Origin of the sequence: Actinorugispora endophytica (assembly GCF_004363075.1) — a bacterium.
Lineage (GTDB): Bacteria > Actinomycetota > Actinomycetes > Streptosporangiales > Streptosporangiaceae > Actinorugispora > Actinorugispora endophytica.
In genome coordinates, this window is record NZ_SNYN01000001.1 from 743,550 (window position 1) to 799,596 (window position 56,047).

Consider the following 56,047-nt stretch of genomic DNA (forward strand, 5'->3'; position numbering starts at 1 on the left):
CCAGGCCAACCGGTACGGCGAGGGGTTCCTGAACTGCTTCTACGACTACCACCGCAACCTGAGCCCCGAGGAGCACCGGTGGGACCTGGAGCACTTCCAGAAGCAGAGCGAGGAGGACCTGATGCGCGACCTCTTCGAGGAGGGGCACGTCGACAAGGCGGTATTCCAGCCGACCTACCTCACCGACTTCTTCGTCAACGGGTTCAACACCACCGAGCAGGACGGGGCCCTGGCCGAGAAGCACCCCGACCGCTTCATCGTGAACGGCTCCTTCGACCCCCGCGACGGCGAGCTGGGCCTGGAGAAGCTCTCGGAGCTGGCCGAGCGCTGGAACCTCCGGGGCGTGAAGCTGTACACGGCCGAGTGGAAGGGCGGGTCCAAGGGCTGGAAGCTGTCGGACCCGTGGGCCTACCGGTACCTGGAGAAGTGCCAGGAGCTGGGGATCCGCAACATCCACGTGCACAAGGGGCCCACCATCTACCCGCTGAACCGCGACGCCTTCGACGTGGCCGACGTGGACGACGCGGCCTCGGCGTTCCCGGAGCTGAACTTCGTCGTCGAGCACGTCGGGCTGCCGCGGCTGGAGGACTTCTGCTGGATCGCCACCCAGGAGCCCAACGTGTACGGCGGGCTGGCCGTGGCGATGCCGTTCATGCACACCCGGCCGCGCTACTTCGCCCAGATCATCGGCGAGCTGCTCTACTGGCTGAACGAGGACCGCGTCCTGTTCGCCAGCGACTACGCCATCTGGACGCCCGGATGGCTGGTGGAGTCCTTCGTGGACTTCCAGATCCCCGAGGACATGGCGGGCGAGTACGGACAGCTGACCACCGACGTCAAACGCAAGGTCCTGGGGCTGAACGCGGCCCGGCTGTACGACATCGAGGTCCCCGAAGGACTCGGCCTCCAGGTTCCGCGCCAGCGCGAGACGGGGCCGGTCGTCGGGGCCGAACGCAACGAGGAGGTGCTCCGGTGAGCGTCACCGTGCCGGAGGCCGCCCTGGAGGCGGCCGTGTGGCGGGCCCTGGGCGCGGTCCGCGACCCCGAACTGGACGAGCCGGTCACCGACCTGGGGTTCGTCGCGTCGGCGACGGTGTCGGCGTCCGGGCGGGTGGACGTGGACCTGCGGCTGCCCACCTACTTCTGCGCGCCCAACTTCGCCTTCATGATGGTCGCCGACGCCCACGACGCGCTGCGCGCGCTGCCCGGAGCCGTGGAGGTCCGGGTCCGGCTGCTGGACCACTTCGCCTCCGCCGAGATCAACGCGGGCGTCACCTCCGGGGAGGGGTTCTCCGCCGCCTTCCCCGGACTCGCCGAGGGCGAGCTGGAGGAGCTGCGGCGCGTGTTCCGGCGCAAGACGCACGCCGCCTGCCAGGAGGTGGTGGCGCGGCGGCTGCTGGCGGACGGGGCCGTGCCCGAGGCGCTGGCGTCGCTGACGCTGGGGTCGGTGCGCGGGCTGGTGCCCCGAAGGGACCTGGACCGGCTGCGGCACAGGCGCGCCGAACTGGGGCTGCCGACGGGGCCGGGCGCGGCGCTGCTGGTGGACGACGGCGGCCGGCCGCTGCCGCCGGAGGAGATCCCGACGCGCCTGCGCCTGGCCCGCACGACGCGGATCAGCATCGAGGGCAACGCGGGCCTCTGCCGGGGCCTGCTGCGGACCCGCTACGGGGAAGGGGAGGCGCCGTGAGCACCCGGGCCCCGCGCCGGGGCGGGGGCGCCCGGCTGCGGGTCGCCGAGGAGGCGGCCGGACCGGACGCGCCCGCCGTCGAGGGGGCGCCCGCGCCGCGCTCCGAGGGGGCACGGACACCGGTGCTCCAGTCGGCGACCAAGGCGCTGCGGGTGCTGGAGGCGGTCGCGGAGTCGCCCGCGGGGATGACGGCCAAGGAGGTCTCCGCGCACCTGGGGCTGGCGCTGCCCTCGACCTACCACCTGCTCAGCACCCTGGTGGACGCGGGGTACGTGGTGCACCTGAGCGGGAAGGCCCGCTACGGGGTGGGGTACAAGGCCCGGTTCCTGGGCCAGGCGCTCACCCGCCAGCTCGCGGTCCCGCGCGAGGTGGCGGCAGCGATCCGGCGGGTGCACCAGGAGAGCGACGCGGCCGCCTACTACGCGGTCTACCGGGAGGACGAGGTGGTGGTCGCGCACGTCGAGGAGTCCGACCGCAGGCCGTGCGTGCGGGCGCTGGACGTGGGCTTCAACGAGGCGATGCACGCCACGGCCTTCGGCAAGGTGATGCTGGCGGCGATGGGCGCCGCCGACCGGGCCGCCTACCTGGAGCAGGCGGGGCTGGCGGCGCTGACCCCGCGCACGATCACGGACCGGGGGACGCTGGAGGAGCACCTGGCGCACGTGCGGGACTCGGGCGTCGCCCTGGAGCTGGAGGAGTTCCAACCGGGCCTGGGCTGCATGGCCGCCCCGGTGAGGACCCCTTCGGGGATGGTGACGGGGTCGGTCGCGATCAGCCTCCCGGTCGCCGAGGTGCGCGCCCGCCGCTGGCCCCTGGAGCGCGCCGTCCGCCACGGCGCCACCCGCGTCACCCGGGCCCTGGCCCAGCCGACCCGCTGACCGTGTGCGAGCACCCCGGAGGGTCCGCTAGACTGACAACGTTGCTTCGGGGTGTAGCGCAGCTTGGCAGCGCGCTTCGTTCGGGACGAAGAGGTCGTGGGTTCAAATCCCGCCACCCCGACCAGCCAAAACGCCGGTTCCACTGGAACCGGCGTTTTGCGTTGGGGGCCAAATAGGGGGCCAGTGCGGTCCCGCTGGCCACGGTCAAGCGAAGAGGTCCCCCCATCACTTCCGCACCCTCAGTGATGACCGGCCGGAGCTCCTTCCGGTGGACCGGCTCCGTTGTGGCGGTGCTGCTGTGGCCCACCAAGCGCGCGATGGCTTCGAGGGGGACGCCCTTCTCCGACATCAGCGAGACGAAGCTGTGGCGCAGCTCGCGCGGCGTCCAACCCGGTCCCGAACCGGGTGCAGAACACGAGGTCGCTGTCCTGCCACTTCTCCCCGGCGGTCTTGCGTTCGCCTTCCTGCCCGGCCCTGTGCGCCCGGAGCGCGTCCACAACCTGGGGAGGAGGCGCCAGCGTCCGACGGCTCCTCCTGGTCTTGGTGTCCCCGTGCCTGTGCACCGACCGCCGCACCTCCACATGCGGCGGCACACCGGTCACCGAACCGGCTGACCTCACATGGCGAACACCCCCACGTCTGGGGACTTCCCAGGCGTGGGGGGCTTCGTTGATTCCTGGATCAAACGCGCGTGGTGGTGACGAACCCCAATGTGTCGAGTCCTTCGCCCCGACACAGCCGGTCGGACGCGCCACCCAACTCGGTCTGTAGAACCTGGTAATCGGCCCCGGCCTGCTGTCCCCACTCCATAGCCGCACGCCACAAGGCGCGCCCGTGGCCGCGCCCCCGGTGGTCAGGCAACACCCCGAAGTACTGGGGCAGCAACCGAATGCGCCCGACAGGATCGGGATGGGTCGCCATGGGTCCGATCGCGCCGACCACCCGACCAGCCTCGGTGACGGTCAGAATCGGACCGTCGAGAGCGCCCGCCCGTTCCTGGGCGGCAAGGTATGCGAACCCCTCACCCGTCAAGGCATCGGTGAAGTCCGGCCACGTGTCGCGCACTGGTCCGGACAGGCGATCAAGCTCGGTGACCCCTTCAACGACGGTCGTCTCGAAGTCACGGGCGAAGGTGCGAAGCTGGATACGGCAGCACTGACCGAGCTGTGGTTCGGTGGTGAGTCGCACCAGCTGGGCACGGTCGGCGCCGTGGTCAGCCGCCAACTTCGCCACCTGGTCGGCCGCCTGGTCGAGGTCGAATTCCCCATACAGATGTAGACGTACCGTGCGCCGTCCGCCTCGGTCGAGCATGGTCGCCGCGGCCATGCCTTGAGCGCCGTCGACCGAGTGGTCGAGCACACGCTCGGACTTGACCCCACCCCACCGCGCGTCCTTGTCGTGAGGTAGGAACCGGCCGGTTCCGGAGATCGCAACGACCTGATCCCACAACCCGGGAGTGATCGCGTCCGGATGCATGGGCCCAAGGGTGGGGACGTAGGGCACCTGGAACACAAGCCCCTCGGGGCGGCTGGTGTCGCGCATGGCGGCATGCTACTCACACGCCACGGGCCCCGTGGCCTCGAAAAGACATCAGGGCACGCGGGCGTCTAGAAGGACTGCCAGTCCTGGGCGCGCTGCACGGTGTAGACGGTCAGGTTCTCCACCGTCGCCCCGCACACCGGTCGGCGTTCGGCCTCCACCAGCGCGGCGGCGACCAGGGCCACGTCCTGGCGTGCGGCTTCGTCGGCCGCCGAGAGCACCGGGGGAATGACGCGGCGGACATGGTTACACACCGCCTTGCCGGTGCTGTGCCAAAGACCCACGACATAGGTCAGCCGCAGGCGTCGCAGCGCCAGGGTCCGGGGCAGCACGCACCGGTACCGCTGCACCACCGCGGTTCCGTCCGGGCCGGTGGAGACGGCTTCGTAGGTGATGGACCCCCAGTCCTCGGAGGCCACCCGGACCCGCACACCCCGGCCCCGCGCCCGGGCGGTCGAGGCATCACGGCCCCCAGAGGAGGCACCGCTGTCGCTGTTCATCGCCGCACCGCCCCGACCGCGATGGCCGTGCGCACCAGATCACGCAACTCGGCCATGTCATCGGGGGCGGGAGTCGAACGCGCGATCTGCACCAGCAGTTCGATCCTCCGCCGATCCCGCTCGGCGCTGTGGACGCGGCGCCGGTGCTCCAGATGGGCGTAAGGGCCGCGTGGGAGACGGTAGGCGCGGGGGTCGTCGCCGTCCATCACGATGGGATCCGGCGCCGGCCACGGTTCCACCTGCGCGGGAGCGGGTACGCGGAACGGCCGAGGGCCGGTGCGGTGGTGTTTGCCGTGTCGTGCCGGTCGTATCAGAGTCACCAGCGCCCGAACCACGGCGATAAGGTCTTTCACGTCAGCCTGCTTTCCTCAGGTTGGCCGCGCCCCCGGACGCCTAGCCCGCGTCGCGGGGGTCAGTTGTCTGTAGGCGGTTGCTCCGATGACCGGTAGTCATCCGGCAGGAGCCTTCTCCGCCCTTGTGTGTCAGGAGTCCGTACCGGTCCCCCGGCACGCGGTGCACGCCACGACGCGTGTCGCCGGTTCCCGTGTGGTCGAGGAGCGCAGCACTACCAATCGCCGAGAGCGGACGGTTTTGCGTCCGCGTCCACGACAGGACCTGCACCGCTTCGGTTCAGAGACGGCGGCATCCACCAAGCACGCTCCAGGGGGACATGTGGCGCGCCGCTTCGCCAGGTCGCCAGCGCGCCGCTCACACCAACGGACTACAGAACATCCCCTATACATGAGCCCGTCACATGTACTCATGTATATGGGTTGTGAGATTAGGTTGCCTCACTCATGTACATGAGTCAACCCTGTGAGCACAGAAGCTCACCCGAGGAGACAGGAACTGGATGCCTCAGTCCGTGGCGGGGATGCGGTAGTCGAGCACGAACTGGTCGGCGGCCATGATCGTGTCACACACCTCCACCACACGGCCGACCGTCGTCACGGCGTTGCGCGTCAGGTGGATGATCGCGGAGCCGGGGCTCAGACTCAGGGCACTCGCCTCCTGCTTGGTGGCCAGGCGCGCCCGCACGGTCTCGGTGTACTCGGCGAACTCGTGCTCGTGTTCCTCCAGGCGAGCGTAGATGCCACCGCCGCCGGGGTTCTCCTCGAAGAGTTCGGGGATGTCCCGCGCCACGTCCCACGGCAGATAGGAAGTCGCTTCCTCGGTGGGGGTGCCGTCGCTGAAGTAGAGGCGACGGCGGGCAAGCACCTTGTCGCCCTCGTCCACGCCCAGGCGCTCAGCGATCTCGGCGGGAGCGGGCACGGGCCCGATGGAGAGGACCTGAACGGTGGGCTTGACCCCGGCCTGTTCGGTCTCGGCGATGTAGGCCGCTTTGCCCGCACGGCGGTGTGAGCGCCGGAAGCGGTCGGAGGACTTGCGGGTGACCGGAGGCCGGGACTTCACGAAGGAGCCCCTGCCCTGGTAGGTCTCCACCAGACCGGTCGTGCGGAGCTGGGCCACGGCCTTGCGAACCGTGCCCGAGGAGACGCCGTAGCGCTCCATCAGCGCGGTCTCACTCGGGATCTCCTCAGCGGGAGCCAGACGTCCCGCTCTGATCCGCTCTTCGATGTCGTCCGCGATCTGGAGGTACCGGGGCTTCGCGGACCGCGCCCCTACAGTGCTCACCATAGTCCTTCTATGCCTCCTATGCTCCTGTACATGAGTAACAGCCCCGGAGACAAGCCGTCAACGCCGCTGCACTCCGTGTCCGTGGCGGGAGCCGTCATCCGCGAGGACGGGCGGATGCTGGTGATCAAGCGCAGGGACAACGGCAACTGGGAACCACCAGGCGGAGTACTGGAGCTCAACGAGACCCCCGAGGAGGGGGTTGTCCGCGAAGTCCTGGAGGAGACCGGTATCCACGTCGAGGTGGAACGGCTCACAGGCGTCTACAAGAACATGGCACGCGGAATCGTTGCCCTGGTCTTCCACTGTAAGCCATCCAACGGCACAGAACGACCAACCAGTGAAGCAATTGCAGTCAAGTGGATAAGCCAGAAAGAAATTGAGGAAAAAATGCAAGAAGTCTACGCAATCCGCCTGCTCGACGCCCTTACGAAAGACGACCCTCACATTCGAAGTCACGATGGGAAAAATATATTCTAGGAATAAAAAATTCCGCCTGAGGCAACCTTGATACCTGCCAGCGTTGGCAAAAATTTTCCAAGGGAGAGGCGATGGGCAGTTCAGGTCTTACAATTCTCGCCATATTCTTTTAATAGATATCAAGAAACATTATAAATTGCAGGATAAAAGCGCTTGGCATCTAACTGAAATTGAATATACTTCTGGTGGCTCAAGAAGGCCTCCTTAAGGTTCTCCCCGTCGACCCCTGATTCAATGAGAAGTTTACAAAGGATAACCCAATGCAGAGAACGAGTAAGGATTATATATTTTTCAATACCAGACCCCTGTACATCTAGCGAAGAAAGCGCATGAGCCAGCCCGTTCCTAGCCAAGGCAACAGATTTTTTCCACTCGTGCTTGTCTCCACAAACACCCGGAATAAATTCGGAGACCTCTTCTGCGAGCATCAGCAGGCGCTCAGGGAAAGAGTAGTTCCAAAGGTAAAGATTCCACGCATTCAGGATGGAATCGAGCTCCGCTTTTTCGATATCAAGCTTCTGTAGAGCGCGCGCCACACTCCTTTTCCTTGCCTTACTAATCTTTCCCTGCCCGTCAAAAGACCGGCGATGCAACCCTTCGGCCGAAAAAGCGAGCTGTACGAAATTTCCTTCCAAGGATTTATCTCGAAGTGAATTAGAAAGAATTATTGGCAGCGGACTCAGTCGCTTCGATGCTTCTATCCAACCAGCCAAACCCTCAGCACCAAGCTGCGAGAAACCCATCAGACAGGGAGCAAATTGGTTCTTTTCTGCATTGCCTCCCTTCTTGAATCCTATGACCTTTAGCCAATTAGAATCCTTACCCTTCTTCACTTCAAGCTTCCGAAGATTGCACTCTTCTCCGTACATGAGGCTGAGAAGTGATGCCATAGGCCAGCACAGATTCGTTTTTATATCGAACTCTTTCAAAGGAGAAGCAAACTTGGCAAGAGCCCACGTTTCTGTAGACACTTTGACACCACTCAAACTGGGAAAACTTCTAGTCAGATACTGATCAAAACAGAGGTCCCCCAAACCTCCACCGAGAGGAATAGACTCAAACTCAGGAAATACATACTTGAAATTAAACTCCTCCTCTCCGTCTTTACCCTTCCACATCAAGCCACTACGGCCAACCCAGTTGGTCAAATTATCGATCGAAAACTTCGCCTCCTGGTACTCCTCATCCACCCCAGTAATAAGATCCCCTTGAACTGCGTAGTCAAAAACTACTTTCTCACGTTCGAAAGTGCCCTGGTTAAAGGTATCTATTTTTGAGGAAGCGACCGTTCCACCCACGAGAGACACATGCCAAAGGCGGCCAGAAAGAATTCCATGAATTACGGGAATCTTCCCCGAACTTACACCAAAATTACCCCCAGGAAGATGCTCTGAGATTGACCCAATAAGCTCAATCCTGGGCCACCCTTCGCCGAAAATAAAATACCCAGGAACTGAATTTTCTTTTTCTCCAGGCAGCCAGAACTTGCCTTCAATTTTCTCTTTTTCATAGGTATAAATATTTGACATGAGGTTCCTATGCTTGCCGAGTTGAGCTGTACCGAATCAAGGCGACGGCGCTTCGCGCCGTCGCGGCGGTTGGGCTGGGGCTCCGGCTGCGGGCTGCCGCCCGGTCCGGAGCCCCAGCCCAACCGCCGCGAGGGTTGAGGGCCGCTATGGACATCCCAGCACAGCAGTAAACGGTGAATCATGACATCGCAAAAAATGACGTACCGTGACATCTTCGTGTCGCCTGTAGTGCTGCCTATGGTTGCCGGTGTGCTCGGATCGCGTGGCACTCGATCGCGCGACCCGAGCTGTCTGTGGTCCAAGCCCCGGCGCGATCGAGCACCACGCCCCGAGCCCGTGGTCACCCGCCGCGGTGGTTGTCGGGAGCGCACTGCCCCGCCGCCTTGTCCCCGACCGGTCAGCGCCACCACCCGCGAACCGCAGGAAAGCACACAGCCAGTGATGGGGCCGGCCAATCTCCCCATGCCAGTTCCGTGCCAGATACGGGAGTGCTTCAGAGGAAACCACGGGGAATCAGCGGCACATCAGCCGCAACAGCACAGGTCAGCGAAACACCAGCTCAGCGATAAACCGCCCCGGCCGCTTCCCAGGCTAAAACTATGCGCGCCTCCGCTAGGTGCAGGAACCGCTAGCCGTTCCAATGCACATTCAGTGCACATGGCTCCGGGAGGGGCCCAGAAGCGGTGAGAACCGACGGGGACGAACGACGAGGTCAGGGCCGGCTTCCGGGGTCCGTCCACCGGTCACCGCAGGCCCCCGGTACGGGAAGAGGTCGTGGGTTCAAATCCCGCCACCCCGACCAGCCAAAACGCCGGTTCCAGTGGAACCGGCGTTTTGCGTTGAGAGGCCAAACAGGAAGCCACTCCGCTTCCGGCGTGGTTCACAGTGGTGGTCGCTGTCCTGCTCGCGTGCGGCAGAAGACCGGCGACCGGCGAGGCCGTGCGGGCCGACTCAGTTGAAGACTGTGGCCACGGCGTCCGCGAGCTGATTCAGTACGTCCCGCGAGAGTTGCACCGAGCCGGTGAACGAGAGGAAGCCGTGAATGGCTCCCTCGACCGGGAGGTGCTGGACCGGCACGCCGGAGTCGGCCAGCGTGCGGGCATAGCGGTCGCCCTGGTCGCGCAGGGGGTCGTTCTCGGCGGTGACGATGACGGCGGGAGCGAGTCCGGCCAGTCCGTCGGAGCGCGCCGGCGAGACCCGTGGGTCGGCGCCCTGGTCCGGGGTGCTGAGGTAGGCGCCCCAGAACCACTCGAGGTAGGAACGGGAGAGGACCGGGCCCGTCATGTTCTCGTACATCGAGGGACTGTCGTCGAACCGGTCGACCGCAGGGTAGGCGAGCACCTGGAGCGCGATGCGAGGTCCTCCGCGGCGCAGGGATTCTTGTGCGAGAACCGCAGCAAGGTTGCCGCCGGCGCTCTCGCCGAACACGGCGATGCGCTCTCCGTCGCCCTCGAAGCCCGGGGCGTTGTCCGCGACCCAGGTCAGCGCGGCGTAGGCGTCGTCGACCGCGGCCGGGAAGCGGTGCTCGGGCGCCAGCCGGTAGTCGACGGAGACCACGATCGTGCCGGAGCGGCTGGCCATGATGCGGGCCATGTTGTCCTGGGTGTCCAGGTCGCCGAAGACCCACCCGCCGCCGTGGAAGAAGAGCGTCACGGGCAGCGGCCCGGCGTCCGGCTCGGTGAGGGGCCGGTAGATACGGACGGGTATGTCGCGGCCGTCGGCAGCGGCCGTGGTGTCCCGGACGTCGGCGACCGGCACAGGAGCGCCGGCCAGGGCGCCGAAGGCGCGCCCGAACGCGCGGTTCTCCGCCACCGTCAGGGTTTCGGGGGCTGGTCCGCCTCGTGCGGCCACTTTCTTGAGCAAGGTCTCGATCTGGGGGTCGAGGGGCATGGCACTCACCTGTCCGAAGAGACGGCCATCCGGAGTGGAATGACCTTTCCAAGACCATAGGTAGGACATAATTGGAATGTCAATTCCAATTTGGGTAGCGTGGGCATATGAGCGCACCAGTGAAGGCCGGGGAGTCGAAGAGCCAGCGGCTCACCAAGGGCGGCCGCAAGACCCGCGAACGCATCATCGAGGCCGCTGCGGAACTGATGTTCCACCACGGCGCGGGAGGCACGAGCATCCCGGACATCCAGGCGGCCGCCGGGGTCAGCGCGTCGCAGATCTACCACTACTTCGGCGACAAGCAGGGCTTGGTCCTGGCGGTCATCGACCACCAGACGGACACCCGGCTCGCCCAGCAGCGTCCGCTGCTGGACAGCTTGGACAGCATCGAGGCCCTGCGCGAGTGGTGCGACAGCGCAGGGAACCGGCAGGACGCAAGAGGATGCGAGGGCGGCTGCGAGATCGGCTCGCTCGCCAGCGAACTCGCCGACAGCGACCAGTCGGCGCGGACCAGCCTCATTTCTGCCTTCGACCGGTGGGAAGACCCCATCAGGTCGGGACTCGCGCGCATGCAGGCACGAGGCGAGCTGAGCGAGCGCGCCGATACCGCCGCGCTCGCCACCGCCCTGCTGGCCGCCATTCAGGGCGGCATGCTGCTGTCCCAGGTCCGCCGGTCGAGCACCGCCTACCGGCAGGCCGTGTCAGCGGTGATCGACCACATCGAGAGCTATCTCGTCCGGTAGCGGCTCGGGTGCGCCAGCTCACCACTGACACCCTTTGACCTTCTGATACAGAGTTCAGAAACAGGCACTGGTACTGCCCGTCGCCTCGACGAGTGGGTGACGGGCAGTGTCAGTGCCGTGCCGTTGAAGCGGGTGTCGCCCCTTCCGCCAGCTCTCGTTGTCAAGTGGCCCTTGCGACGAGGGCAGCGGCGAGGAAAGCACGCCATCCGGCGGAGTCAAAGAGGAGCGCGCCGAGGTGGCGGTTCCGAGTGTCGCGCACGGCGGGCGCTCCGGGATGCCAGCGACCTCGACACAGGAATCACCGGCCCCTCAGCTGCCCGTACTCGAGAAGATCTTCCGATCACCGTTCTCCACCCAGTCTTGACCGGAAGTGGTCAGCGGCAGAGTGCACCGGGTGTTCATTGGTTCCACTTCAAGGACGCAAACATGCAGGTAGAACCTGCAATGGATCACCGATCAGGGACAACCACCGCTCTTTGCCGCCAGCTCCGCTGATCATTCCCTCTTCGCATTTGATTGGTTTCTCTGCGTTATCGTTGCTGTTCGTCGGACACGAGGGCAGGGGAGTGGTCATGCGCGGTGGGCTTCCGGGGTCGTTGAAGATCGTGCGGGGCCTGCTGTTCACCTACACCGCGATCACCGCCCTGACGGTTCTCGGCGGGTTGCTGGCCTTCGGGGTGTCCCCCGAGGTCCTGGGGGCACTCGCCTACCTGGCGATACCCGGGACCATCGCCCTGGTCTGCGCACTTCGGACGCCCAGAGGCGGCCGAGGTCTGCTGTGGGGGATCGTCGTCCTGCAAGTGGTGCTGATTCTGCTGGGGATCGGTCGACTGGGAAACGGTGAGCCCCAAGGGCTGACCAACCTGGTCCTTCCCGCCCTGGTCCTCTTTTTCGTGCTGCTCAGACCATCCCGGGACCGCCTGAGCGGCTGAGCCCGCCCGAGACCTGCCTCCTCCCCCACCCCCTGAGACTGGTGGATCGCAGTGCTGCGCAGAATCCACAGCCCCGATCGCGGTGTGAGCATCACCGAGTACTCCGCAGTCATCGTGCTGGTCGCCGCCATCGTGGCGGCGCTGTCCAACACCGGCATCACCACGACGATCACCACCTCCCTGTACTCGGGGGTGAACCGGGTTCTCGGTGACGGGAACGCGCTCCCTGACGGCGACGCAGCCGCAGGCGATCCGGCGAGGGAACCGCTGCCTGCTGCTTCGGTGGGTCCCGACGGCGAGGTCACTTACTCGGGTGACAGCCGCAGCCCTGAGCAGGACCAGCGCAACGAGTTCCGCCTCGCGTTCAACGGTGGCATCGCTCCTGAGGACGTCGACCCCGACGACTTGGTGAACGAGAACGACGTCGTCATCCCCGACGACCACGCCGCAGCCGATGACGAGGGCAAGCCTTGGTGGCTGTCACTCCTGGACGCGCTGGACGGCAGCGCCGGCATTCTCGAACGGTTCGCCGAAGCCCTGGGCACCAGCGTCTCCAATGACATCCAGGGCATGATCGACTCCCTCACGACCAACCCGGTCGACAGCGTCCTGGGCCTGGTCGACACCATCGTCAACGACCCGGTCGGCCTGCTGTTCAGCGACGAACTACGCGACACCTGGGCTGAAGGCGACTGGCCCGCCATCATCGGCCATGGTCTGTGGGAGATCGGAAGCTGGCTCATTCCCGGGGCCGGAGCGGTCATGAAGGTCCTCAAGTTCCTCGGCAAAGGCCCAGACGCACCCGGCCGACCGCCCGACACCGAATCCGGTGGAGGACCGAACACCGACAGCGAGGACGTTGAGGGTGGCGAGGATCAACCAGACGAGGGAAACGGAGCGGACGAAGGGGATCGGAACTCCGAAAGCACGCCGTGCGCGGGCAACAGCTTCCCGCCCGGCACCCTCGTTCTGCTGGCCGACGGCACGCACACCCCCATCGAGGCCGTCATGGTCGGGGACGAGGTGTGGGCCACCGACCCGACCACCGGCGAGTCCGGTCCCCGTGAGGTCACCCGCCTGATCACCGGCAGCGGGGAGAAAACCCTCGTCGAGATCACCGTCACCGACGACACCGGCACGACGGGAAGAGTCACCGCCACTGCAGCCCACCCGTTCTGGCTCCCCGACCGCCGACGGTGGGCCGATGCCATCGACCTGGCCCCCGGCGACCGACTGCACACCTCCACCGGAGCCCGGGTCCGGATCACCGCGACCGAGTCGCGGCCCGCCACCGACCAGCAGGTGCACAACCTGACCGTCGACGGTCTGCACACCTACCACGTGGCAGTTGGTCAGGTGGACGTGCTCGCACACAACAACGGGTGCGGCGTAACCTACACCGACAAACAGCTGCAGAAGAAGTTCAAGCACGCACAGGATTTCGGCATTTCAGGCGACTACAGCAGGGCGAAAGCCGACGAGTTCAGAGAGGCCCTCGACAACCACATCGACTCCCCCGGGACGGTCCAGATACAGGGGACCTACCACAGGGAACCGGTCACCCACTTCCTCGACCCCAATACCGGCCTCAACGTCATCACGACGAGGAGCGGCGAGTTCATCAGCGGCTGGAAGCTGAGTCCCGGTCAACTCGCGAACGTCCAGCAGCACGGAGGGCTCTAGTGGACATTCCCCTGGCGCCATATGCCGACCTGGCCAGGAGCTACGTCGAAGGGGAAATCGAGGCGAGGGCCTTTGAGACGGCCTTCCTGCGGCTCTTCAAAACAGACGAACGCCTTTTCGGTCCAGCCGACTACGAAGCTCTCGAAGAGCTTTTCTGGGCGGTCGACTCGTACTGCGCCGATCCGGAGCTACGGGACGAGCGCGACCTGGACGAGCCCCAGCTGAGGCGCTACGTCCAGGACTTCCTCGACCGGATCTCCGCATAGAAGTCACCACAGAGCGGTTCGTCCCTCCAGTACTGGCGCGGACCGGCCTGCATCTCCTGCAGACGATCGCGGAGGGTCCAGGCCATCTAGCCCATCAGGGCCTCGGATTCCGGCATCGGCGGCAGCCGTTACCCGAGCGGTTGCGCCGCGATCTTGCGTCTTTGTCGGGTCCTTCTGGGACGGCATTGACAGAACCACAAGATCGCGGCAAGACGGAGCAGTAGATCAGAGGGCGTCGTGCTTGGCGGCGGTGAGGAAGGCGCGCCACTCGGCGGAGTCGAAGAGAAGCGCGCCGAGGTGGCGGTTCTGGGTGTCACGCACAGCGGACGCCTGGGGGGCGTCGGCGACCTCGACGCAGGAACCGCCGCTTCCACCGCTGTAGCTGGACGTGCGCCACTGGCTGTGCTGGCGGTTCACGGTAGCTCCTTGCTGATCCGACCGATGAGTTCGACCGATTCGGACGGGTTCAACGCTACCAGGAGCGGCAGTCCTGCACCTTCTCGGTGATCTTGACCTTTTCGGGGCCTCAACCGCTTCCGAGCCCCCGAAAAGGTCAAGATCACCGAAGAAAACGGAAGGCCGACCTCCACGCCTGCGGGCTCCACGGTGATACGGCGGAACGCGGTCATACGCGACGGGGCGGTCGCTCACGTCGGTGGCCGGTCGGGCGTCGACCGCGAGAGCCGTGACCCCGCTCTCAGACAGTACGGAGGTCGCCGACGAAGAGTTCGTAGGAGCGGCTCCCGCCGCATTGTGAACGGACCGCTGCGCTGGGTTTACACAGTGAACCAGGGTTGCACTTATTTCAGATATCGACTGTCAGTGATGAAGGGCAGGAGCCGACATGGCGCGTAGCAGTGTCCTGGCGCAAGCCACCAGAGTCACTCCCAGAGCTTCCAACCGGAACGTACTGACCGAGGCCAGCCTCATGAGGGCCGGTGAAGTACAGGTCGTACTGCGAATGTCCGACGGCAGGGAACTGTCCCTTCCCTCCGAACTGGTCGAGGTCCTCATCGCCTCGGCCGGTGAGCTGGCCGACGGGCACGCGGTCACCGTGCTCGCCTCCGAGGTCCAGCTCACCCCGGCCGAGGTCGCCGAACTGCTGGGCTTCTCCAGGGCGTTCGTCGTACGGCTCCTCGACTCCGGCGACATCCCGTCGGAGCACCTCCCCGAAAGCCGCCACCGGGTGGTTCGCCTCGCCGACGTCCTCGCCTTCCAGGCCCGCCGCGACCGTCACGGGAAAGGGCGCCGCCAGATTGCCGAAGCCGTGGACACCTCCGAACTCCCGTACTGACCGAGCACCGCACCGACCATTCAAGAAAGCACTCCGTTGCTGGTCTTTGTCGTCGCCGGGGAAGAACGAGGACGGCCTCGACGCGTTCGTCGTGTGATCCGCTCTGGCTGGACCTGCGCCATTGATCGTGTCGGCGGTTCACAGTAGTTCCTTGGCTGATCCGGCCCATGGGTTCGGCCGGTTCAGGTGGATCGGCTCCGTACCGCACCCCAGCCGTGGCCATTGCAGGCCAATCGCTTTACGCGCGGTCGCTCCCCGCGTACCGTCGTGCGGTGGACGTGGCTTCTGCATGCCCGAAACCGGGTGGGAGCCCACACCCTCGACAATTGAAGCGGAGACATCGTGCGGCGTCGGCAGCGGCTCGGACTACTCCTCCAGCTGTTTCTCGTCCTCGCGGCGAGCCTTCTCGGGGTCGTCACGAACTACGCGACGAACGACGGCAACGCCCCGTTTCCGCTGAACATCCTCGAACGCGCCGCTCTGCCTGGTCTGGCTCTACTGCTCGTGGCACTGGTCATCGGCCACTTCGTCGCCTACCGGTTGGAGAACCCTCCCGACCCCGAGTTGACCTGGGACCGGTCACGCATTCCGTTTCCCGGTCTGGAGGCGTTCAACGAGGACGAGGCAGCCGTCTTCTTCGGCCGCGACGTCCAGATCAGCGAGGTCGTGCGCCGTCTGCACGAATCGGGAACCGACACCCCGGCCCGCTTCGTCACCGTCGTCGGGGCCTCGGGCAGTGGCAAGTCCTCCCTTGTACAGGCGGGGGTGCTCCCGCGGCTCCGCGCGCAGAGATGGATGGTTCTCCGGCCGATCGTTCCAGGCACCGATCCCCTCGGTGCACTGGCCCGGAGTCTTTCCGATGTTCTGGACGAATCGGTGGAATCGGTGAGCCGGCGACTCCGCAGATCCGAGACGGAGCTGGCTTCGCTGCTGGCCAGAGCTCGGCGTGAGAAAGGACGCAGGCTCGGCCGCACCCTCCTGGTAATCGACCAGTTGGAGGAGTTGGCCTCGCTCAGCGGGGAACGCGACCGGAACCTGTTCCTGGCCTCTGTTACCGAAGCCTTGCGCCGAGATCGGCATCTGCGGGTCGTCGCGACTCTGCGGGTGGAGTTCCTCGGTGACCTGCTCTCCGGTGAGCACTCCCGGCTCTTCACCAGCCCGGTGGCGATCGGCGCCATTGACCGGGCCGGCCTGGCGGAGGTGATCGAACGTCCCGCTTCGTTGGCGGGCCTGCGGTTGGAGCCAGGACTGATCGAGCGAATCGTGGCCGACACCGGCAGCGGTGACGCGCTCCCCCTTCTCGCGTATCTGCTCCAGGAGCTCTACCTGAGCGTAGGGGCTGGCCGCACCGCGACCCTGCACGACTACGCGGCTCTGGGCGGAGTAGGGGGCGCGCTCTCTCGGCACGCCGACCAAGTGGTCGCGGAGCTACGTGATGACGGTGACCCCGCCGAGGTACTGCGCGTGCTGCTGCTCTTCGTGACAGTGACGAGCGAGGACGCCACCCGGCGACGGGTCCCGTTGGGGAGTTTGGAACCCGCGCAGCGGCGGATCGTGGACGCGTTCGTCGATGCCCGCCTTCTGGTATCCGACGTCCACGACGGCAGCCCCACCGCGCAGGTCACCCACGAGGCGCTGTTTCGCCAGTGGGCGCCGCTGCGCCAGGAGGTCCGGACCCACGCCGAACGGCTCAGGCAACGCGCCGAACTGGAAAGGTGGGCCGCCGACTGGGAACGGTCCGAACGCAGTCCGGACTACCTGCTCGGCGGTCAGCGGTTGGCCCTCGCCGAGCAGTGGCTTGACGGCCTGCGGCAGGTGGGGCAGGAGACCTCCGAACTCGTGGCGTTCGTGGAAGCGTCGAAACGCCGTGACCAGGGATTCCTCCTACGTGTGTCCAAAGGGATCGCCGAATACGTCTTGGCCAACGTCGAGCAGTACCCGGAACTGGCTGTTCTGCTGTCCCTCGCCGCGTTGAGCGAGTGCGCGCCCACACCCGTGGTCCAACGCGCGCTGATGGCGGCGCTGTCCTTCAGCCATGGGCGTCTGGTACTGAAGGGGCACACGGATACGGTCCGCAACATCGCCTGGTCACCTGACGGGACCATGATCGCGACCGCGTCGCGGGACGGGACGGCCCGGGTCTGGGACGCGGAGACCGGTGAGACGACGCGGGATCTCACGGGACACCTGGGGATGGTGGAAATGGTTGCCTGGTCCCCCGACTCCACCCGTCTGGCCACCGCGTCCCGGGACCGCACGGTGCGGTTGTGGGACGTGGCGACGGGGGAGAGCACGACACGGTTTGCCGACGCGACCGACGTGGTGCGCGGGGTGGCCTGGAGCCCTGACGGTCGCTGGATCGCGGGGGCCTCCCGGGACCGCGTCGTACGGGTGTGGGAGGTGGCCACCGGGCGCCTCTCGGCAAGTCTGGTCGGTCACGAGGACAATGTCCTCGGCATCAAGTGGTCCCCTGACGGGGATCGGCTGGCAACCGCCTCACACGATCAAAACGTCATCGTGTGGGACATCATCAGCGCGAAGCCCCAACTGGTTCTGCGAGGGCATCAGGACTTCGTCGAAGGTGTCGACTGGTCACCGGACGGCCGGTCCATCGCCACGGCTTCAGGGGACCACACGGTCAGGGTATGGGACGCCTCGGACGGGCGGCAGAGCCTCCTGATCCGCGGCCACCGCGACCGCGTGTGGAACGTCGTCTGGTCCCCCGACGGAAAAAGCCTGGCCACCGCATCGGCGGACCGAACCGCGCGGGTCTTCTCCGCGTCGGACGCCGACGAGAAGGCCGTACTGCGGGGACACGATGACGGTGTCTGGGGCGTTGCCTGGTCCCCCGATGGGCGGCGACTGGTGACGGGATCAGAGGACGGGACCGCTCGTGTGTGGGATCTCATTCCACAGACGGTGGAACGGAAGGTCCACACCTCGCACACCGCATCCGTGACGTCGGTGCGATGCGTCCGGGATTGGGCGGTGATCGTCAGCGCGGCAGAGGACGGAACCGTTCGGTTGGGTGGACTCGGCGAGAACGACGGTGCGTCCTCCCTTCATCAGCACGGTGGCAAAATCCGCGCTGTCGCGTGCTCCCCCGACGGGCAACGCTTGGTCTCCTGCGGTATCGACCGCCGAGGGGTGTTGTGGTTCGTCGGTGGCGAACGGCAACCGGTCATCCTCGACCATGACAGTGCCATCGTTGAATCGGCGGCCTGGTCGCCTGACGGAACCCGGTTGGCCACCGGTGCCCAGGACCGGTCCATCAGAATCTGGGACGCGTTCGACGGTTCTCTTCTCACAGTGCTCACCGGCCACCAGGACTGGGTGGTGGGTCTGGACTGGTCACCCGGCGGAGGGATGATCGCCTCGTCCTCCGACGACCGGACCGCGCGGGTGTGGGACCTGTCCACGGGACGCGAGCGGTTTGTTCTGCACGGGCACGACAACTGGGTTGACTCGGTGTCGTGGTCACCGGACGAGAGCCACCTGGTCACCTCCTCGGCCGACTGGACCGCACGGATCTGGAACATCTCAACAGGGACGCAGAGCGCGGTCCTGCGCGGCCACGAAGGCCGGGTGCCGTGCGTGTCCTGGTCACCCGACGGCACCCGGATCGCCACCGGGTCCTACGACCGGACGGTGCGTTTGTGGGAGCCACGCGACGGTTCCGAGATCGGCGTAATCGGTATGCACCGCGATCGGGTGACTTGTGTCGACTGGACATCCGATGCCAGGAGCGTGGTCTCGGGTTCCTTCGACACCACAGTTCGTGTATGGCCCGCCGAGGTCGATCTGGAGCGGCTCCAGCTCCTGGCGCGGAGACGGGTCTTCCGATCCTTGACGGTGGAGGAACGCCGGGCGCACATGCTGGCCGTCGCCGAGGACGGTCAGTAGGCCCGGGTCACTTCGCGCACGTCGGTGCTGACCAGGTAGTCCTTGGGGTCCAGGCTCATCGCCTCGCGCTTGGGCGAGGCCCAGTACTGCTGGTTGCGCTCGGCGAACGTCTCGGGGCCGTCGTAGGCGATGGTCCACACGAACTGGTTGCGCTCCCGGTCGATCCACGCCCCGTCGAGCACGAACCCGAACTCCAACCGCAGCGGGACGATCTCCGACCGCCACCGCTCCACCCACTCGTCGAGCAGGCCCTCCTTGACCGTGTACGTGCGCAGTTGAGTAGTTCCGGACACCTGTTCCCCCAGTCGAACTGTCGGATCTTCCCGCCATTCTCCCCAGGGCGGCGCCTCGCGGAGACGGCCCGGGCCGGAAAAGGCCCGGACCGCTTCCCTGGGATATCAAAAGAGAAGCGCGCCGAGGCGGCGGTTCTGGGCATCGGCGTCAGGTGGCTTCCCCGGGCTCGCGACTCTCGGCCAGGGCCGAGGCTCGTCTGCGGGCCCGATACGCCGCGGCCTTGACGCGGTTGCCGCACTCGTCCATCCCGCACCAGGTGCGCCGGGCGCCGCGCGATCGGTCGAGGTAGATGCGGGCGCAGTTGGCGCGACCGCACTCCTTGAGACGGGCCCGGGGGTCGGCGAGCACGGCGATACCGCTCCTCGCCAGTTGGGAGAGCACGGCGAGGATGCCCCCCGACATACGCAGCCCCGCGTCTGCGAGCTCGACCGTGGGGACCGGCCCAGCGGCCGTGCCGTTGACGATTTCGAGGCTGCCCGGGTCGAAGGGCCGATCGAGCACGCGGTCGAGAGCGAGCCGGTAGACGGCTTCCCGCAGTGACAGCGCGGACTCGAAGGCTGCGAAGTCGGCGGTGACACCGTCGGGGAGCCCGTCGCATTCGGCCACCCACCGCTCAAGGTCGGCGGGCGTGGCCAGGAGATCGACGGGCTCGTCTCCACGAGACCTGACGGTGCCGGCCAGGTCGAGAGCCGGGTTGCCGCTCACGAACGCGAAATCCACGTCACCATCTTGACCGGTAACGGCACCGATGACAAGATCGTCACCGGTTGAACAGGTGACGCCGAGGCGAACGGGGAAACGCATGGCCGGGATCCGCGACATCGAGGCCGTCGTCTTCGACGTCCTCGGAACGCTGGTGGACGAACCCGGCGGGCTGCGAGCGGCGATCCGCGACGCGCTGCCGACGTCCGACGACGCGTCCGCCGACGAACTGCTCGCCTTGTGGCAGCGGTACGTCGAACGGGAGCAGCACCGCATCGCGCGAGGGCACCGCGCCTACGCCGGCACCGAGATCATCGACGCGGAGGCCGCTCAACGGGTGGCCGACCATGCCGGACTCACCGATCCGGCGGCCATCGCCCGACTGGCCACAGCAGGTCAGCGCCTTCCCCCCTGGGGCGACTCCGTCGCCTGTCTCGAACGGCTCGCGCGGCGGTTCCCCGTGCTCGGGCTCTCGAACGCCGGTTCCACCGCTCTGCTGCGGCTCAACGCGCACGCCGGGCTGCGCTGGCACCAGGCCCTGTCCTCCGAAACCGTTCTCGCCTACAAACCGGCTCCGGAGGTCTACCAACTCGCCATCGACACCACCGGATACCCGGCCGAACGTGTGCTCATGGTCGCCGCCCACGCCTGGGACCTCCGCGGAGCCCAGGCGAGGGGCATGCGGACCGCCTACGTCCAGCGACCGGTCGGGGATCCGCCGACGAACTACGACCGCTTCGACTGGCGCTTCAACGGGCTCGACGAACTGGCCACCGCGCTGACGGCGGCCGTCGCCGAGGACGGTCAGTAGACCCGGGTCACTTCGCGCACGTCGGCAACGAACGCGGTGATCTTGACGTCAGCGTTCTGCAAAACGGACAAAATAAACGTCAACGTCAAGATCACCGCAGTTCTGACCTTCAGAGGGCGTCGTGCTTGGCGGCGGTGAGGAAGGCGCGCCACTCGGCGGAGTCGAAGAGAAGCGCGCCGAGGTGGCGGTTCTGGGTGTCACGCACAGCGGACGCCTCGGGGGTGTCGGCGACCTCGACGCAGTTGGCGCTGTTGGCGTTGGTGTAACTGGACGTACGCCAAGCGACTGTGCTGAGGTCCATGAGGCACCATCTCGTTTCGGAACAAGCCAGTTCAGAGCAGGCACGCCATGAACTCCGCAGAATCCTCAACGGAGAGGGCCGTCGCCTGGATTCGGTCGTAGATCAGCTTATGGCGCTTGATGCCGGTTTCGTCCTCGACGTATTGGCCGTCATCCGGCGACTCGAAGAAGACCACCGAGTCGGTCCCGCCCTCGAAGCCGAGGATCACGAAGGGAATGGTTCCCCCCGCGTGTGCCCCTGCCTCGAAGGGGATCACCTGGATGTTCACGTACTCCCGTTTGGAGAGTTCGAGCAGATGCCGTACCTGGTCGCGCATCACCTCGGCTCCGCCGACCTGTCGCCGTAGGGCGGCCTCGTCGATGACGGACCAGATCGACGGCGGTACCGACCGATTGAAGATCGCGTCCTGGCGTTCGAGTCGCGCTCTGGTCCGGTTCCGGGCTTCGGGTTCGGAGATGTCGGCCGCTCGCTCCATGAGAGCGGCGATGTAGTCGGGGGTCTGGAACAAGCCGGGAATCAAGCCGACAGTGAAGTCCTGGATCTCGGTCGCCTCAGCCTCGAACTCGATGAAGTGGCCGGGGAACAGGTCCTTGTACCTGAACCACCACTCTTTGCTCCTGCGGGACTGCAGGGCGATCTCCACCAGCTTGCGGCCTTGTTCTTCGGATGCCTGGTAGAGACGGCACAGTGCCATCACGTCGGCGCTGTTGATCCGCTGGAAGCGTCCGGTCTCGATACGCAGGATCTTCTGTCGGTCCCATCCCATCTCCTTGGACACGTCGCTTTGGGAGAGACCTGCTTCGTTGCGCAGTCTCCGCAACTGGATGATCAGGTGCCGCCGTCGGACCGGCATCGCCTTGGACATGACTGCCTTTCCCTCTGATGGAAGTGGTTTCGACGATGATATACAACGGCCTGAACTTCTCATTACCGGATAAATGAACCATAGATTTATCAGGCTGTTGTATTTTCAGGCTTACGACTCCATGATGGAGACCAGAAGAAGCACTCACGCCGCCACCGGCGGCCTGGTCCTGTGGGGGTACTCGTGTTGTCTGTGGTGTCGTCTGGGGCGTTTTCGCCGGTGCGGTGGGAGCCGCGTATCTACGAGGGGTCGCTGAAGCAAGCCGCTGTCGTGCGTTCGCACGTGCGCAAGGACCTGGGCGGGTTCGCTCCGGGGCTGGTGGACGACGTGGAGTTGTGCGTCTCGGAGCTGTTCGCCAACGCGGTGGAGTACACCGCCTCCGGAGGCGAGGGCGGGGAGGTCGTACGGCGGTTGTCGCTGCCCGAGGCGGGGCTGCTGCGGGTGGAGGTCGCCGACGGCGGCTTCACCGACACCCGGCCCGTTGTGGCGGAACTGGCCGGGGACGACTGGTTCACCTCCGAACGCCACCGGGGCCTGCTCATGGTGTCGGCGATCGCGAAGAGCTGGGGCTTCTACCCGGTGTACGCCCACCCCACCCTGAACCTGGGCCTGGTGGTGTGGGCCGACCTACCCCTGGACCCCGCACAAGTCCCGACCGGCCTCCCCCGGTTCGTGCACACCACCTGAACCACAGCCCCCGAGCGGCGTCTCCTCAGCGATCTTGACGTTTTCGGGGTCTCGGACGCGGTTGAGACCCCGAAAACGTCAAGATCACCAAGAAAAACGGACACCACGGACAACCGGAGCGCCAACCGCCCCTCCTCCGACCCGCGCGCCGTCGCCGCCCCGTCACGGCCCCCGGCCCCGCACCCCCTCGACGACCACCACGGCCGCCACCCCGAAAAGACCCCCGGAAAGGACCCGACACCCATGACCGTCACCGTCACACACGGCGACATCCTCGCCACCCCCGGCACCCCCGGCATCCCCGGTGCCCTCGGTGCCCTCGGCATCCCCGGAACCCCCGGCACTCTCGACACCGGACGGCAGGACGCGCACCTCGCCGCACTCATCCGGCGACTCGCCGACCTCCGCCCCGAGATCGCCGTCGGATGGACACCGCCCCCGACCCCCGCACCGGCCCCCACACCCACCCCCGCGCCGCGACCGCCCCGCTTCCTGCCAGACCCCCGCTTCCTGCACCCGCTCGAACCGCACCCCGTCACCGGGCGCTGGCCCACCCGCGACGACTTCCCCGCCGACCGCGAGCGCGCCGACTCCATCGCCCGCCTGCGCGCCATCGCCGCCGGAACCCACCGACACGGCGACCACTGGCCCGCCCACGCCACACCCGACTACTACGCCCGCAAACGCAGGCCCACCCTCTGGCAGCGCGTCACCCGGACCGTCCGCGCGCTCCTCCGCTGAGGCCTACCCGCCCCGCAGGTGGTCGCGGAGGGCCCGGGCCACCCGGCCCATCAGTGCCTCCGCTCCCGGCTGGCTGATGGCGGGGACGCTCGACTCCGTGAGGGCGGCCACGGCGAACGCCTGGCCGTCGGCGTGCTCGACGACGCCGATCTCGTGGCGGAGGTTGAGGAGGGTCCCGGTCTTGGAGGACCACTTCGACGCGTCGGAGCTGAAGTCGGGCGCCAGCCGGTGCCTCAGGACGTTGTCGCCCATGAGCGCCCGCACCCGCTCCGCGACCTCCGGGGCGATCGCGGAGGGCGTCCACAGCGCCCGCAGCAGGTCGACGCACGCCCGCGCGGATCCCGAGTTCGCGCGGGTGACGTCGAGCTGGGCCACCCGGTGCCCGCGCCCGGCCGTCCCCGCCCCGATGGCCAGGGAGTGGGCGAGGTGGACGTCGTCGGGGTCGAGGCGCTCCGCCGGGGTCTCGTTGAGGTCGCGGATCGTGTGCCGGACGGTGATGCCCCGGAGCCCGACCGCCTGGAGCGACCTCGCGACCTCGGCGGGCGGGGTGAGGTCGAACAGCGCGTCCGCCGCCGTGCCGTCGCTCATCGAGGTGCTGAGGTAGACCAGGTCGTCGATCGCGACCAGGGCCGGATGCCGGAACTTGCTGAGCCCGGTGGGCCCCGGGGCGGTGATCCCGCCCGGACGCACCAGGATCCGCTCGGCTCCGTCGAGTTCGCCCCTCCGGACGCGTTCGAGCGTGGCGACGGCGAGCGGGACCTTGACGAGGGAGGCGATGGGGAACACCAGGTCCGGCTCGATCCCGACCTCGTCCCCCGAGTGCAGGTCCCGCACGAGGAACGACCCGCGCAGGCCCGCGTCGTCGAGCGCGCTCCGCAGCTCCCGGAGGAGGGCCTCGGCGCTCACCCGGCCTCCTCGTCCGGGACGGGCGCGCCGAGGCACCGGGCGATCCCGTCCCCGAGGAGCGTCCGGACGCGCTCCGCCTCGTCCCCGTCCCCCGCGAACACGTCGAAGCCGCGTTCGAGGCCGATCTCGCCGATCGGACGCCAGTGCAGCCCCAGCTCCCCGGCCTGCTTGGGCGAGGACAGCAGGAAGTCGGCCGAGCCGAGGACCTCGGCCACCGCCGACGTGAGGGACCCCGCGACGGCGACCTGCGCGGGCTGGAGGCCGACGGCGTCCCCGAGCCGGACCACGCGGTCGCGGATGTGCGGGACGTCGTCCTCGGGTTGGATCCAGACGCGGCGCCCCGGAGACGGGTCGGCGCGGCCGACCCGGAGGGTCTCGACGTAGACGGTGTCCGCGCGGGGCGCGGCCGCGCTCGCCAGCCCCAGCGGCACGGACCAGCGGCCCTCGCCCTGGGCCACCTCCGTGATGGCGGCACGCACCTGGCGGGTACGGAGGAGTTCCGCCCGCAAGGGCGGCGGGGCAGGGCGGAAGTCCAGGTGGACGCCTTTCCGGCGCCCCTCGGCGTCGAGGCGCGCCAGGTCCCGGGTGGAGCAGGTGTCGGGGACCGCGAGGCGGACGGGCCTGCGCCGGGCCCTCTCCGCGTCGTGCTCCATGGCCTCGGCCAGCTCGACCAGGCGCTTCGCCGAGGGCAGCATGTCGCGGCCGAACCGCGTGAGCGTCGCCCTGCGCGTCGACCGGTCGAACAGCCGCGCGCCCAGGTGCTTCTCCAGGGCCGCGACGCGGCGGCTCGCCACCGGTTGGGGGATGCGCGCGGCTGCCGCCCCGAGGGTGAAGCTGCCCCTCTCGCTCACGCTCACGAACGCCCGGCAGGCGCTGACCATGTCCACGTCCAGAGGCTATGCCGTTTCCGCATCGAACCGCTCGTTTTTGTCTTCGACAGCATCGGTCCCCTCGGTGAGACTTCCCGATGGCACCCGAAAGTGGTCGCGCGATCACGCGAGGGGCCGACCGGAGGCGACTCCGGCACGCGGTCCGGACGCCGTCGCGGACCCCGAGAACCCGAGAACCCGAGAACCCGAGAACCCGAGGACAGGACACCGACCCATGCCGATCCAGCTCACCCCACGCGTGAAGTTCGCCGCCCTGGCGGCGGCCGCGCTCATCCCGCTCACCGGCTGCGCGGCGGCCGACGACGCCCCCGCGCTCGAGGCGGCCGCCGGGACGGCGGAGTCCCCCGCGCCCTACGAGGAGGAGTTCGAGCGGCTCGAAGGCGAGTTCGACGCCCGCCTCGGCGTCTACGCGGTGGACACCGGCACCGACGAAGCCGTCGCCTTCAACGCCGACGAGCGGTTCGCCTACGCCTCCACGCACAAGGCGTTCTCCGTCGCCGCCGTGCTCCGGCAGAACTCGGTCGAGGAGCTCGACGAGGTCGTCACCTACACCGAGGACGACCTGGTCGACCACTCCCCCGTCACCGAGCGGCACGTGGACACCGGCATGACGCTGCGCGAGATCGGCGACGCCGCCGTCCGCTACAGCGACAACACGGCCGCGAACCTGCTCTTCGAGGAGCTCGGCGGCCCCGAGGGCCTGGACGCCGCGCTGGAGGAGGTCGGCGACGACGTCACCCAGGTCGACCGGATCGAGACCGAGCTGAACGAGGCCGTACCCGGGGACCCCCGCGACACCAGCACCCCCCGCGCCATGGCCACCACCCTCCGCGAGTACGCGCTCGGCGACGCCCTGCCTGCCGGGAAGCGCGTGATCCTCACGGACATGCTCCAGGGGAACACGACCGGGGACGCGCTGATCCGCGCCGGGGTCCCCGACGGCTGGGAGGTCGGCGACAAGACCGGGGCCGGCGGCTACGGGACGCGCAACGACATCGCCGTCCTCTGGCCCCCGCACGGCGACCCCGTCGTCCTCGCCGTCATGTCCAGCCGCGACGCCGAGGACGCCGAGCACGACGACGCGCTCATCGCCGAGGCCGCCGAGGTCGTCGTCGACGCCCTGGCGTAGGACCCGGACCGGCCCGCGCGGACGACGCGTCCGCGCGGGCCGGAGGACGTCGTCCCCGGCGGCCGGGGGCGGCCCCCGCGGGGGACTCCCTCCGGCCGGGGACCGGGGTCACCCGCGGGAGGGAGGCGGTGGAGCGGCATCGCGGGGAGCATCGTCCCATGAGCGCGTACGAGAGGCCCCGGGCGGGCCGAGAGCACCGACTTTCCCCGGGCGTCCCCCGGTGGGCGAACATCGCGGCCCACGCCACCGCACTCGTCTCCCTGCCCTCGGGTCTGTGGCGGATCGCCCTGGTGGCCGGGGTCCCGCTGGTGGCGTTCGACACCAGCCGCATAGGGGTCTGGGAGTCCGTCTACATCGTCTCGCTCAGCGTGGTCCTGGAGGGGCTGGCGTTCCTGACGCTCGGTCTGGTCCGGCCGTGGGGCGAGACCGTGCCCCGCTGGGTCCCGCTCCTCGCGGGCCGCCGGATCCCGCCGCTCGCCGTGACCGTCCCGGCGCTGTCGGGAGCGGCCGCGCTGACCTGCCTCTGGGGGTACGGCTGCTACGCCATGGCCGTCCTTCCCCCCATCGGCACGCCGGTCCAGCACGCGGTCCTCGTCGCCTGCTACGCGCCGCTGCTGCTCTGGGGACCGCTGCTCGTGGCGGTCACGGCCCACTACCACCGGCGCAGACGTGCCGAGCCCTCGCGCGTCTGACCCGGTCCGCGCCCGGCGGCCTCCTTCTCCCCGTCCTTCTTCCGGTCCCGGCCGGTCCGCTACGGCCGGGGAACGTCACCCCCGTGTGCCAGGATGTGCCGGGCCGCCGGTCGCGGCCGGACGCCAGCCGACGAGGAGGAGCCCTCCCATGACCCCGCAGCAGTTCATCGACGCCGCGCTGTGGTTCCCCGAGTCCGTCGAGACCGAGCCGTTCGGGCCGGGAACGCTCGTGTACAAGGTCGCGGGGAAGATGTTCGCCCTGCTCGGCGCCCCCTCCGGCGACGACCCCGCGCGCGTCACGCTCAAGTGCGAGCCCGGCCTCGCGCTGGAGCTGCGCGCCGAGTTCACCGCCGTGACCGCCGGGTACCACACCGACAAGCGGCACTGGAACACCGTCGTCCTGGACGGGACCGTGCCCGACGACGAGCTGCTGGAGATGCTCCGGCACTCCTACCAGCGGGTCGTCGCGGGGCTGCGCAAGGCCGACCGCGAGCGGCTGCTCGCCGTGCTGGGCGAGGACGCGCCCCCGCCGCCGTCCGGGTGACCCGCGCCCGCCTCACCCGGAGGCGGACCGCCGTCTGCCCGCGGCGCGCGCGTAGTGGCCCGGGGTGGTGCCGACGACCCGCCTGAAGTGGCGGGTCAGGTGGGACTGGTCGTAGAACCCGGCGGCGGCCGCGACGGCCCCGGCGGGCTGCCCGGCGAGCAGCAGCCGACGGGCGAGGTCGATCCGGCGCGCCGTCAGGTACTGGTGCGGCGCCATGCCGAACTCGCGGCCGAACGCCCTCACCAGGTGCGTGGGGTGCGCGTGCAGCAGGGCCGCCGCCTCCTCCAGCGTCACCCCCCGGCGGACGCGCTCGTCGAGGAGCCCGCGCAGGCCCCGGGCGAGGCGCCGGTCGCGGCGCGGCGGCGGTGGCGGGACCCGGTGCCGCAGGTGCCACCGCAGCCGATCGAGGATCAGGGCCAGGCGGCCCTCCGCCTCGAACTCCTCGCCGGGAAGCGCCAGGGCCCCGTGCAGCCGGTGGACCCGGCGGCGCAGGACGGGGTCGTCCAGGGTCGGGCCGTCCACCGCGCTCCCGATGAGGCCGTCGTCCAGCAGTGCCGCCTCCAGGTACAGCACCCGCTTGCGGAAGCCCCCGGGGGTGGCCGAGCAGCCGTTGTGCGGCACGTGCGGCGGCAGGATGGTCACCGGGCCGTTCAGCGCGCCGTGCTCGTGGCGGTCGAGGTCGTACCGCACCACGCCGTCGTCGACGAGCAGCAGCGTCCACGCGTCGTGGGTGTGCATGGGGTACGCGTGGTCGGTGAAACGGGCGTGGAAGACCTCCGCGACGCCTCCCACGGAGGGGCGCCACGCCTTGACGTCCGGGCGGGCGGCCATGCCAGGATCGTACAAGACCGCGCACCGGCCCCGGCGGCAGAATCCGGGGCATGGAAACCGAGAACCCTCCCGTCCGCTTCGACACCAAGATCGCCGTCCTGCTCCGCGACGACCTGCACACCTGGCAGCGCCTCAACGTGACGGCCTTCCTCGTCAGCGGGATCGGCACGGCGGTCCCGGAGGTGGTCGGCGAACCCTACGTCGACGCCGGGGACGCCGGGTACCTGCCGATGTTCCGCCAGCCCGTGCTCGTGTTCGCCGGGTCCAAGGAGGTGCTGACCGGGGCGCACGCCCGCGCGCTCGGACGCGGCACGGCCATGTCGGTGTTCACCTCGGACCTGTTCGCCACCGGCAACGACCGCGACAACCGCGCCGCCGTGCGGGCGGTCCCGACGGACCAGCTGGACCTGGTCGGCCTGGCCGTCCACGGCCCGCGCAACGCCGTGGACAAGATCCTCAAGGGCGCGGTCATGCACCCCTGAGCCTCAGCGCGCGTCCCCCGGTCCGCTCCGGAGCGGACCGGTCAGGAGCGGGGGTTGCGGCGCTTGAAGTCGTCGGCGATCTCGTCGAAGGTGACCCAGCGGACGCCCTCGTGGCCGTTGATGTGCTCGATGAGCCGCTCGTGCATGAGCAGGGACTGCGGGCGGCCCGAGACGTCGGGATGGACCGTCATGGTGAACACCGCGTAGTCGCTCTCGCGGTAGACCCAGTCGAACTGGTCCTTCCACATCTGCTCGAGGTCGCGCGGGCTGACGAACCCGTGGCTGTTCGGGCTGGACTTGACGAACATCATGGGAGGCAGGTCGTCCAGGTACCAGGACGCGGGGATCTCGACGAGGTCGGTCTCGGCGCCGCGCTCCAGCGGCCTCATCCACTCCCGGGCGGGCCGGTCGTAGTCGATCTTGGTCCAGGAGTCGCCGACGCGGACGTAGTAGGGCTCGAAGTCCCTGTGCATGAGGGAGTGGTCGTACTTGATGCCGCGTTCGAGCAGCAGCTCGTTGGTGACGGGGGAGAACTCCCACCACGGCGCGACGTAGCCGGTGGGGCGGCGGCCCGTGCGGTTCTCGATCAGCTCGACGCAGTGGTCCAGGACGGCCGCCTCCTGCTCGCGGCTCATCGCGATGGGGTTCTCGTGGCTGTAGCCGTGCACGCCGATCTCGTGCCCGGCCTCGACGCACCGCGCGAACTCCCCGGGGAACGTCTCGATCGAGTGCCCCGGCCAGAACCAGGTCGTGGGGATCTGCGCCCTGCGGAACAGCTCCAGCATGCGCGGCACGCCGACCTCTCCCGCGAAGAGCCCGCGCGAGATGTCGCAGGGGGAGTCCTCGCCCCCGTAGGAGCCGAGCCACCCGCCCACGGCGTCCACGTCGACGCCGTACGCCACCAGGATCTCCTTCGCCATGACGGCACTTCCTCTCGTTGTCTCGGTTCTCGGTCGGTGCCCGGGCCGGGGCCCGGGGTCAGGGGTCAGGGCCGGGGCTCCGCCGCGACGGCTCCGGCCTCGCGCAGCCACGTCCGGCAGCGCCGCGCCGGGGCGTCCGGGTCCGCCGCGCCGGACTCGGCGGACAGGGCGGCGGCCAGGAGCAGCCGCGCCTGCCAGGGCGAGAGGTCTCCGGCGAAGACCGCCCCGGCGGCGGCGAGGTCGGCCCCGCCTCCGTTGTAGAGGCCGACGACCGGCCCCGAACCGGTCCGGCTCGCCATGACCACCGGGACGCCCGACTCCAGCAGGCCCAGGCACGCCCGGGTCACCGCCGGCGTGGCGTTCCCGGAGCCGAACCCGGCGACGACGACGCCGCGCGCGCCCGAGGCGACCGCGTGCTCCACCGCCGACGCGTCCGCCCCCAGGTACTGGCTGACGACGTCGACGCGCGGCAGGTCGGCGGCGCCCGGGGCGATCAGGGGCGCGGGGGCGGGGGCGGTCCGGTGGCGGCGCACCCCGGCCTCGTCGACGTGCCCCACGGGCCCGCGCCCGGGGGCGGAGAAGGCGTCCAGTCCGAGGCTCCGGGTCTTGCGCACGCCCACGGCGGGCAGCACCGCGTCGGCGAACACCACGGTGACGCCCGTCCCCCCGGCCTCGGGCGACGCCGCCCAGCGCAGCGCGGCGGCCAGGTTGCGGGGGCCGTCCGGCGCGGGGTCGTCGAACGGCCGCTGCGCGCCGGTCACGACGACCGGGGCGGTCCCCTCGTGCGCGAGCGCCAGGAGGAAGGCGGCCTCCTCCAGGGTGTCGGTGCCGTGGGTGACGACGACCCCGTCGGCGTCCCTCAGCGCGGCGCGCACCCGCGCGGCCAGGGCGAGCACGTCGGGGATCCCCGCCGCGAAGCTGGCGACGCTGTTCACGTCGTGCGTCTCGACGCGCGGGGGCACCGGGCCCCAGACGGCCTCGGCCGCGCGGAGCAGTCCGGCGGCGTCCACCTCGACCCGGCGCCCTCCGGGGGTCCCCCGCGTGGCGATGGTCCCGCCTGTCGCCAGGAGTGCAAGATGACGCACAGATCCTCCGCTAACGTTTGCGCAATCGATTGCGTATGATGATCCGCAACCGCCGGGGCCACGTCAAGGAGCGAAACGCAGAATTTACGAATTCGTGCATACGCGACCAATGCCGCGTGACGTACGGCAGAATGGCCACGGTCCGTGAGGCGGGGTGAAGGGGGGACGACGACGGTGGGCAGCGACTCTCCCGACCGCGGCGCGGGCACGCCCGGCCCGGACGCCCCCGGCGGGGAGCCCCACGGAACGGGCGGCCCCGTCCGGATGTCCGACGTGGCGCGCGCCACCGGGGTGCACATCACGACGGTGTCGCGCGCGCTGCGCGGCAGCGAGGGGGTCGGGAACGCCACCGCCGAACGCGTCCGCCGGGCCGCCCGGGAGCTCGGCTACCTGCCGCACCCGGCGGCGGCCAGCCTGCGGACCGGCCGCTCGAAGATGATCGGCGTCGTCGTGCCGCGCCTGACCGACCTCGTGCTCGCCACCGTCTACGAGGGCATCGAGGAGGGGTCGGCCGCCGCCGGCTACCAGGCGGTCGTCGCCAACAGCGGGGACGACCGCGCCGTCCAGCGGCTCCGCGTGGAGGCGCTGCTCGGCGCGCGCGTCGACGGGCTCATCCTCGGCGACGCCCGGACCGACTCCCCGCTGGTGGGCGAACTCGTCGAACGCGGCGTCACGACCGTGCTCACCTCGCGCCGCCTCCCCGGCGTCCCCTCCGTCACCTGCGACGACCCCCTCGGCGGCGCGCTGGCCGCCGAGCACCTGCTGGGCCTCGGCCACCGCCGCGTCGCGGTCATCGCGGGCGAGCCGTACGCCTCGACGGGGATCGAGCGCACCGCAGGGTTCCTGCGCGCGTGCGCCGACGCCGGTGTGGACGTCCCGGCGGACCGCGTGCTGAACTCGCGGTTCGACGTCCGCGGCGGCCGCGAGGCCGCCGAGGCGCTCCTCGCCCTCTCGCCCCGGCCCACCGCGCTGTTCGCCGTGAACGACTTCGCCGCCATAGGCGCCATGGGCGCGATCCGCGACGCCGGGCTGCGGGTCGGCGACGACATCGCGGTCGTCGGCTACAACGACGTGCCGCTCGCCTCCGAGCTGCCGGTCGCGCTGACGACGGTCCGCTCGCCGATGCGCGCGATGGGCCGCGAGGCCGCCCGGACGCTCGTCCGGCTCATCGCGGGCGAGGACGTCGAGTCCGCGCGGCTCCGTCCCGAACTGCGGGTCCGCGCGTCGAGCCTGGGCCGGGCCGGCTGACCCCCGGCGCGGTCAGGAGGCCGGGCGGCTCCCGCCGGTCACCCGGCGCAGCGCCGCCGCCAGGCGGTCGCGGGCCTCGGTCTGGGCGGCGACGCGCGCGTCGAGGACGGCGAGGCGGTCCAGGGCGATCCGGATCCCGCCCTCCGACGGCGGCGCGGCGGCCATGTCGCCGTCCAGGCAGGGCAGGAACGCGCGCACGTCCTCCAGGACCAGGCCGGCGGCCAGCAGGTAGCGGATGTTGCGGACCCGCGCGACCGCGCCCTCGTCGTAGACCCGGTAGCCGTTGGACGCCCGCCGGGAGGCGATCAGCCCCTCGTGTTCGTAGTGCCGCAGCGCGCGGGGCGTCGCACCCGTGACCCGCGCCAGCTCGCCGATCCGCACCGGTCCCCCTTCCACCGCCCCGTTCCTATCACGCGACCACGGCGCCCCCGTCCACCGGGAGGATCACCCCGGTGACGAACGAGGCCTCCGGCGAGGCCAGCCGCGCGATCGCCCACGCGACCTCCTCGGGGCGGCCGATCCGCCCCATCGGCGTGTTGGCGACCTGCCACTCCCGGACCGCGGCCATCCGCTCGGGCGACAACCCCTGGTGCGCGCCGATCGGGGTGTCCACCGCGCCGGGCGCCACCCCGACAACCCTGATCCCGCGCGGCGCCAGTTCCACCGCCCAGCTGCGGGTGAGCAGCTCCAGGGCGGTCTTCGTCGCCGCGTACACCGAGTTCCCCGGCCAGGCCCGCTGCCCGACCGACGTGCTCACGTTCACGATCACCCCGCCCCGGACCTCCAGCGCGGGCAGCGCCGCCTGCGCCAGCAGGACCGGCGCGGTCAGGTTCGTCGCCAACTGCGCCCCGATCGCCTCGGGGGTGAGCGCCCCCAGGGCCTCCCCCCGGACGATCCCGGCATTGTTGACCAGCACGTCCAACCGGCCGTGCCGTTCCAGGACGGCGTCCACGATCCTCCCCGCGGCCCCCTCCGCCGTGATGTCGGCGGGCAGCGGCCCGATCCCGGCGTGCCCCCCGGCGGTCTCCGCCAGCGGTTCCGCCCGCCGCCCCACGGCCACCACCCGCGCGCCCTCCCCGGCGAACGCGCGCGCCGTCGCGCGCCCGATCCCGGTGCCCGCGCCGGTGACGACGACCACCCTGTCCTGCCGCTGTGAACTGTCCATGCGCGGAATCCTGCGACCCTGCCGCCAACGGCAGGGTCAAGCCCCGGGGCGTACCCGCCCTTCGGGAGCGTCGTCCAGCGCCTCCTCCACGGCGGCGACCGCGTCCACCCGGGAGTGGTCGGCCAGGCGCCGGGTGAGGCAGGCCATCGCGTAGCCGCGCTCCGGCGACCACCACGCGGCGCCGCCCCCGATGCCGCCCGTCCCGACCTCGCCCTCGTCGTGCCGGAAGCCGAGCGTCCACACCACGTCGCGGACCGCGCCGAAGCGCGGATCGACGACGCCCTCGCTCGGAATGATCATGAGCTTTCCGCCCTTCAAGGCCCTGAAACGGGCAGAAGGCTCAAGATCATCGACGAGAGCCTCCTGTAACGGTCATCTTGGACGCGGCCCCGGCCCCCCGCTCGTCGCCGCCCCGTCACCGCGCCGCGCACGAGAACACCCCGACGATCCGGTCGGCGGATTCCCGGCACCGAATCACCCCCGCCCCGGAAACCCCATTGCTACCGGTCGCCCGGCCTGGCCGCGCCGGGCCTGCCGGGCGTTTCGGCCTCCGGCTCCCGGAGCGGCCTGTGCCACTGGTGCGGCAGGTGCGGCAGGTGCAGCCCCAGCGGTTGGTGCGGCCGCGTCGGCGGCACGGTCTCGGTCTTCAGCGAGCGCAGCAGGGCCGCCATCATGAGGAACCCCATGACGAAGAACGGCAGGCCGATGACGGTGATCACCTGTTGCAGGGCGTCCAGCCCGGAGCGGCCCGTGGCCGCGATCAACGTGGCCGCCACCACCCCCTCGGTCAGCGCCCAGAAGACGCGCTGGCGCACCGGCTGCACGTCCTGCTCGCCCGAGCACAGCATGTCGACCACGAGCGAGGCCGAGTCCGACGACGTGGTGAAGAAGACGACCACGATCAGCACCGACAGGGCCGCCATCAGGACGGGGAACGGGAAGTTCGCCAAGAAGGCGAACAGCGCGCCGGGGATGTCCTCCTCCACCACGACGGCCCGCACGAGCCCGCCCGCCCCGTTCATCTCGATGTCGAACGCGGACAGCCCGAAGACGCTGAACCAGACGATGGTGAAGGCCGTGGGCAGGCCCAGGACCCCGAGCACGAACTCGCGGATCGTGCGGCCCCTGGAGATGCGGGCGACGAAGATCCCCACGAAGGGCGACCAGGTGATCGTCCAGGCCCAGTAGAACACCGTCCAGGTGCCCTGCCAGCCCGTGTCGCCGAAGGTGTCGTTCCAGAACGACAGGGGGACCAGCCAGCTCAGGTAGACCCCCGTCATCTCGACGGTCCCCCTGACCAGGTACAGGGTGGAACCCGTGACCAGGATGAACAGCAGCAGGCCGACCGCCAGCACGATGTTGATGTTGGACAGCCACTTGATGCCCTTGTCCAGGCCCAGCGACACCGAGATCGTCGCGATGACCGTGACCACGGCGATCAGCACGACCTGCACGGGTTTGCTCACCTCCACCCCGAAGAGGGTGGCCAGTCCGCTGTTGATCTGGAACGTCCCCAGCCCGATCGAGACCGCGACGCCGAACAGGGTCCCGATGACGGCGAGGACGTCGAGGCTCTTGCCGATCGGCCCGTGGATCCGGTCACCCAGGAACGGGTGGAGGACCGAGCTCACCCGGAGCGGCAGCCCCCGCCGGTAGCCGAAGTAGGCGAAGCACAGCGCCGGCAGGCAGAAGATCGTCCAGGTGTGCAGGCCGAAGTGGTAGAGGGTGTACGCCATGGCCTGCCTGGCCGCCGGGGCCGTCCCGGGTTCGACGTTGTCCTGCGGCGGATCGGCGAAGTGGCTGATCGGCTCGGCGACCCCCCAGAACATCAGGATGGTGCCGATCCCGGCCGCGAACAGCATCGCGAACCACACCAGGCTGCCGTATTCGGGCCGCTCCCCGTCCCCGCCCAACCGCAGGCGTCCGTACCGGCTGAACCCGATCCAGGCCAGGAAGACCAGGAACGTGGTCACGCCCAGGATGTAGAACCAGCCGAGGTTGGCGATGATCCACGTCGACACCGAGCTGAACAGCGTGTCCACCGGGCCGGTGAAGACGATCGCGGCGACGACGAACACGACCGTCAGCGTCGCGGAGGCGGAGAAGACGACCGGATCCGTACGCAGTCCCAGTCTGTTCAACAGGTTCACCCGGACAACTCCTTCTCGTTGGACGGCCCGTCGGCCCTGCCCCGAGTGGGACCCGGCCGTCACCCCGTGTGCCCACTGCGCCCCGGGGCGCGTCCGAACGGATCGCGGCCCGGCTGGTGCCCACTGCCCGCCCGACGGGGAAATCCACACGCCCCGCGCTCCGCCCGCCTCCAACGGGGCACGGCTCCCGGCGCGGTCTCACCCCGGCTTGATGTTGTGGTTCAGGTGGAAGACGTTGTCCGGGTCGTACCGGGACTTCACCGCGGCCAGGCGCCGGTGGTTGTCGGCGCCGAACCCCGCGGCGACCCGCTGCTCCCCCTCGTCGCCGATGAAGTTCAGGTAGACGTCCCCGGTCGACCACGGCCGCATGTCGTCGCGGACCGCGCGGGCCCACTCCCTGGCCCGGTCGTCGTCCGCCGGGTCGGCCCACAGGCCGAGGGGGTGCACGGCCCACGGCGCCCGGCGCCACGGCACCGGGTAGTCGGCCCCCGACCGCGCCACCGCGCCGCCCTGGGGGAACAGCACGTGCTGCGACGGCGACGGCACGACCATCCGGTCGGCCCCGGAGCAGAAGAGCTCCACGGCCTGGTCGGGGAAGTCCTCCAGGTACTCGGCGGACCAGTGGTTCCGGTAGCCGGGCGGGTCGTCGAGCATGGACTGCAGGTCGGCGTAGGGGAGTCCGGTGACCATCCCGCCGACGTGGCCGAGTCCCAGCATCGGCCGGAGGACCCCGCGCCCGGTCTCCTCGTCCCCGGCGTAGGTGAGCAGGACCGCGCAGGCCAGGCGCCCCACCAGCGGCTCGGGCACGAACGGCTCGGGCGGCGCGGTGAGGTACAGGACGGCGCCACCCACCTCGTCGGGCGCCGTCGCCACGAAGTCGCGGAAGGCGCGCACCACCTCGGGCCCCGCCCCGGGCTCCCAGAGCAGCAGGGCCAGGGTCATCGCCGACAGCGGGTGCAGGCGCAGGGTCAGGGACGTGGCGACGCCGAAGTTGCCGCCGCCGCCGTGCAGCGCCCAGAACAGTTCGGGGTTCTCGTCCCCGGCCGCGCGCACGGCCTCGCCGTCGGCCGTCACCAGTTCGACGGCGAGCAGGTTGTCGCAGGCCAGCCCGAACTTGCGCTCCAGCCAGCCGCTCCCCCCGCCGAGGACGAAGCCGCCCACCCCCGTTGTGGACACCCGGCCGCCGGTCGTGGCCAGTCCGTGGGTCTGGACGGCGCGGTCGAGGTGGCCCATCGTGGCGCCGCCGCCCACCCGGACGGTCCTCGCCCCGGGGTCGACCACGACGCCGTTCATCCGCCGCAGGTCGACGACGAGGCCCCCGTCGGTGAGGGCCTTCCCCGCGACGCCGTGGCCGCCACCGCGGACGGCGATCTCGAGTCCGCGCTCACGCGCGAACCGGACCGCTCCGACCACGTCCCGGACCGTCTCGCACTGGGCGATGGCGCCGGGGGACCGGTCGATCATCGCGTTGAAGACGGTGCGCGCCTCGGCGTAGTCCGGGTCCGCGGGTCCGATGACGCGGCCGGTGAAGTCGGTCCGGAGCTCGGCCAGCGCCGCCTCGGTCGGGGAGCTGTTGGTCTGGGTCATGGGGATCTCCCGTCCTCTCTCGGGCCGGGTGGGGCCGCACGGCCCCCACTCTCGGCAGAGGCCTTCCGACCAGGCCCTCCACCGCCTCTCAGGGACCCGTCCGCTGCATCGTAGGACTCCGGTCCGAGGCGGTCGCCCCCTCATGCGCATTCCATGCGAGAACTTGCCCGGAGCATGCCGGGCCCGACACCGAAAGGGCGGTCCCTCCGCTCGGGGGACCGCCCTGCCGTGGTCGGGGCGCCACCGGAGAGGACTCGGCGAACCCGCCGGTGGCCGCCCCCGGGACCGGCGGGCGCTAGGAGCGCCGCTCCGGGGCTACCACCAGACCGTCCCGTTCTCCCCCGTGACGCACTCCTCGTCGTAGGTGTCGACGACGCACGCGCGGAACGCGCGGTCCTTGGACGAGGAGGTCGGGTAGCCCGAGGTGTAGTTGCGGGCGCCGATCCGCCACGACTCGTACTCGTCCCAGGACCGGTCGCCGTCGAGGTCGACCTCGAACCGGACCCAGTGGTTGTCGTTGGTCCGGAGCCCCCGGGCCCAGCCGTACTTGACGCCCTCGTGGGTGCCGAACCGGAGCTGCGCGATCCCGGTCACGGACTTCTGGGTGCGGGCGGTCCCGACGCCGGAGGCCACGGCGGGGTCGTCCAGCCACGTCGTCTGCCCCGTGCGGGGCACGGCACTCCTGACCCCGTGCGCTCGTTCGTTGCTCTCCTCCGTCGCGCCGGCCGGCGCGGCGCCGAGCAGCGCCGTCGCGACCGCACCGGCCGCGCCGACGGCCATGAGTCGGCGGATGGTCTTACGGCGTTCGAACATGCGGGAACTCCGTTTCCGGGAACGCGTGCGGCGCTCCCTCGGGCGATGAACCATGAAGCCGAGGAGTGGAAGGCTCCTTCGACAGCCCTTAACTTACGCATAGTAATGACTTGACTACAACAAGCCATGACCTGCGTTTTCCATCGCGCCGACCGCCCCGCGGCGCCCTCCGCGCCGCAGACCCTCTAACCCAGTCGGTAGCCCACTCCCGGGAAGGTCTCGATGAGTTGTGGTTCGCCCAGTTTGCGGCGCAGGCCGCGGATGGTGACGCGCACGATGGTGGTGAACGGGTCGATGTTCTCGTCCCACACGCGCTCCAGCAGGGTCTCGGCCGACACCGGCGCCCCGTCCGCGTTCAGCAGCTCCTCCAGCAGGGCGAACTCCTTGCGGGACAGCAGCACCCGCCGCCCGTTCCGGAACACCTCGTGGTACCGCGTGTCCAGGCGGACGCCGGAGCGCTCCAGCACGGGCGGGGAGGCCCGGTCGGGGCGGCGGGCCAGGGCCCGCACCCGGGCGACGAGCTCGTCGAACGCGAACGGCTTGGCGAGGTAGTCGTCGGCGCCGAGGCCGAACCCGTCCACCCGTTCGGAGACCGAGGCCAGCCCGGTGACCATCAGCACCCGCACGCCCATCCCCTCCGCCACCACCCGGCGGCACACCTCGTCGCCGTGCACCTTCGGCAGATCCCGGTCGAGCAGCAGCACCGCGTACTCGTTGACCGAGAGGTTGTACAGCGCGCCCTCCCCGTCGTAGGCGACGTCCACCGCGAACCCCCGCCTGCGCAGCCCCGCCGCGATGGCATCGGCAAGCGGTTTCTCGTCCTCCGCCACCAGCACCCGCATGAGATCCTCCGTCCCCGGCCCCCGCCGCGTCCCCCGCAGGGCGGTCCGGGCCCCCGTGGGCCCGGGCACTCACCTCCCGCTTACGAGGGATGGTGTCTAATTTCCCTATGCCGCAGACCGATAAGGGGGACCCGACCGCCCCCGCGCCCTCGATCCAGTCGGCACCCGCCTTGGCGGAGGCCGTCATAGACATGAACGCGATCGTGCACAACACCCGGTTCATGGCAGAGCAGACAAAAGCCGAAATCATGGCCGTGGTCAAGGCCGACGGGTTCGGGCACGGCATCGTCGAGACGGCCAGGGCCACCCTCTCAGCCGGCGCGACATGGCTGGGTGTGACTTCCTGCACAGAGGCGCTGAGGCTGCGCGACGCGGGGGTGCGCGCGCCGGTGCTCAGCTGGATGAGCGTCCCGGACCAGGACTTCACCCGCGCGGTCGGCGCCGACGTGGACATCGCGGTCTCCGCCGCGGAGCACCTGGACGCCGTCGCGGACGCCGCTCGCGCGGTCGGCGCCACCGCGTCCGTGCACCTCAAGGTGGACACCGGGCTCGCCCGCAACGGCTCGGCCCCGCACCTCTGGCCCGCCCTCGTGGACCGGGCCCGCGCTCTGGAGCGCGACGGCGCGGTCCGGGTGCGCGGCGTCTGGTCGCACCTGGCGTCCGCCGACATCCCCGGCGACCCGACGACCGGCGAGCAGATCGCGCTGTTCGACCAGGCCGTGGCCCAGGCCCGCGCGGCCGGGCTCGACCCGAGCCTGCTGCACCTGGCCAACTCCGCGGGCATCCTCGACGTGCCCGAATCGCACTACGACCTGGTGCGCGCCGGAGTCGGGCTGTACGGCGTGGAACCGGTCGCGGGGAAGCGCTTCGGGCTGCGCCCCGCCATGACGCTGCGCGCCCGTGCCATCATGGTCCGCGAGGTTCCCGTCGGCACCAGGGTCGCCTACAACCACACCTACACCACCCCCCGTGACGGCTTCCTGGTCCTGGTGCCGCTGGGCTACGCCGACGGGGTCCCGCGCTCCGCCGGTCCGCGCGGCGAGGTCTGGATCCGGGGCGCGCGCCGCCCGGTCGCCGGGCGGATCGCGATGGACCAGTTCGTCGCCGACATGGGCGGCACCGAGGCCCACATCGGCGACGAGGTCGTCGTGTTCGGCCCGGGGGACGACGGCGAGCCCACGGTCGCCGACTGGGCGCGCTGGGCCGGCACCATCCCGCACGAGATCCTCACCGGAATCGGGGCCAGGGTGGCCCGCACGTACTCGGCGCGACCCTCCTCGCGCCCCGGCCACAAGGAACTACTGAGTGTCTGAACGAAGAACCCGCGTCGCCCTCATCTTCGGCGGCCGCAGCGGCGAGCACGACGTCTCCTGCTCCTCCGCGGCGGCGGCCATGACGCACCTGGACCGCGAGCGCTACGAGGTGGTCCCGGTCCGGATCACCTCCGAAGGCGTGTGGGTGGTCGGCCCGTCGGACACCGGGCCGGCCGTGCTGGACGCCGCCGCCCTGACGGCGCTCACCCTCGAAGAGCCGGACTCCGCCGCCGGGACGGGCTCGTCCGCGCGGGTCTGCCGCAGCCTCGCCGACGCGCTCACCGCCCTCGGCTCGATCGACGTGGCCTTCCCCGCGCTGCACGGGCTCCACGGCGAGGACGGCACCGTGCAGTCCCTCCTGGAGATGCTCGGCGTCCCCTACGTCGGCAACGGCGTCTTCGCCAGCGCCGCCGGGATCGACAAGGAGTTCAGCAAGGCGCTGTTCCGCGCGGCCGGGCTGCCGGTGGCGCGCGGCGTGGTCCTGCGACGCCCCGACGACGACCTCTCGCCCGAATTGCGCGGCGCCCTGGGCCTGCCGGTCTTCGTCAAGCCCGCCCGCGGCGGCTCCAGCCTCGGCGTGACCAAGGTCCGCTCCTGGGGCGAGCTCGACGCCGCCCTCGAGCAGGCCCGCGCGGTCGACCCCAAGGTGCTGGTCGAGGAGGCGGTGCACGGGCGCGAGGTCGACCTCGCGGTCCTGGAGGACGCCGACGGCGAACTGCGCGTGGGTCCGCCGCTGGAGATCCGGGTGACCGACGACCGCCGGTTCTTCGACTACGACGCCAAGTACAAGGGCGGGTCGGCGGTCTTCGACATCCCGGCCCGGCTCAGCCCCGAACTGGACGCCCGCCTGCGCGAGCTGGCCCTGCGCGCCTTCGAGGCGCTGGACTGCGCGGGCCTCATGCGGGTGGACTTCTTCCTGCGCGACGGGGTCGACCCGGTCGTGAACGAGGTCAACACCTTCCCCGGGTTCACCGCCGCCTCGCAGTTCCCGCAGATCTGGCAGACCGCGGGCGTCAGCTACCCCGAACTCCTCGACATCCTGATCGCCAACGCGCTGGGCCGGGGCGACCGCGCCCGCCGCCCCGCCCGGGCCGAAGCGGCGAGCTGATCCGGCCGCTCCGCGCGGGCGGTCAGCGGAACCGGCCGCGCGGAGCGGGACCAGCCCTACCCCTCGCCGAAGTCCTCGCGCCCCACCCCTTTCTCCTCCATGCGGTCCCGCAGCTCCGCGCCCAGGGTGGGGCGGGCCTCCCCGGGCGGCAGGGGACTGTCCTCGGGGCTCGCCGACACCTGCGCGGTGTCGCGGTTCCTGGAGGCGCTCTCCTCCGGCATGGCCATCGCCGTTCTCCTTCCACTCGGTGGTCGTTCTCCCGTGCGCGGCCCGGCTACCCGCCCGGACCGGCCTGACACGTCGCGGGAGAGGAAGGCGCGGGAAAACACGGGCGGCCGGTGTGCCGGGGCGCGGCGTCACGGCGCGCGGTCACCTCTTGTACAAGGACCGCCGCGGATCCTCCCCCAGGGACCCTGGCGGCGAAAGCTGCTCGAAGCGGTTCCCGGCGTGGGGGTGTCCGGCGCGCACTCGCGACGATCATGGGCTTTCCGCCCTTTCAGGCCCCGGAACGGGCAGAAGGCCCACGATCGTCGAGCAGGTCCCTTCGACGGACGCCGGACCACCCCCGCGCCGGAAACCCTTAGAGGCCCTTGTCCAGGCCCGCGCGGCGCAGTGCGTCGGCCAGGGCGCCGGTGGGCTGCTGCTCGGCGCGGCCGCCGCGCTGCTGCTGGCGGCCGCCGCCACCGCCACCACCGCGCCGTCCGCCGCCCGAGCGGTTCCCGCCGCGCCGCTCACCGCCGCCCGAGCGGTTCCCGCCGCGCCGCTCACCGCCGCCGTCGGAGCGGTCGCGCTCGCCGCCGCGCCGGTCGGCCTCGTCGTCCAGGCGCAGGGTGAGCGCGATGCGCTTGCGTCGGGCGTCCACCTCCAGCACCTTCACCCGCACGATGTCGCCGGGCTTGGCCACGTCGCGCGGGTCCTTGACGAAGTTCCTGGACATCGCCGAGACGTGCACCAGGCCGTCCTGGTGCACCCCCACGTCCACGAAGGCCCCGAACGCGGCCACGTTGGTGACCACGCCCTCCAGCAGCATGCCGGGCTCCAGGTCCGTCAGCTTCTCCACGCCCTCCTTGAAGGCCGCGGTCCTGAACGCGGGGCGCGGGTCCCGGCCGGGCTTCTCCAGTTCGGCGAGGATGTCGGTGACGGTCGGCAGGCCGAAGGCGTCGTCCACGAAGTCGGCCGGACGCAGCTTCCGCAGGGTGTCGCCGTCGCCGACCAGCGACCGGATGTCCCCGCCCGTCGCGCCCAGGATGCGGCGCACCACCGGGTACGCCTCGGGGTGCACGCTGGAGGAGTCGAGCGGGTCGTCCCCTCCGGGGATGCGCAGGAAGCCCGCGCACTGCTCGAACGCCTTGGGCCCCAGCCGCGGCACCCCCTTGAGCCCGGCGCGGGAGCGGAACGGGCCGTTGGCGTCGCGGTGCAGCACGATGCTCTGCGCGAGCCCCGCGCTGATCCCCGAGACCCGGCTGAGCAGCGGCGGGGACGCGGTGTTGACGTCCACGCCGACGCCGTTCACGCAGTCCTCCACGACCGCGTCCAGGGACCGCGACAGCTTCACCTCGGACAGGTCGTGCTGGTACTGGCCGACGCCGATCGACTTGGGGTCGATCTTGACGAGCTCGGCGAGGGGGTCCTGGAGCCGCCGGGCGATCGAGACCGCGCCGCGCAGCGACACGTCCATGTCGGGGAGCTCCTGGGAGGCGTACGCCGACGCCGAGTACACCGACGCGCCCGCCTCGGACACCATGACGCTGGTGAGCTTCAGGTCGGGATGCCGCTTGATCAGCTCACCGGCGAGCCTGTCGGTCTCGCGCGAGGCGGTGCCGTTGCCGATCGCGACCAGCTGCACGCCGTGCCTGCCCGCGAGCGCGGCCAGCACGGCGATCGACTCGTCCCAGCGGTTGCGCGGCTCGTGCGGGTAGACCGTCGCGGTGTCCAGGACCTTTCCCGTGCCGTCCACGACGGCGACCTTCACCCCGGTGCGCAGCCCCGGGTCCAGGCCCATGGTGGGGCGGGTACCCGCGGGCGCGGCCAGCAGCAGGTCGCGCAGGTTGGCGGCGAAGACGTTCACCGCCTCGTCCTCGGCGGCCTGCCACAGGCGCGTGCGCAGGTCGATGTCCAGACGCACCAGGACGCGGGTGCGCCACGCCCAGCGGACGGTGTCCAGCAGCCAGCGGTCGCCGGGGCGGCCCCGGTCCGCGATCCCGAAGTGCTTGGCGATGCGCACCTCGAAGCCGCTGGGGCCGGGCCGCGCGCCGGCGTCCTGGCCGGCCTCCTCCGGCTCCAGGGTGAGTTCGAGGACCTCCTCCTTCTCCCCCCGGAACACGGCCAGCACGCGGTGCGAGGGCAGCTTGGTGAAGGGCTCGGAGAAGTCGAAGTAGTCGGAGAACTTGGCTCCGGCCTGCTCTTTGCCCTCACGCACCCGCGAGACCAGGCGGCCCTGCTCCCACATGCGCTCGCGCAGCACGCCGATGAGGTCGGCGTCCTCGGTGAAGCGCTCCACCAGGATGGAGCGGGCGCCCTCCAGCGCGGCGGCCTCGTCGGCGACGCCCCGGTCCTCGTCGACGAACCCCGCCGCCTCGGTCCGCGGGTCCAGCCCCGGGTCGCCGATCAGCGCGTCGGCCAGCGGCTCCAGCCCGGCCTCGCGCGCGATCTGCGCCTTGGTGCGGCGCTTGGGCTTGTACGGCAGGTAGACGTCCTCCAGCCGCGCCTTGGAGTCGGCGGCCATGATCCGTTCCCGGAGCGCGTCGTCGAGTCTGCCCCGGGACTCGACCGACTCCAGGACGGCCTTCCTCCGCTCCTCGAGTTCGCGCAGGTAGCGCAGGCGCTCCTCGAGCGCGCGCAGCTGGGCGTCGTCGAGCATCTCGGTGGCTTCCTTGCGGTAGCGCGCGATGAACGGCACCGACGACCCGCCGTCGAGCAGCTCGACCGCCGACCGGACCTGCCGTTCGCGCACCCCGAGCTCCTCGGCGATCCGCTGATGAATAGACGTCGTCACAATCCTGATCCGCTTTCTCCCGGAGATGACAGGTTGCATTGTCCCGTTGTTCCGCGACCGCGTGCGACCGCTCTCCCCCTCGGCGAACCCGCAGGTCGACATGTCGATCCGGTGCGCGGGCCGCCGACCGCTCAGCGCACGCCGCGGAGGTCCCGGAGGTCGGCCCTGGCGGTCTCGGCCTCGGGCACGCCGAGGCCGGCGAACACCTCGACCGCCCTTTCCAGCATGGCCTCCGCCGTGTCCGCGCCGATGACGTCGGAGGGCAGGCCGGCCAGGCCGTGGAGGGCCCGCGCCTCGGCGAAGAGCTCGTGGCGCTCGCCCGCCAGGCGCAGGGCCCGCTCGTGGGCGAGGCGGGCCTCCTCGTAGCGCTTGCCGCGCGCGTAGGTGGTGCCCAGGTCGTTGAGGATCTCGGCTTCGGCGCTGCGCTGGGCGCTCCTCTCGCCCAGTTCCAGTGCCAGCAGGTGCGCGGCGACCGCCTCGTCCAGCCGCCCGGTCTCGCGCAGCACGACGCCGATGTAGTCGCGGGTGTAGATCTCGCCCGCGCTGTCCTCCAGCGCCAGGAAGAGCTCCAGCGCCTCCTGGAGCTGGGCGTGCGCCAGCTCGTTGCGGCCCAGCCGGATGTTGATCTCGCCGAGGACGCGCAGCGCGGCGGCCCGGCAGTCGTCCGGCTGCCCGTTGGAGCCGGCGGCCAGGACCCGGTCGCAGTGCTCGACGGCCTGGTCGAACTCGCCGAGGGACTGGTGGATGACCGCCATGTTGGTGCGCTGGCGGATCTCCTGCTCGGTGTCGCCCGCCTCGACCGCGTGGTCCAGCACCTCCCTGAGGGCGTCCAGCGACTCGGTGTACCGGCCCATCCGCTCGTACACCATGGCCATGTTGGCGGTGGCCCTGGCCTCGCCGCCGCGGTCCCCGAGCCTGGTGAAGAGGTCGCGCGCCTCCACGAGCAGGGACAGCGCCAGGTCGAACCGGCCGGACAGGCAGTGCGCGATGCCCAGGCCCACCAGGGTGACCGCGGTCCCCATGTCGTCGCTGTCCGCGCGGCTGGCCTCCAGCGCCTGCTCGTGGGTGGTGAGCCACAGCTCGGTCTGGCCGTGCCCGGCGTAGAAGCGCCACAGCGAGTTCGCCAGTTGCCAGGCCTGCGTGCCGCGCTTGTGCTCGGCGAAGTAGCCGACAACGGCGGCGAGGTTCTCCCGGTGCCAGTCGAACCACTGGGCGGCCTCGGCCCACCCCGACCAACTGGTGCGGTACCGGGAGCCGTCGGAGACGTCCAGTTCGTAGTCGTGTCCGCGCGGTCCCAGCATCCCGGCCGCGCGGTCGGCGGTGCGCAGGTAGTAGTCGCTCAGCCGCAGGCGGCTCTCCTCGACGACCCCGTCGGCCAGGCGGGTGACGGCCTTGTGCCGGGCGTACTCCCCGATGAGGTCGTGGAAGCGGTACAGGTCGACGTTCTGCTCCTCCAGCAGGCACACGCTGACCAGCTCCTGGAGCAGGTCGTCGGTGTCGGGAAGCTCCCGGCCGACCAGTTCCGCGGCCCCGTGCACGTCGATGCTGCTGCCGATCATCAGGCCGAGGCGCAGGAACGCGTCCTTCTGCGCGTCGTTGAGGCTCTGGTAGGAGAGTTCGAAGACCGCCTCGACGCTGTGGCTCTCGGTGCGCAGTTCGCGGAACCGGCGGTGCTGCCCGCTGAGCCGCTGCTCCACGTGGGCGAAGGTCCACTTGGGCCGGGTCGCCATGCGCCCGGCGACGATGCGCAGCGCCAGCGGCAGCCCTCCGCACAGCTTGACCACCCTGCGCATGGGCACCGGCTCGGCAGAGGTGCGCTCGGGACCCAGCACCGCGCTCAGCAGGGCCTCGGCCTCGCCCGTCCGGAGCATGCCCAGGGAGACGTAACGGGCGCCGCTCAACCCGGCGAGGTCGTTGCGGCTGGTGATGAGCGTCAGCGAACCGGCCGAGGCCGGGAGCAGCGGTCCGACCTGGGCGTAGTTGACCGCGTTGTCCAGGACCACCAGGACCCGCCTGTCCACCAGGATGGAGCGCCACAGCGCCGCGCGCTCCTCCAGCGAATCGGGGACCGCGTCGGCCTCCAGGCCCACCGCCCGCAGCAGGCTGCCCAGCGCCGTGTCCGCGGTCACCGGCTCCTGGTCGACGGTGTGCCCGTACAGGTCGATGAAGAACTGCCCGTCGGGGTACCGCTCGGTGAGCCGGTGCGCGGCGTGGATGGCCAGGGTCGTCTTGCCCGCGCCGCCCGGACCGGTGATGACGCAGGCCTCGGCGCCTCCCGCGCCGCCGGCCTCCAGGACGCGGCCCAGGTCGTGCTCGCGTCCGGTGAAGTCGGGGATGTCGCGGGGCAGGTCGTTGCGGGACGCGAACGGCGGGGGCTCCTCGTCGGGGGGGTCGGGGTCGGGCGGGGCCTCCGCGTGCTCGACCGGCGCCGGGGCCCTCTCCTCGGTGTCGGTCACGATGCGCTGGTAGAGGTCGCGGACCTCCTGGCCCGGATCGATCCCCAACTCCTCGGCCAGGTATCCGCGGAGCTCGTGGTAGGCGGCCAGCGCCCCGGCGCGCTCGCCGCTGCGGTGCATCGAGGCGACCAGCAGGTAGTGCAGCCGCTCGCGGGAGAGGTCCTCGCGCACCAGGGGGGCGAGCCGGGTGGCCAGTTCCGCGTAGCGCCCCAGCGCGAAGCCCGCCTCGGCCCAGGCGGTCACGGCGGCCCACCGCTCCTCCAGCAGCGGCCCGCCCACCGCGTACCAGAGCCGGTCCGACCCCGTTCCCGAGAAGGGGCGCCCCCGCCAGCAGGCCAGCGCCTCCTCCCACAGCCGCACGGCCTCCTCCGCGTCCCCCGACTCGCGGGCCCGCCCCGCGAGGGCCCTGAAGCGGTGCAGGTCGACGCGGTCGGGGTCGGTCTGCGCGAGGTAGCCGCCGGCCGTCGTCCGGATGAGCTCCGGAAAGGCGCGGCGCAGATGCGAGATCTGCACGTGGATGACGGACTTCGCGGTACGCGGCGGCCTGTCGTCCCAGAGGAACTCGACCAGCCGGTCGAAGGGGACCTCCCGGCCCAGGTCGGCCAGGAGCGCCCCGAGGACACAGCGCTGCCTGGGTCCGCCGACGGATACCGGCTCCCCGTCACGCCAGGCCGCCACGGGACCCAGAACGCCGAATTCCACAAACGGCACTCTAGCAATGCCATTCGTGATTTTTGGGGTAAATAGAACACCGCCGCACCCGTGCTCCCCTCCCACAGAAAGCACGGGTACAGCGGCGGCGGGCCGGTCAGGCCGCGGGCTTGTCGGCCCCGTCCTTCTCGGCGGGCGCCGGGGCCTCCTCCTCGGGCGCGGGCGCCGGAGCGGGCTGCTGCTCCGGGTCGGGCTCGTGCCGGGTGGGCCGCAGCTTCGCCGTCGCGGGGGCCCCGGCCGGAGTCCGGTCCCCGAACCCTTCGACGATGGCCAGGAACTCCGCGTCCACGGCGGCCTCCACGGCCGGCAACTGCACCATTCGCACTCCTGAACTCCTGTGGTGAAGGGGGGACAGCGAACCGCCGTCCCGCGACCAGGACGCCACGATGACCCGGTCGAGGGGCGGCGAAATTCCCACTGCCGCCGACCGGCGAACGCGGGCCGTCCTCCCGCGAAACCCGTCGTACGGAGCGGTTCCCACCCTAGGAAGGGCCTCTTCCAAGCCGCTTTCGATCCGCTTACGGCGGTCCTCCGGCAGAAGGGCACCCCGACTGTACTGCCCCGCCCGACACGGCCCAAGCACCGCGGCGGTGGCCTGAAGAGGACGCGCCCATGCCCCGAACGGGCCATTGACCCTAGAATTCCGGCGTGGCACACCACGCACCCGCACAGGAACCGCAACCGGTGGACATCCTCCCCCAGGGCCCGGTCGCGCGCGTTCTGGCCATGGGCGGGTTCGTCGGGGTCGCCGGAGCCCTGGTCCTCACGCTCTGGCAGGTGGGCGGGCTGGAGAAGGCCCCGCCGCCGGCACCCGTCCCGCCCGGGACCGAGGTGCGCAACGAGCTGTTCGCCCTCACCGTCACCGGGCCCCGGGCGGTGGTCGCGGACGACGACTTCGAGACCCGGGTCCAGGTCAGCGGCGAGTTGACCTCCCTCTCGAAGGAGCCGGTGCGGGTGTCGGACCTCAACTCCGTGTTCGCCCCGAAGCTGGCGCCCGGGGACGCGGCGCTGACCACCTCGTCCCTCCGGATCCGGTTCGACCGCTCCCCCGAGCGCTTCGTCACCTACCTCCAGCCGGAGGTGACCGAGCGGGTGACGCTCAGCTGGGCGGCGCCCGAGGGCGCGGCCGCCGCCGAGGCCGAGGAGGTCCTGCTGGCCGTCACCGGCGCCGCGTACGAGCCGGGGTTCACCGACCAGCGCCTCTCCTGGTGGACCGACAACGAGGTTCTCCAGGTCGTCGGGCTTCCGATCGAACAGGGATGAGGCCGTGACCCGCGACTTCCGGCGACGCGTCGGCGTCTTCGCGCTCTCGGTGGTCCTGCTCGTGCTGATCGGCCTCGCGCACCAGACGTACCCGACCCGGAACGAGCTGACGGCCCCCATCAGCCACCGGGGTGACGCGGGCGCGCCCGTGGACGCCAGGCGCTTCGCCATCGAGGTGGACAGGGTCGAACTGGCCCGCGCCGTCAACGACCCCGAGTCCTCCCCGGACTCCGCCGAGGCGGGGCCCGGCCTGGTCTGGGTCGTGGTGTGGGCGACGGTGACCGCCACCGAGGAGCCCCTCCGGATCGGGAACCCGGTGCTTCTGGAGACCGCGGACGGCTACTCGTTCGCCGGCGACACCACCATGGACAGCCCTCTCAACGGCTTCTCCGTGGTCCAGGAGCCCGGCCTCGGCCGGTACGGCGCGTTCGCGTTCGAGGTCCCCCGGGAGAGGCTCTCGGACCTGTCCCTGCGGGTGACCGCGTCCGGCGACCTGGACACCCGGCTGAGCGCCCAGGCGGTGGTCGACCTCGGGCTGGACGCGGCACGGTTGGAGGAGATGCTCGACACGGCGGCCGACTCCGTCGAAATCGCCCCTCCCGAGTACCGCTAGGCGAGGCCATGCCACCGACCGATCCCCGCCCCTTCCGCTACCGGGTGACGCCGCCCCCGCAGGCGCCGCCTCCCCGCCCGGAACCGCCGGAAGCACCGGAACCGCGGCCGGCCGTCCCTCGGCGCGCCCCCTGGTGGCGGCGCCGCCACCTGCCGTCCGCGCTCGCCCTGCTGGTGCTGCTCCCCCTCGGGGTGGGCGTTCCGTGGTGGCTCGAACGCGAGGACCTCCTGGCGGAGGGGGTCATGGCACCCGAGGCGGTCCCGGTTCCCGGGACCACGGGAAGCCTCTCCGGAAGCGAGTGGGAGTTCCGCGGGATGGTGCTGGGCGAGACCGGCGGCTTCGGCGAGCCCCTGCCCGACGGGGTCGAGCTGGTCGACGCGGTGTTCCTCGTGACGCCCGGGGACGCCTCCGCCTCCGAGCTGCTCCTGGCGTCCTGCGAGTTCCTGGCCGTGGACGGCCGGGGCCGGACCTGGACGCAGACCTCCGCCTACGCGGGGCGGGTGATGCCCGAGGAGGTCGGCTCGACCTCGTTTGGCTGCGCCGGTCCCGACGCCGAGGCCATCGCCCCCGGCAGCGAGCAGGGCCTGGTCGCCACCTTCCTCGTGCCCGAGGACGCCGTGGACTCCCTGCGGTTCGAGGTCAGAGCGGACACCAGCGACGACCCCGAGGCCCCCCGCCCGGCCGCCGTCTCCTTCCGCGCCGACTCCGCCTAGTGTCCTCTCCCCGGTGATCGTGGCCTTTCCGGGGTCTCGAAGGCGGTTGAGACCCCGGAAAGGCCACGATCACCGGGGAACCGGCGCGGAACGCTAGAACCGGTCGGCGGCGCGACGAGCGCGGCGGCCGACGCTGCGGGTGCCCAGGCGTCGCAGCGTCATCTCGAAGGCGGCGGCGAGCAGGCACACCCGCGCCAGCTCGTGCAGCGCGTCCAGGACGAAGCCGACCGGGCCGAGCCACTGCCACCACCAGGCCAGGAACTCCTGCGGGCCGACCAGGACGTAGACCCCGCGCTCCAGCCAGCCGAAGCCCAGCTCCAGCAGCACGTAGTACAGGCAGTAGGAGAGGAAGAACACCGGTCCCACGCGCAGGACGAACCGGAGGGCGTTGAGGAACGGGGTGTACTTCCCGCGCAGGTCGCGGCCGACCAGCCGACCGAACCCGCGCAGCAGGCCGCGCGCCCCGCCGGGCCCCTGCTCGGGGGACCGCCCGCCCCCGCCGAACATGGGCTGCTCCTCGTCCACCTCGGCGCCGAAGACCACCGCCACGATGGTCAGCCACAGCAGGGGTTCGAGCAGCCCCTCCTTGAGGTGCTCCCAGAGCTGGGCGACGACGAGCAGGGCTGCGGCGTAGGCCTCCACCGCGGGCAGCCTGGTGACCTCCTCGACCGTCAGGAGCAGGCCCTCGACGGCGAAGGCGAGGTCCGCCATGAACACCCGGCCGGCCAGCCACTCCTGGGCCCGGGCCACCAGCCTGGTGACCGTGAAGACCGCGAAGAACATCCAGTTCGCCTCGAACACCGCCGTGAGGAGGCCGAGCCACCGGTCCCCGGCGCGCCGGTACAGGCCCTCGAAGACCGTCCGCCCGAGCCAGCAGGCGATGGCGACCACCAGCGGCAGGCCGGCCGACTCGATGTCGGACAGCTCCAGGTAGGCGTCCAGGCCCCGGTCGTTGGCGACGCTCGTGGCGTACTGGCGGAACTCCTCGGCGAACATGCCCCAGGCGCTGTAGAAGAGCAGGAACGGCAGGATCGCCATGGTGACGGCGTCCACCACCCGCCGCTCGCGCTCCGCGAAGGGGACCCCCGCCCGCTCCCCGATCCCGGGCAGCTCCGTCGCGAGCGTGGGCATGCCGGGGGCGAGCAGGTGGAACATGATGATCGTGACGGCCAGCGTGACCAGCACGGCCAGGCTCAGCCCCGCCATTCCCAGCAGCCGGTGGACCCCGGAGAGCCACACCATCGCGTGGACCAGCAGATCATGCAGCAGGGTGCCCGCCGTGTACACGCACAGCAGCGGAGCCCAGTACCGCCGCAGCAGATCCGCGGCGTAGAGGGGGGTCATCGCGGCGTTGGACGCCATCCTGTTCATCGCACCGCGATCCTAGGCCACGGCCCCCGGGACCGGTCCGCTCCGGTTTTCCCGTTCCCCCGACCAGGGGAAGCCCCGACCGGGCATGCTGGTTATGCGACATGCGGGGCCGGACGCGGCCCCGCCGAACGACGCTGGAGGTCTGATGCTCAAAGGCGACGGTGACGGCTGGGTGGTCCTGCCCGACGGCTCGCGGCGGTGGGGGCTGCACGGAGCCTCGGGCCTGCTCCTGCACACCCTCGACTCGGCCGGAACCGGCCAGGTGCTGCTCCAGCACCGCGCGGCGTGGACGCATCAGGGCGACACCTGGGGCCTTCCGGGCGGCGCCCGCAACAGCGGGGAGTCGTCGGTGGAGGCGGCGCTGCGCGAGTTCGGCGAGGAGGTCGCGGGGGAGCTGGGCGTGCTGTCCCTGGCGGGGATCCACCGGCAGGACCACCAGGTCTGGTCCTTCGACACCGTGCTGGCGAGCACCCCCGAGCAGGGGGTCTTCTCCCCCGGCAACTCCGAGAGCAAGAGCATCCGCTGGGTGCCGGTGGACGAGGTGCCGTCGATGGAGCTCATCCCGGCGTTCGGCCGGGTCTGGCCGCAGGTCGAGACCGCCCTGTCCGAGCGGCTGCTGCTGATCGTGGACGCCGCCTCCGTGGACGGCCGCGCGGACGCCGGGCGGCTGCGCGACGACCTGGCCGGGCTGGCCCGCGCGGGGATGCCCGGGGCCTCGCTGCCGCCGGGGGTCCCGTTGACCCCGCTGCACCACCGCTTCCCCTCCGTGGTGCTGGTGGTGGAGGAGTCCGCCCGCTCCCTGTCCCCGGCCCCGGGTGTGGAGGTGCTGCCCGCCGCGGGCGGGAGCGCCGAGGCGATCACCGAACTGGTCCGGCTGCGCTCGGACCGGGCGTGCGCGGTGGTCGCCACCGCCGACCGGGCCCTGCGCTCCCGCTGCGCCGCGGCGGGCGGCCATCCGGTCTCCCCCGCCTGGCTGCTGGGCGCCGTCGGGATGACCGAGGCCGCGGACCTGGTCGGCTGACCGGGCGCCCGCCGCCTCCCGCGCGCCCGGAGGCGCGGGCTCACCCCGGGCACGCGGGGCAGTGGCCGCGGGTGCGCTGCTGGTAGTCCCAGGTGGCGCAGGTCAGGGCCGCGGCCCAGAGCAGCCAGGACAGGTAGAACGTCACGTAGACCCACGAGCTGATCCCGCCGATCGCCGTGAGGAGGCCGTCGTCGAGCAGGGTCCGCCCGGCCACGTACGCCGCCGGCAGGCCCACGGTCCCCAGCACCACCGCGCTGAACCAGCCGCCCGCCAACAGGAGCCACCGGGGCGCGCCGAACCCGCGCGGATGGGCCAGGGCCAGGGACAGGGCGAGGCCGACGAGCACCGGGAGCACGGGGAGCCACGCCAGAGCGTCGTGCGCGAAGGTGTCGTCGGAGGCCAGGCCCACGTTCACGCCCAGCATCCACAGGGTCTTGAGAACGGGGTACGGCAGCGCCGCGACGACGGCGACGACGGCGGGCCCGCGCGCGGGAGTCCGCGGCGGCGCGCCCGGTACGCGACCGCAGCGCGCACACGCGTTCGCCGTGGCGCGGGCGAACCGCAGCCCCGCCACGGCGACGAGCAGCGCCGCCGCCAGCGCCGTGAGGCGTACGGGCACGCCCGGCCAGTCGACCTCGGCGGGCATGACGTCCGCGCCGGTCACCAGCGAGGCGATCCTCAGCAGGTCGAACACGAGGCCGCCGGAGGTCCACAGCAGCGCGACGGCCGCGACCCCGATCACGGCGAGGAGCGCCGTCCTCGACGCTTCCCCCCACCGCCGTCCGGCGAGGGAGGCGAGCATGCCGCCGGTGCCCAGGGCGGCCGCGAGGACCGGCAGCCCTGGTGGGACGAACGCGTCGGTGTAGTCGGCGGCCCCGGGGAGCAGCGGCCCGGCCGCGACCGCGATCGCGGTCAGGGCGGCGGCCGCGGCGGCCGCGAGGCGCGGCTCCGGGGCGCCGGTCCCGGAGTGCGACCGCCTGGGATGAGTCGTGTTCACGGCCACCAGCCTGCCGGGCCCCGCTCGCGCGCGGATCCCGCCCGGGAGCGAGGGCCGTCCCCCTGGGGAGGGAAGCCGGACGGCCCGCCGGAAGCCCCGGAGGCGAACTCTCCGAAGCGGTGTCAACGCGGAGAGTGGAAAATCTTCCCCTCCAATGCAAACTGTGTGTTTCGTCTCAGTTTCGAAGGGTAAAAATCCTAGGGATGGGAGCGCTCCCATTGTCCGGACCCCACAACCGGAAAACGGAGACCGCACGATGCACTCTCGAAGAGGAACCACGTCCTCCCGCCGATCGCTCCGCGCCCTGGCCCTGCTGTCCGCAGCGCTGTTCCCGCTGATGGCCTGGGCCACCCCCGCCGCCGCCCACGGATCGATCATCGACCCGGCGTCCCGCAACTACGGCTGCTGGGAGCGCTGGGGCAGCGACCACCTGAACCCCGACATGGCCCAGGAAGACCCCATGTGCTGGCAGGCGTGGCAGGACAACCCGAACGCCATGTGGAACTGGAACGGGCTGTACCGCGACAACGTCGGCGGCGACCACCAGGCGGCGGTTCCCGACGGGCAGCTGTGCAGCGGCGGCCGGACCGAGGGCGGCCGCTACGACTCCCTCGACGCCGTGGGCCCGTGGACGACGACGGACGTCGACGCCGGCGCCTTCTCGGTCCACCTGTACGACCAGGCCAGCCACGGCGCCGACTACTTCCGGGTCTACGTCACCGAGCAGGGCTTCGACCCCGAGACCCAGGCCCTGGGCTGGAACGACCTGGAACTGATCCGCCAGACCGGCAGCTACGCCCCCAGCCAGAACATCACGGTCACCGGCCTCAGTGCCCCCGGGCGCAGCGGCCACCACGTCGTCTACACGATCTGGCAGGCCTCCCACATGGACCAGGCGTACTACCTGTGCAGCGACGTGAACTTCGTCTGATCCGCTGATCCACGCCGTTCCCACCGGGCCCGCCCGACGCCACGGCGTCCGGCGGGCCCCTCCGCCTACGGGCGCCCGCTCACGTCGGCAGGAAGCGTTCCCGGAAGACGTTCCCCTCCGGCACGCCGCCCTCGACCGCCGCCTCCACCACCGAGTCGATCAGCGGCGGCGGCCCGCACACGTAGACGTCCGGCCGCGCGGCCTCGGTCTCCAGGCCCGCCCGCACCAGGTCGGCCGGGGTCCCGACCGGCCCCCGCCACCCCGCTCCGGGGCGCCACACGCAGACGTCGTACTCGAAACCGGGGAGCCCGGGGACTCCGGAGACCGGGGCGGCCTCCGCGGCCAGGGCCCGCAGCTCGGGCAGGCCGAAGACGTCCGCTTCCCCGTTGACGCCGAGGACCAGCCGCACCGGGTGCGGCTCCTGCCACTCGACCATGTGCCGCGCCATCGCCAGCATGGGCGCGAGGCCGGTCCCCCCGGCGACGAGCCAGCGCGGCCGGAGCCCGGTCTCGCTCAGCCCGAAGGCGCCCTGGGGACCCCGGACGACGAGCGGATCGCCGGGGCGGGCCCGCTCCCGGAGGTGGCCGGAGAACCGGCCGCCGGGCCGCAGCCTGATGAAGAACTCCATCAGGCCGTCCCAGTTGCCGGTGTTGGCCAGCGAGTACGCCCGCTTGACGTCCTCCTCCCCCGGCGGTTGCAGCTCCACGAACTGGCCGGGTTCGAACTGGCAGCCGGGTCCCTCCTCCGGATCGGGTTCGAGCCGTACCTCCAGCCGGACGGTCTCCTCGGCGACCTCCTCCAGCGCGGTGATCACGCCCTCGCGGACCGGGATCGCGCCGCGCAGGACGCGCGAGCCGTCGTAGGGAAGCGTCGCCGTCAGGGGGCCGCGGGGGAACGTGCGGCACAGCAGCACGCCCCCGCGGTCGCGCCGCTCGTCGGGCGGCAGCGCCTGCGGGCTGTGCGCGCCCAGCCGGTACTCCCCGCTCGTGGCGGTGGCGTGGCAGGACCCGCACGTGCCCTGCCGGCAGGAGGCCGGAAGGGTGACCCCGGCCTCCGCCGCGGCCTCCAGCACGCTCTGCCCGGAACCGCAGCAGAACTCCAGCGCCTCCCCGTCGGTGGTCGACAGCGTGACGGGGTGACGCCCGCCGGAGTCGCCTTCGGCGCCCGGCGGCACCGGGGGCGACTCCGGCCCGGCCGGGGGCGTCACGGTCACGACCGCACCTCGCGCAGCGCCGCGGCCACGTCGGCGACCGGGTCGTTGATCGTCCGCAGCCCGAACCGGTCCACGAACTCCCGGACCAGGTCCGGCGTGAGGTAGACCGGCAGCGTGGGACCGAGGTGGATGCCCCGGAAACCGAGCGCCAGCAGCGTGAGGAGCACCGCGACCGCCTTCTGCTCTGTCCAGGAGATCACCAGGGTCAGCGGCAGGTCGTTGATCCCGCAGTCGAACGCCTCGGCCAGCGCCATGGCGATCCTGATGGCGGAGTAGGCGTCGTTGCACTGCCCGACGTCGAGCAGCCGGGGGATCCCGTCGATCTCCCCGAAGTCGTGCCGGTTGAAGCGGTACTTGGCGCAGCCGAGGGTGAGGATGACCGAGTCCGGGGGCGCCCCGAGCGCGAACTCCGTGTAGTAGCTGCGGCCCGGGGTGGGGCCGTCGCAGCCGCTGATCAGGAAGAAGTGCCGGATCGAGCCCCGCTTGACGGCGTCGGTCACCCGGTCCGAGAGGGAGAGCACCGCGTCGCGCCCGAAGCCCACCATGATGGTCTCCTCCGGCTCGGTCTCCCGGTATCCGGGCAGCGCCCGCGCTGCCCGGACCACGGGGGCGAAGTCGCCGTTCGCGACGTGCCGCACACCGGGCCACCCGACGGGGCCCGTGGTGAAGATCCGCCGCCGGTAGGAGGCGTGCGGCTCG

Annotated in this window: 57 protein-coding genes, 1 tRNA gene and 1 pseudogene (2 of these 59 only partly in view); 26 read left to right on the plus strand and 33 right to left on the minus strand. The window is 70.6% G+C overall.

What is annotated here, in order from left to right; genetic code table 11:
• From EV190_RS03545 to EV190_RS03560, 4 genes are all read left to right on the plus strand, one after another.
• Window positions 1-976: the 3' portion of an amidohydrolase family protein gene (locus EV190_RS03545; protein ID WP_133739915.1), read on the plus strand. 74 nt of this gene lie to the left of the window's left edge; the window shows 976 of its 1,050 coding nt (coding positions 75-1,050); the start codon falls outside the window, past its left edge; the stop codon is at window positions 974-976.
• The gene (locus EV190_RS03550; protein WP_208112998.1) at window positions 973-1,686 is read left to right on the plus strand and encodes a metal-sulfur cluster assembly factor; all 714 of its coding nucleotides are present in this window, start codon (window positions 973-975) and stop codon (window positions 1,684-1,686) included. Before EV190_RS03545 ends, EV190_RS03550 begins: the two co-directional genes overlap by 4 nt.
• A complete protein-coding gene (locus tag EV190_RS03555; protein ID WP_208112999.1) occupies window positions 1,683-2,564 on the plus strand; it encodes an IclR family transcriptional regulator in 882 nt (293 codons plus the stop codon). The genes EV190_RS03550 and EV190_RS03555 overlap by 4 nt, the downstream gene beginning before the upstream one ends.
• A gap of 47 nt (window positions 2,565-2,611) precedes the next feature.
• Window positions 2,612-2,688, plus strand: a tRNA-Pro gene (locus tag EV190_RS03560).
• 210 nt (window positions 2,689-2,898) lie between these two features.
• Here EV190_RS03560 and EV190_RS24470 read toward each other — a convergent pair.
• From EV190_RS24470 to EV190_RS03585, 5 genes and pseudogenes are all read right to left on the minus strand, one after another.
• Window positions 2,899-3,147 (minus strand): annotated as a pseudogene (locus EV190_RS24470) (hypothetical protein); the annotation flags it as partial.
• A gap of 98 nt (window positions 3,148-3,245) precedes the next feature.
• Window positions 3,246-4,106 carry a GNAT family N-acetyltransferase gene (locus EV190_RS03570; protein ID WP_133739916.1) on the minus strand — a complete coding sequence of 287 codons (861 nt, stop codon included), beginning with the start codon at window positions 4,104-4,106 and terminating at the stop codon, window positions 3,246-3,248.
• A gap of 65 nt (window positions 4,107-4,171) precedes the next feature.
• Entirely contained in the window at window positions 4,172-4,603 is a 432-nt protein-coding gene (locus EV190_RS03575; protein ID WP_133739917.1) for a hypothetical protein, read from the minus strand.
• Complete coding sequence (locus EV190_RS23855; protein ID WP_243742311.1) at window positions 4,600-4,956, minus strand: hypothetical protein; 357 nt, start codon at window positions 4,954-4,956, stop codon at window positions 4,600-4,602. The genes EV190_RS03575 and EV190_RS23855 overlap by 4 nt, the downstream gene beginning before the upstream one ends.
• A gap of 505 nt (window positions 4,957-5,461) precedes the next feature.
• Window positions 5,462-6,241: a GntR family transcriptional regulator gene (locus EV190_RS03585; protein ID WP_133739918.1), complete on the minus strand. Its 780-nt coding sequence runs from the start codon at window positions 6,239-6,241 to the stop codon at window positions 5,462-5,464.
• Window positions 6,242-6,271: 30 nt separating this feature from the next.
• Here EV190_RS03585 and EV190_RS03590 point away from each other — a divergent pair, with 30 nt between their 5' ends.
• Window positions 6,272-6,718, plus strand: a complete 447-nt coding sequence (locus EV190_RS03590; RefSeq protein WP_243742312.1) for an NUDIX hydrolase — start codon at window positions 6,272-6,274, stop codon at window positions 6,716-6,718.
• A 119-nt stretch (window positions 6,719-6,837) separates the two neighbouring features.
• Here the strand turns inward: EV190_RS03590 and EV190_RS03595 are convergent, their stop codons facing one another.
• A complete protein-coding gene (locus EV190_RS03595) occupies window positions 6,838-8,247 on the minus strand; it encodes an ApeA N-terminal domain 1-containing protein (RefSeq protein WP_133739920.1) in 1,410 nt (469 codons plus the stop codon).
• Window positions 8,248-9,198: 951 nt separating this feature from the next.
• Complete coding sequence (locus EV190_RS03600; protein ID WP_133740165.1) at window positions 9,199-10,137, minus strand: alpha/beta hydrolase; 939 nt, start codon at window positions 10,135-10,137, stop codon at window positions 9,199-9,201.
• A gap of 107 nt (window positions 10,138-10,244) precedes the next feature.
• Here EV190_RS03600 and EV190_RS03605 point away from each other — a divergent pair, with 107 nt between their 5' ends.
• Window positions 10,245-10,880 carry a TetR/AcrR family transcriptional regulator gene (locus EV190_RS03605; protein WP_133739921.1) on the plus strand — a complete coding sequence of 212 codons (636 nt, stop codon included), beginning with the start codon at window positions 10,245-10,247 and terminating at the stop codon, window positions 10,878-10,880.
• 160 nt (window positions 10,881-11,040) lie between these two features.
• On the opposite strand, the gene EV190_RS03610 is transcribed toward EV190_RS03605, so the two are convergent.
• Window positions 11,041-11,139 (minus strand): DUF397 domain-containing protein, encoded by a 99-nt coding sequence (locus EV190_RS03610; RefSeq protein WP_133739922.1) that lies wholly within the window; start codon window positions 11,137-11,139, stop codon window positions 11,041-11,043.
• 313 nt (window positions 11,140-11,452) lie between these two features.
• On the opposite strand from EV190_RS03610, the gene EV190_RS03615 reads away from it, so the two are divergent.
• The 3 genes from EV190_RS03615 (at window position 11,453) to EV190_RS03625 (ending at window position 13,761) form a co-directional block, all read left to right on the plus strand.
• A complete protein-coding gene (locus EV190_RS03615) occupies window positions 11,453-11,812 on the plus strand; it encodes a hypothetical protein (protein ID WP_133739923.1) in 360 nt (119 codons plus the stop codon).
• A gap of 84 nt (window positions 11,813-11,896) precedes the next feature.
• Complete coding sequence (locus EV190_RS03620) at window positions 11,897-13,495, plus strand: colicin D domain-containing protein (protein ID WP_133739924.1); 1,599 nt, start codon at window positions 11,897-11,899, stop codon at window positions 13,493-13,495.
• Window positions 13,495-13,761, plus strand: a complete 267-nt coding sequence (locus tag EV190_RS03625) for a colicin immunity domain-containing protein (RefSeq protein ID WP_166655363.1) — start codon at window positions 13,495-13,497, stop codon at window positions 13,759-13,761. The genes EV190_RS03620 and EV190_RS03625 overlap by 1 nt, the downstream gene beginning before the upstream one ends.
• A 225-nt stretch (window positions 13,762-13,986) precedes the next feature.
• Here EV190_RS03625 and EV190_RS03630 read toward each other — a convergent pair whose 3' ends face one another.
• Entirely contained in the window at window positions 13,987-14,178 is a 192-nt protein-coding gene (locus EV190_RS03630; RefSeq protein WP_133739925.1) for a DUF397 domain-containing protein, read from the minus strand.
• A 544-nt stretch (window positions 14,179-14,722) separates the two neighbouring features.
• Between EV190_RS03630 and EV190_RS03635 the strand changes: the two genes are divergently transcribed.
• Window positions 14,723-15,055, plus strand: a complete 333-nt coding sequence (locus tag EV190_RS03635; RefSeq protein WP_243742313.1) for a helix-turn-helix domain-containing protein — start codon at window positions 14,723-14,725, stop codon at window positions 15,053-15,055.
• A gap of 342 nt (window positions 15,056-15,397) precedes the next feature.
• Window positions 15,398-18,958: a WD40 repeat domain-containing protein gene (locus EV190_RS03640; protein ID WP_133739927.1), complete on the plus strand. Its 3,561-nt coding sequence runs from the start codon at window positions 15,398-15,400 to the stop codon at window positions 18,956-18,958.
• Here EV190_RS03640 and EV190_RS03645 read toward each other — a convergent pair.
• Together EV190_RS03645 and EV190_RS03650 are read right to left on the minus strand one after the other, a co-directional pair.
• A complete protein-coding gene (locus EV190_RS03645) occupies window positions 18,952-19,251 on the minus strand; it encodes an NIPSNAP family protein (protein WP_133739928.1) in 300 nt (99 codons plus the stop codon). The genes EV190_RS03640 and EV190_RS03645 overlap by 7 nt on opposite strands.
• 148 nt (window positions 19,252-19,399) lie before the next feature.
• A complete protein-coding gene (locus EV190_RS03650; protein WP_208113001.1) occupies window positions 19,400-19,972 on the minus strand; it encodes a CGNR zinc finger domain-containing protein in 573 nt (190 codons plus the stop codon).
• A gap of 82 nt (window positions 19,973-20,054) precedes the next feature.
• Here EV190_RS03650 and EV190_RS03655 point away from each other — a divergent pair, with 82 nt between their 5' ends.
• On the plus strand, window positions 20,055-20,765 hold the full coding sequence (locus tag EV190_RS03655) for a haloacid dehalogenase type II (protein ID WP_133739930.1): 711 nt from the start codon (window positions 20,055-20,057) through the stop codon (window positions 20,763-20,765).
• 109 nt (window positions 20,766-20,874) lie between these two features.
• Here EV190_RS03655 and EV190_RS03660 read toward each other — a convergent pair whose 3' ends face one another.
• Both EV190_RS03660 and EV190_RS03665 read right to left on the minus strand, forming a co-directional pair.
• Complete coding sequence (locus EV190_RS03660) at window positions 20,875-21,066, minus strand: DUF397 domain-containing protein (RefSeq protein WP_133739931.1); 192 nt, start codon at window positions 21,064-21,066, stop codon at window positions 20,875-20,877.
• A gap of 31 nt (window positions 21,067-21,097) precedes the next feature.
• Window positions 21,098-21,931, minus strand: a complete 834-nt coding sequence (locus tag EV190_RS03665) for a helix-turn-helix domain-containing protein (RefSeq protein ID WP_133739932.1) — start codon at window positions 21,929-21,931, stop codon at window positions 21,098-21,100.
• Between the two features lie 219 nt (window positions 21,932-22,150).
• Between EV190_RS03665 and EV190_RS03670 the strand changes: the two genes are divergently transcribed.
• Together EV190_RS03670 and EV190_RS03680 are read left to right on the plus strand one after the other, a co-directional pair.
• Window positions 22,151-22,618, plus strand: coding sequence for an ATP-binding protein (locus EV190_RS03670; RefSeq protein WP_133739933.1), 468 nt, complete (start codon window positions 22,151-22,153; stop codon window positions 22,616-22,618).
• A 243-nt stretch (window positions 22,619-22,861) separates the two neighbouring features.
• A complete protein-coding gene (locus EV190_RS03680; protein ID WP_133739935.1) occupies window positions 22,862-23,359 on the plus strand; it encodes a hypothetical protein in 498 nt (165 codons plus the stop codon).
• Window positions 23,360-23,362: 3 nt separating this feature from the next.
• On the opposite strand, the gene EV190_RS03685 is transcribed toward EV190_RS03680, so the two are convergent.
• Window positions 23,363-24,265 carry a serine hydrolase gene (locus EV190_RS03685; protein WP_133739936.1) on the minus strand — a complete coding sequence of 301 codons (903 nt, stop codon included), beginning with the start codon at window positions 24,263-24,265 and terminating at the stop codon, window positions 23,363-23,365.
• The gene (locus tag EV190_RS03690; RefSeq protein ID WP_133740167.1) at window positions 24,262-25,146 is read right to left on the minus strand and encodes a LysR family transcriptional regulator; all 885 of its coding nucleotides are present in this window, start codon (window positions 25,144-25,146) and stop codon (window positions 24,262-24,264) included. The genes EV190_RS03685 and EV190_RS03690 overlap by 4 nt, the downstream gene beginning before the upstream one ends.
• A 223-nt stretch (window positions 25,147-25,369) precedes the next feature.
• Between EV190_RS03690 and bla the strand changes: the two genes are divergently transcribed.
• From bla to EV190_RS03705, 3 genes are all read left to right on the plus strand, one after another.
• Entirely contained in the window at window positions 25,370-26,284 is a 915-nt protein-coding gene (gene bla / locus EV190_RS03695; protein WP_133739937.1) for a class A beta-lactamase, read from the plus strand.
• 158 nt (window positions 26,285-26,442) lie between these two features.
• Complete coding sequence (locus EV190_RS03700; protein ID WP_133739938.1) at window positions 26,443-26,976, plus strand: hypothetical protein; 534 nt, start codon at window positions 26,443-26,445, stop codon at window positions 26,974-26,976.
• 148 nt (window positions 26,977-27,124) lie between these two features.
• A complete protein-coding gene (locus EV190_RS03705) occupies window positions 27,125-27,520 on the plus strand; it encodes an MmcQ/YjbR family DNA-binding protein (protein WP_133739939.1) in 396 nt (131 codons plus the stop codon).
• A gap of 12 nt (window positions 27,521-27,532) precedes the next feature.
• On the opposite strand, the gene EV190_RS03710 is transcribed toward EV190_RS03705, so the two are convergent.
• On the minus strand, window positions 27,533-28,351 hold the full coding sequence (locus EV190_RS03710) for an AraC family transcriptional regulator (protein WP_133739940.1): 819 nt from the start codon (window positions 28,349-28,351) through the stop codon (window positions 27,533-27,535).
• Window positions 28,352-28,401: 50 nt separating this feature from the next.
• Between EV190_RS03710 and EV190_RS03715 the strand changes: the two genes are divergently transcribed.
• Entirely contained in the window at window positions 28,402-28,833 is a 432-nt protein-coding gene (locus EV190_RS03715; protein WP_133739941.1) for a DUF2000 domain-containing protein, read from the plus strand.
• A gap of 41 nt (window positions 28,834-28,874) precedes the next feature.
• Here the strand turns inward: EV190_RS03715 and EV190_RS03720 are convergent, their stop codons facing one another.
• Window positions 28,875-29,753, minus strand: a complete 879-nt coding sequence (locus tag EV190_RS03720; protein WP_133739942.1) for a polysaccharide deacetylase family protein — start codon at window positions 29,751-29,753, stop codon at window positions 28,875-28,877.
• Window positions 29,754-29,818: 65 nt separating this feature from the next.
• A complete protein-coding gene (locus tag EV190_RS03725; RefSeq protein ID WP_133739943.1) occupies window positions 29,819-30,838 on the minus strand; it encodes an asparaginase in 1,020 nt (339 codons plus the stop codon).
• Window positions 30,839-31,012: 174 nt separating this feature from the next.
• Here EV190_RS03725 and EV190_RS03730 point away from each other — a divergent pair, with 174 nt between their 5' ends.
• Window positions 31,013-32,086, plus strand: coding sequence for a LacI family DNA-binding transcriptional regulator (locus tag EV190_RS03730; protein WP_208113003.1), 1,074 nt, complete (start codon window positions 31,013-31,015; stop codon window positions 32,084-32,086).
• 12 nt (window positions 32,087-32,098) lie between these two features.
• Here the strand turns inward: EV190_RS03730 and EV190_RS03735 are convergent, their stop codons facing one another.
• The 7 genes from EV190_RS03735 to EV190_RS03765 all read right to left on the minus strand — a co-directional run bounded on the left by EV190_RS03735 (window position 32,099) and on the right by EV190_RS03765 (window position 38,643).
• Window positions 32,099-32,482 (minus strand): MerR family transcriptional regulator, encoded by a 384-nt coding sequence (locus tag EV190_RS03735; protein WP_243742314.1) that lies wholly within the window; start codon window positions 32,480-32,482, stop codon window positions 32,099-32,101.
• Between the two features lie 13 nt (window positions 32,483-32,495).
• Window positions 32,496-33,251, minus strand: coding sequence for an SDR family NAD(P)-dependent oxidoreductase (locus EV190_RS03740; protein WP_208113004.1), 756 nt, complete (start codon window positions 33,249-33,251; stop codon window positions 32,496-32,498).
• A gap of 36 nt (window positions 33,252-33,287) precedes the next feature.
• On the minus strand, window positions 33,288-33,551 hold the full coding sequence (locus EV190_RS03745; protein WP_133739945.1) for a hypothetical protein: 264 nt from the start codon (window positions 33,549-33,551) through the stop codon (window positions 33,288-33,290).
• 200 nt (window positions 33,552-33,751) lie between these two features.
• Entirely contained in the window at window positions 33,752-35,401 is a 1,650-nt protein-coding gene (locus EV190_RS03750) for a BCCT family transporter (RefSeq protein ID WP_243742315.1), read from the minus strand.
• A 198-nt stretch (window positions 35,402-35,599) separates the two neighbouring features.
• The gene (locus tag EV190_RS03755) at window positions 35,600-36,988 is read right to left on the minus strand and encodes an FAD-binding oxidoreductase (RefSeq protein ID WP_133739946.1); all 1,389 of its coding nucleotides are present in this window, start codon (window positions 36,986-36,988) and stop codon (window positions 35,600-35,602) included.
• A 315-nt stretch (window positions 36,989-37,303) separates the two neighbouring features.
• On the minus strand, window positions 37,304-37,801 hold the full coding sequence (locus EV190_RS03760) for a hypothetical protein (RefSeq protein ID WP_133739947.1): 498 nt from the start codon (window positions 37,799-37,801) through the stop codon (window positions 37,304-37,306).
• A 185-nt stretch (window positions 37,802-37,986) separates the two neighbouring features.
• Window positions 37,987-38,643, minus strand: a complete 657-nt coding sequence (locus EV190_RS03765) for a response regulator transcription factor (RefSeq protein WP_133739948.1) — start codon at window positions 38,641-38,643, stop codon at window positions 37,987-37,989.
• Window positions 38,644-38,750: 107 nt separating this feature from the next.
• Here EV190_RS03765 and alr point away from each other — a divergent pair, with 107 nt between their 5' ends.
• The gene (gene alr / locus EV190_RS03770) at window positions 38,751-39,956 is read left to right on the plus strand and encodes an alanine racemase (RefSeq protein ID WP_133739949.1); all 1,206 of its coding nucleotides are present in this window, start codon (window positions 38,751-38,753) and stop codon (window positions 39,954-39,956) included.
• Window positions 39,949-41,064, plus strand: a complete 1,116-nt coding sequence (locus tag EV190_RS03775) for a D-alanine--D-alanine ligase family protein (RefSeq protein ID WP_133739950.1) — start codon at window positions 39,949-39,951, stop codon at window positions 41,062-41,064. Before alr ends, EV190_RS03775 begins: the two co-directional genes overlap by 8 nt.
• A 56-nt stretch (window positions 41,065-41,120) precedes the next feature.
• On the opposite strand, the gene EV190_RS23255 is transcribed toward EV190_RS03775, so the two are convergent.
• The 4 genes from EV190_RS23255 to EV190_RS23860 all read right to left on the minus strand — a co-directional run bounded on the left by EV190_RS23255 (window position 41,121) and on the right by EV190_RS23860 (window position 47,545).
• On the minus strand, window positions 41,121-41,291 hold the full coding sequence (locus EV190_RS23255; protein ID WP_166655364.1) for a hypothetical protein: 171 nt from the start codon (window positions 41,289-41,291) through the stop codon (window positions 41,121-41,123).
• 353 nt (window positions 41,292-41,644) lie between these two features.
• On the minus strand, window positions 41,645-44,059 hold the full coding sequence (locus tag EV190_RS03780) for a Tex family protein (protein ID WP_133739951.1): 2,415 nt from the start codon (window positions 44,057-44,059) through the stop codon (window positions 41,645-41,647).
• Window positions 44,060-44,190: 131 nt separating this feature from the next.
• Complete coding sequence (locus tag EV190_RS03785; RefSeq protein WP_133739952.1) at window positions 44,191-47,217, minus strand: AfsR/SARP family transcriptional regulator; 3,027 nt, start codon at window positions 47,215-47,217, stop codon at window positions 44,191-44,193.
• 106 nt (window positions 47,218-47,323) lie between these two features.
• Complete coding sequence (locus EV190_RS23860; RefSeq protein WP_133739953.1) at window positions 47,324-47,545, minus strand: hypothetical protein; 222 nt, start codon at window positions 47,543-47,545, stop codon at window positions 47,324-47,326.
• A gap of 329 nt (window positions 47,546-47,874) precedes the next feature.
• Between EV190_RS23860 and EV190_RS03795 the strand changes: the two genes are divergently transcribed.
• Genes EV190_RS03795 through EV190_RS03805 form a run of 3 tightly spaced genes read left to right on the plus strand, consistent with a single transcriptional unit; the run spans window position 47,875 to window position 49,815 of the window.
• Window positions 47,875-48,489, plus strand: coding sequence for a hypothetical protein (locus EV190_RS03795; RefSeq protein ID WP_133739954.1), 615 nt, complete (start codon window positions 47,875-47,877; stop codon window positions 48,487-48,489).
• A 4-nt stretch (window positions 48,490-48,493) separates the two neighbouring features.
• Window positions 48,494-49,102 (plus strand): hypothetical protein, encoded by a 609-nt coding sequence (locus EV190_RS03800; protein WP_133739955.1) that lies wholly within the window; start codon window positions 48,494-48,496, stop codon window positions 49,100-49,102.
• Between the two features lie 8 nt (window positions 49,103-49,110).
• Window positions 49,111-49,815 (plus strand): hypothetical protein, encoded by a 705-nt coding sequence (locus EV190_RS03805; protein ID WP_133739956.1) that lies wholly within the window; start codon window positions 49,111-49,113, stop codon window positions 49,813-49,815.
• Between the two features lie 93 nt (window positions 49,816-49,908).
• On the opposite strand, the gene EV190_RS23260 is transcribed toward EV190_RS03805, so the two are convergent.
• Entirely contained in the window at window positions 49,909-51,186 is a 1,278-nt protein-coding gene (locus EV190_RS23260; RefSeq protein ID WP_166655365.1) for a hypothetical protein, read from the minus strand.
• Window positions 51,187-51,331: 145 nt separating this feature from the next.
• On the opposite strand from EV190_RS23260, the gene EV190_RS03815 reads away from it, so the two are divergent.
• A complete protein-coding gene (locus tag EV190_RS03815; protein WP_208113007.1) occupies window positions 51,332-52,207 on the plus strand; it encodes an NUDIX hydrolase in 876 nt (291 codons plus the stop codon).
• Window positions 52,208-52,247: 40 nt separating this feature from the next.
• On the opposite strand, the gene EV190_RS03820 is transcribed toward EV190_RS03815, so the two are convergent.
• The gene (locus tag EV190_RS03820) at window positions 52,248-53,204 is read right to left on the minus strand and encodes a hypothetical protein (protein ID WP_133739957.1); all 957 of its coding nucleotides are present in this window, start codon (window positions 53,202-53,204) and stop codon (window positions 52,248-52,250) included.
• A gap of 256 nt (window positions 53,205-53,460) precedes the next feature.
• Here EV190_RS03820 and EV190_RS03825 point away from each other — a divergent pair, with 256 nt between their 5' ends.
• Entirely contained in the window at window positions 53,461-54,135 is a 675-nt protein-coding gene (locus tag EV190_RS03825; RefSeq protein WP_133739958.1) for a lytic polysaccharide monooxygenase auxiliary activity family 9 protein, read from the plus strand.
• A 79-nt stretch (window positions 54,136-54,214) separates the two neighbouring features.
• On the opposite strand, the gene EV190_RS03830 is transcribed toward EV190_RS03825, so the two are convergent.
• Both EV190_RS03830 and hcp read right to left on the minus strand, forming a co-directional pair.
• Complete coding sequence (locus EV190_RS03830) at window positions 54,215-55,348, minus strand: 2Fe-2S iron-sulfur cluster-binding protein (RefSeq protein ID WP_243742316.1); 1,134 nt, start codon at window positions 55,346-55,348, stop codon at window positions 54,215-54,217.
• Window positions 55,345-56,047 carry the final stretch of a hydroxylamine reductase gene (hcp, locus tag EV190_RS03835; RefSeq protein WP_133739959.1) on the minus strand. It continues 965 nt past the right edge of the window, so 703 of the gene's 1,668 nt are visible here — the last part of the coding sequence; its start codon lies off the right edge, out of view — the gene reads right to left on this strand; the stop codon is at window positions 55,345-55,347. Before hcp ends, EV190_RS03830 begins: the two co-directional genes overlap by 4 nt.

Bases quoted from the DNA above. Each gene is read 5' to 3' on its own strand.
- EV190_RS03570 (WP_133739916.1), bottom strand. From the start codon at position 4,106: ATGCGCGACACCAGCCGCCCCGAGGGGCTTGTGTTCCAGGTGCCCTAC.
- EV190_RS03575 (WP_133739917.1), bottom strand. From the start codon at position 4,603: ATGAACAGCGACAGCGGTGCCTCCTCTGGGGGCCGTGATGCCTCGACC.
- EV190_RS03585 (WP_133739918.1), bottom strand. From the start codon at position 6,241: ATGGTGAGCACTGTAGGGGCGCGGTCCGCGAAGCCCCGGTACCTCCAG.
- EV190_RS03590 (WP_243742312.1), top strand. From the start codon at position 6,272: ATGAGTAACAGCCCCGGAGACAAGCCGTCAACGCCGCTGCACTCCGTG.
- EV190_RS03595 (WP_133739920.1), bottom strand. From the start codon at position 8,247: ATGTCAAATATTTATACCTATGAAAAAGAGAAAATTGAAGGCAAGTTC.
- EV190_RS03600 (WP_133740165.1), bottom strand. From the start codon at position 10,137: ATGCCCCTCGACCCCCAGATCGAGACCTTGCTCAAGAAAGTGGCCGCA.
- EV190_RS03605 (WP_133739921.1), top strand. From the start codon at position 10,245: ATGAGCGCACCAGTGAAGGCCGGGGAGTCGAAGAGCCAGCGGCTCACC.
- EV190_RS03615 (WP_133739923.1), top strand. From the start codon at position 11,453: ATGCGCGGTGGGCTTCCGGGGTCGTTGAAGATCGTGCGGGGCCTGCTG.
- EV190_RS03635 (WP_243742313.1), top strand. From the start codon at position 14,723: ATGTCCGACGGCAGGGAACTGTCCCTTCCCTCCGAACTGGTCGAGGTC.
- EV190_RS03655 (WP_133739930.1), top strand. From the start codon at position 20,055: ATGGCCGGGATCCGCGACATCGAGGCCGTCGTCTTCGACGTCCTCGGA.
- EV190_RS03660 (WP_133739931.1), bottom strand. From the start codon at position 21,066: ATGGACCTCAGCACAGTCGCTTGGCGTACGTCCAGTTACACCAACGCC.
- EV190_RS03665 (WP_133739932.1), bottom strand. From the start codon at position 21,931: ATGTCCAAGGCGATGCCGGTCCGACGGCGGCACCTGATCATCCAGTTG.
- EV190_RS03680 (WP_133739935.1), top strand. From the start codon at position 22,862: ATGACCGTCACCGTCACACACGGCGACATCCTCGCCACCCCCGGCACC.
- EV190_RS03690 (WP_133740167.1), bottom strand. From the start codon at position 25,146: ATGGTCAGCGCCTGCCGGGCGTTCGTGAGCGTGAGCGAGAGGGGCAGC.
- bla (WP_133739937.1), top strand. From the start codon at position 25,370: ATGCCGATCCAGCTCACCCCACGCGTGAAGTTCGCCGCCCTGGCGGCG.
- EV190_RS03700 (WP_133739938.1), top strand. From the start codon at position 26,443: ATGAGCGCGTACGAGAGGCCCCGGGCGGGCCGAGAGCACCGACTTTCC.
- EV190_RS03705 (WP_133739939.1), top strand. From the start codon at position 27,125: ATGACCCCGCAGCAGTTCATCGACGCCGCGCTGTGGTTCCCCGAGTCC.
- EV190_RS03710 (WP_133739940.1), bottom strand. From the start codon at position 28,351: ATGGCCGCCCGCCCGGACGTCAAGGCGTGGCGCCCCTCCGTGGGAGGC.
- EV190_RS03715 (WP_133739941.1), top strand. From the start codon at position 28,402: ATGGAAACCGAGAACCCTCCCGTCCGCTTCGACACCAAGATCGCCGTC.
- EV190_RS03720 (WP_133739942.1), bottom strand. From the start codon at position 29,753: ATGGCGAAGGAGATCCTGGTGGCGTACGGCGTCGACGTGGACGCCGTG.
- EV190_RS03740 (WP_208113004.1), bottom strand. From the start codon at position 33,251: ATGGACAGTTCACAGCGGCAGGACAGGGTGGTCGTCGTCACCGGCGCG.
- EV190_RS03745 (WP_133739945.1), bottom strand. From the start codon at position 33,551: ATGATCATTCCGAGCGAGGGCGTCGTCGATCCGCGCTTCGGCGCGGTC.
- EV190_RS03755 (WP_133739946.1), bottom strand. From the start codon at position 36,988: ATGACCCAGACCAACAGCTCCCCGACCGAGGCGGCGCTGGCCGAGCTC.
- EV190_RS03760 (WP_133739947.1), bottom strand. From the start codon at position 37,801: ATGTTCGAACGCCGTAAGACCATCCGCCGACTCATGGCCGTCGGCGCG.
- EV190_RS03765 (WP_133739948.1), bottom strand. From the start codon at position 38,643: ATGCGGGTGCTGGTGGCGGAGGACGAGAAACCGCTTGCCGATGCCATC.
- alr (WP_133739949.1), top strand. From the start codon at position 38,751: ATGCCGCAGACCGATAAGGGGGACCCGACCGCCCCCGCGCCCTCGATC.
- EV190_RS23255 (WP_166655364.1), bottom strand. From the start codon at position 41,291: ATGGCCATGCCGGAGGAGAGCGCCTCCAGGAACCGCGACACCGCGCAG.
- EV190_RS23860 (WP_133739953.1), bottom strand. From the start codon at position 47,545: ATGGTGCAGTTGCCGGCCGTGGAGGCCGCCGTGGACGCGGAGTTCCTG.
- EV190_RS03805 (WP_133739956.1), top strand. From the start codon at position 49,111: ATGCCACCGACCGATCCCCGCCCCTTCCGCTACCGGGTGACGCCGCCC.
- EV190_RS23260 (WP_166655365.1), bottom strand. From the start codon at position 51,186: ATGAACAGGATGGCGTCCAACGCCGCGATGACCCCCCTCTACGCCGCG.
- EV190_RS03815 (WP_208113007.1), top strand. From the start codon at position 51,332: ATGCTCAAAGGCGACGGTGACGGCTGGGTGGTCCTGCCCGACGGCTCG.
- EV190_RS03825 (WP_133739958.1), top strand. From the start codon at position 53,461: ATGCACTCTCGAAGAGGAACCACGTCCTCCCGCCGATCGCTCCGCGCC.